This is a genomic window from Phyllobacterium sp. SL163, assembly GCF_049896885.1.
GTDB classification, from domain to species: domain Bacteria; phylum Pseudomonadota; class Alphaproteobacteria; order Rhizobiales; family Rhizobiaceae; genus Phyllobacterium; species Phyllobacterium calauticae.
This window is the reverse complement of record NZ_JAFCVE010000003.1, coordinates 111,563-169,012: the sequence shown is the minus strand read 5'-3', so window position 1 is coordinate 169,012 and position 57,450 is coordinate 111,563. Positions and strand designations below refer to the sequence as shown.

Genomic DNA, 57,450 nt, shown 5'->3' with positions numbered 1-57,450 from the left:
AGACCACGGGCAAGGCAAAGGCGTTGCCGATCAGCCCGAGCGGTGCGGTATTGTTGAAATGATAGGCGGCAAAGATCGCACTGGCCGAACCGGCGACCAGGGATGTCAGCGCGACATCACTGATATGATCGCCGATCTTACCGGGCAGCCGCAACAACAGGTTGTTGCCGGAGGCACGCCGCGCGGTCCGGCCGGCCCTGCGCGGCGACCACCAGCCGTAGAATGCGATCAGTGCGGCGGTGGCCGAGTACGACATCTGGAAGCTTGGTCCCATCACCTCGTGCGGCGCGATGGCAATGGTTACCAAGGCGGCCAGGGCAACATTGCGCAATGACAAGGCAGCCCGGTCCACGGTCATGGCGACAAGCATGACTGCCAGCATGACAAAGCTGCGCTGGGCCGCCACGTCGATCCCCGAGAGCAGCAGATAGAATGCCGATGCCAGCAGCGCTGCGCATGCCGAAAATTTCTTGATGGGATAGCGCGCGGCAAAGTCCGGAAAGAAGGCCATGCATGCACGCAGCGAGCCGATGACGATCCCGGCCACGAGCGCCATGTGCAATCCAGAAATGGAGAGGATATGCGACAGGCCGCTCAGCCGCATGGCGTTGTTGGTGGCCTCGCTGATGCCATCGCGCTGGCCGGTGATCAGCGATGCGGCGATGGCACCGGCTTCTCCAGGTATATGACTGAGGATACGATCAGTGAGTGCCTGGCGCATCGCAGCGACGGCAAACAGCGTTCTGGTTGTCAAATCAGCCGGTTCCGGCAGAGAGGCTGCTTCGGGCCTGCCAAGAAAGAAGCCGCTGCCGCCGATGCCCCTGTAGTAATTGTGGAAGGCAAAGTCGTAATTGCCTGATCGCACGGGACCGGATGGCGGGCGCAGATGCACCAGACCGCGCAGCCCGCTGCCTATGGCAGCTTCAGGTGGCAAGGCTCGGGCCGATACAACCAGCCTTGCCGGGGCATAGCGCAGCAGCGGGCGCTCCGTCGCTATCACGTCAACCGTCACGCGCCAGCCGCCCCGCTCGGCGCGGTTGATCGCGACGATGCGGCCGGTCAGCCGCGTGGTGACGGCGGAGCCGAGCATTGGCGTATCCAGCCGCAGCGTTTCCAGTTTGGCGCAGAGCATGCCCATGACAACCAGCACGGCGGCGGAAAGACCCATCCCCGTCAGATGCCGCTCGCGTGCCAGGAGTTTGAACCCGGCAAGCGCGGTCAATCCGAAGAGGATGGCGCTCAGCCGCGGTTCCGATGGCAGACTGAAATAGACGATGGCGCCGCTGCCGGCAAAAACCGGCACGAACAGGAAAAGACTGCCGCGATCATAATCCCGCCCGCATGCCCGGGAAACGGCCGGGAGCAAATCCTGCCCCAACCCCATGCGCCGGCGCAGCGCTGCGGACAGACTCACGCCTCGCCGGGTGACAGCAACATTTTGGGATATTTGGATCGCAAGACCCGGCTCATCGTCCGCCGGACGATCAAAAAACTGCCGTTCACTCGTTTGTGTACTGGTGCCGGGCCCCTGCATTTGCCTCCAATTCTGCCAATGCCCTTGCACGACAGCGCTCCTATGCTACATCAACGCCAGATCAAATCGATTGGATGTTAGGCTAATGGCCGAGACGTCTGTTGGAGTCCTTATGTCGTCACCTGTTGTTACCCGTTTTGCACCCTCCCCGACCGGATACCTCCATATTGGCGGCGCCCGCACGGCCCTGTTCAACTGGCTTTATGCCAAGCATACGGGCGGCAAGATGCTGCTGCGCATCGAAGACACGGACCGAGAACGCTCCTCGGAAGCGGCTGTCACGGCCATTCTCGATGGCCTGAAGTGGCTGGGCCTCGATTGGGATGGCGATGCGGTGTCGCAATACGAGCGCGCGCCCCGCCACCGGGAAGTCGCCGAAGAGCTGGTCGCCAAGGGCAAGGCCTATTACTGCTATGCTTCGCCGGCAGAGCTTGAGGAAATGCGCGAAAAAGCCCGCGCCGAGGGCCGCCCGCCGCGCTATGACGGCCGCTGGCGCGATCGCGATCCGAAGGAAGCCCCTGCAGGCGTCAAGCCGGTTATCCGCATCAAGGCGCCGCAGGACGGCGAAACCCTGGTGCGCGACCTCGTACAGGGCGATGTGCGCTTTCCCAACAAGGATCTCGATGATTTCATTATCCTGCGCTCCGACGGCAATCCGACCTACATGCACGCGGTTGTCGTCGATGACCATGACATGGGCGTCACCCACATCATCCGTGGCGACGATCACCTGACCAATGCGGCGCGCCAGGCCATCATCTATGATGCGATGGGCTGGGATATCCCTGTGATGGGTCATATTCCGCTGATTCACGGTGCGGATGGAGCAAAGCTGTCGAAGCGTCACGGTGCGCTCGGCGTGGAAGCCTATCGCGCCATGGGCTATCTGCCCGCCGCCCTGCGCAACTATCTCGTCCGCCTCGGCTGGAGCCATGGCGATGACGAGATCATGTCCGATGCGCAGATGATCGAGTGGTTCGAGATTTCCGACATCAATCGCGGCGCATCGCGTTTCGATTTCCAGAAGCTCGAAGCGATCAACGGTCACTACATGCGGTTCTCCGCCGATGACGACCTGGTCAAGGCTATGATCGACATCCTGCCGGAAATCGAAGGCGGCGCGGACATTCTGTCGCGGCTCAATGACCGGACCCGTCAGCAATTGCTGGCGGCAATGCCCGGCCTGAAGGAACGCGCCAAGACGCTGGTCGAACTGGCGGACAGTGCAAAGTACCTGTTTGCGCAGCGCCCGTTGGCATTGGATGAAAAGGCAGCCGGCCTGTTGAACGAAGAGGGCCTGGGTGTGCTTTCCGGCGTTCTTCCGGCGCTGTCGGCTGTCAATGACTGGACCGCCGAAGCATTGGATGCGGCCGTGCGGGTTCATGCGGAAAATACCGGCCTGAAACTGGGTAAAATTGCCCAGCCCTTGCGGGCGGCATTGACGGGAAGAGCAACATCTCCGGGGGTTTTCGACGTGCTGGCGGTGCTTGGCCGCGAGGAGTCGCTGGGGCGTATTGAAGACCGGATAAAAGGTTAATCCGCAGCCTCGACGGTGCATTTTTGCATTGCAACATTGTGCCGTTCGGCTACGGTGACGTGCCTGAGAAAATCAGGATAAAGACCTTGCAAAGAGGTCAAGGCTTTGGGCCAGTGTGCTGAACGCAGAGGTCAGAAAATAACCTGCCTGCAAGGAACATCCTGTTTCAAAGGCATACTGGAATATGAAGTAACTCGTGTGCTTTCACTTCCGAAGTTCGACGAGAGTCTACTGCTCAAGCAGCGAACTTCGGAATGGTACACGGGATGTCAGCGGGAGCTGAAGCAAGAAAGGAACGGCAATGTCTGAGAATAGCGTCAACATCGATCTGAATGGTCACGAGTTTGCGTTACCGATTAAAAAAGGCACCATCGGACCTGATGTCGTGGACATTGGAACACTCTACAAGAACACGGGTGCATTCACCTACGATCCGGGTTTTACATCCACAGCCTCCTGCGAGTCGCAGATCACCTATATCGACGGTGACGAAGGTATTTTGCTGCATCGCGGCTATCCGATCGAACAACTCGCCGAAAAAGGCGACTTCCTCGAAACCTGCTATCTCCTGCTTTACGGCGAACTGCCGACAAAGAGCCAGAAGCATGATTTCGACTATCGTGTAACGCACCACACCATGGTGCACGAACAGATGTCGCGCTTCTTCAGCGGCTTCCGCCGTGACGCCCATCCCATGGCTGTCATGGTCGGCTGCGTTGGCGCCCTGTCGGCCTTTTATCACGACTCGACCGATATTTCCGATCCGCATCAGCGCATGGTTGCATCCATCCGCATGATCGCCAAGATCCCGACCCTGGCTGCCATGGCATACAAGTATCACATCGGCCAGCCCTTCGTTTACCCGAAGAACAATCTCGATTTCGCCACCAACTTCCTGCACATGTGCTTTGCCGTGCCGTGCGAAGACTACGTCCCCAATCCGGTTCTTGCCCGCGCAATGGACCGGATTTTCATTTTGCACGCTGATCACGAGCAGAATGCCTCGACGTCGACGGTGCGGCTTGCCGGTTCGTCCGGTGCCAATCCGTTCGCCTGTATCGCTGCCGGCATTGCCTGCCTCTGGGGCCCGGCCCATGGCGGCGCCAATGAGGCCGCCCTCAACATGCTCGGCGAAATCGGTACGGTTGACCGCATTCCCGAATTCATCAACCGCGCCAAGGACAAGAATGATCCGTTCCGTCTGATGGGCTTTGGCCACCGCGTCTACAAGAACTACGATCCGCGCGCCAAGATCATGCAGCAGACCACCAAGGAAGTTCTCGCCGAACTCGGCATCAAGGACGATCCGCTGCTCGACGTCGCCATGGAGCTGGAGCGCATTGCCCTGACCGATGAATATTTCATCGAGAAGAAGCTCTATCCGAATGTCGACTTCTATTCCGGCATCACCTTGAAGGCGCTCGGCTTCCCCACCACCATGTTCACCGTGCTGTTCGCCGTTGCCCGCACCGTCGGCTGGATTGCCCAGTGGAAGGAAATGATCGAAGACCCGCACCAGAAGATCGGCCGCCCGCGCCAGCTTTATACGGGTGCAACGCAGCGCGACTACGTTCCGGTCGGCAATCGCAAATAAGATCATCCAGAATACGAAAAAAGGCGCCATTCGGCGCCTTTTTCATATCCAAAAGCCTGTTCATCAGGCCCTCTGATGCACGTAGTCGAGAACTTTCTCGGCGGCAATCTCGCCGGATGGCCGTTCGGTCCGCATCAATGCCGCGATCTCGTCGAACCCCTCAAGCTGCAACGCCCTGGCATGGCCGGGTTTCAGCAGTTGTTCGATTTCGCGCGCCAGTGGTCCGGGACGAACGAACTGGTTGAAATATTCCTGCACGACCCGCTTGTCGGCGATAATATTGGGCAAGGCGGCGCTCCAGACCTTGATGCGCGGCGCAATGAACATGCGCGCCAGCCAGTCAGGCCGGTATGACAACACCGTCGGGATGCGCGCCAGTGCGAGTTCCAGCGACACGGTCCCGGACGCGGCCAGAGCCGCATCGGCTTCGGCGAAGGCTTTCAGGCGTTCCGCTTCACCCACCACAATGTTTGGCTGGACTTTCCAGCCGGCCGTGAGCTGGCGCACCAGTGGTTCGACTTTGGGAAGTGTCGGCAACGTCAGCCTGAAGCGGTTGCCGCGTTCCGCCAGCAGTTCAATTGCCTCACCGAAAGGTTTGGAAAGGCTTGATATTTCTGCTCTGCGTGACCCCGGCAAGACAACAAGATTGTGTTCGCTTCTGTCAGCGAAACTGCTTTCCCGCGCCCGGTTCCGCTCTGCCGCCGCCAGCAGCGGCGCATGGGTCACCAGCCTGTGGCCGACATAAGTGGCAGGCGGGCCGTCGAGATCTTGCAATGCCTGCACCTCGAACGGCAGAATGGCCAGCACATGGTCGATATAGCCGCGCATCGCCTTGGCGCGTTCCGGGCGCCAGGCCCAGACCGACGGGCTGATATAGTTGATGATCGGGATCGAGGGATCCGCCGCCCGCACCTTGCGCGCGACGCGGTGGGTGAAATCCGGGCTGTCGATAATCACGAGGCAATCTGGTTTCGCCGCAATGATGGCTTTGGCCAGCTGCGCTATCCGGCGGATGAGCTGCGGCAGTTTGGTGACGATGGCCGTCAGCCCCACCAGAGCGATTTCGTGCTGATCGAACAAGGAGTTGAGGCCAAGGGCTGAGAGATGCTCGCCGCCGACACCGGTCAGCGTCACCTCGCCCGGATACTGCCGCCGCAGGGCCTGCACCAGATCGGCGCCAAGCAGGTCGCCGGACTCTTCGCCGGTGACAATGGCAAGGCGAAGCGGCTTTGCTGCTGTTTTCACTCGGCCTCCTGCGCAAAAGTTTCGATGAAAATACCGGCTTCGTTGGCAGCGGCGATTGTTTCGGCATAGCCAAGGATCAGCGTGCGCCGCGCTTCGATGGCAATGCCCTTCAGACCGGCCTTCACCGCATTCTCCACGGTGCTTACGCCGATGGCCGGCAAATCCGCCCGCACTTCCTGCTGCGGTTTGGCGCATTTCACCAGCACACCGCCCTTGCGGTTGATCCGCTTGGCAATGCGCAGTTCGGCCACCCGCTGCAGCATCGCATCGGTGCCCTCCACGCCCTCTAGCGCCACCACGCGGCTGCCGACGGCAATGGCCGCCTGCCCGATATCGAGCGAGCCGATCATGATGGCCGCCGCGCGGGCGGCCCGCATATCGGCAATGCTTGCCTGATCGGCTTTCTTCCGGGTGATGGTGCCCACTTCAGGCGCCAGAATATCCGGAACGATCTCATGCGCACCGACAACCCTGAAACCGTAGGACTCAATCGTTGAGATCACGGCCTTGAGCAAACCGTCGTCACCGAGGCGAAAAGCCCGCATGAAACGATACAACGCGACGAGATTGCCGTTACCGGGGCGCAGCGCTGCGGAGAATTCCGGCCGGTGGCGCACGCCACCCGCCAGAACGACATTGCTGATCTCTTCCGATTTCAGGATTTTCATCAGGCCGCCCAGCTCGACGATCGAGATTTCGGCGTGCTTGCGCGCATTGATCTCGGGCGATGCCTCGCCCTTGATGGCAATGATCAGGGGGTTCGCACCCTGCTTCTGCAGGCTTTCCGCGATGGAAATGGGCAGGAGCCCGTTGCCCGCGACAATCGCCGTGCGGCCCGTTATGGCCGCCGGTTGCGTCCCATCCGTTGTCTTAGCTGTTGTCGTCACTGTCGCTGGTCTCGATTCCGGAACCGAGGGGCGGCGTGCAGAACGCACGTTTGGTATCAGTGGTGATGAAATCGACCAGATCGAGAACCGCCGGCGATTGAGAAAAGGCAAGACGCACGTCACCGGCGCGATTTCGGACCGGCTTGCTGCGGTCGAACAGCATGCGCACCGCACGGCGCAGATTGTGTATCTCCGGGCGGGCCATGCCCGAGCGCTTCATGCCGACAATGTTCAGGCCGCCCAGATAGGCGTGATTGCCGATCACCATGCCATAGGGAATGACATCCAGTGCCACTGCTGCAAGCCCGCCGACAAACGCATGGTGGCCAACCCGCACAAACTGATGCAAGGCCGCACCGCCGCCGATGATGACATTGTTGCCAACGGACACATGGCCGCCGATCATGACATTGTTGGCAAAGGTCACATTGTCGCCGATGTCGCAGTCATGCGCCACATGCGAATAGGCCAGGAACATGCAGTTGTCGCCAACCGTGGTCAAACCCCGGCTGCCATCGGTGCCGCGATTCATCGTGACGCCTTCGCGGATCGTGCAGTTCCGGCCAATGACAAGCGTGGTGTGCCCGCCCTTGTGTTTGGTATTCTGCGGATCGCCGCCCAGAGTGGCGTTCGGATAGACTTTTGCACCATCGCCGAGGGTGGTCGCCCCCATGATGACGACATGACTCAGCAAAGTGACATCATTGCCAATGACCGCTTCCGGTCCGATATGGCAGAATGGCCCGATGTTTACCCTGTCACCAATCTTTGCGCCCGCCTCGACAATCGACGTGGGATGAATGCTGGAATTGGACATCAAGCTCCGGTCTCGTCTTCTTCTGGGAAGCTGACCATTGCCGCCACTTCAGCTTCGGCAACCTTCACGCCGTCAACTTCCGCAACGCAGCTGTATTTGTGGATGTTGCCGCGCTGCTTCAGCTTGGTCACGCGCAGCTTGAGCTGATCACCCGGCACGACAGGCTTGCGGAACTTGGCATTGTCGATGGTCATGAAGAAGACCTTGCCCGGCTTGCCGCTGCCATTGTGGAACAGCACGATAGCACCGGCGGTCTGCGCCATGGCTTCAACGATCAGAACGCCGGGCATGATCGGCAGTTCAGGAAAATGACCGGCAAAATGCGGCTCGTTGATGCTGACATTCTTGATGCCCGTGGCCGAGACATCGCGATCGATATCGACGATGCGGTCGATCAGCAGAAAGGGATAGCGATGCGGCAGATTTGCCAGAAGCTTCTGGATGTCCGCGACGCCAAGACTGCTCGCCTGTACATTTTCATTCATCTGAACTGCTCTCCTTCTTGGTCCTGGTCATCGCGCGGACACTCGCGATTTCACGGAACCATTGCTTGAACGGCTGCGCGGGCGCACCGGCCCACCGCTCACCGTCCGGAATATCATTCATCACACCGCTTGCTGCGGCGATTTCCACGCGGGAACCAATATTGACGTGATCCTTGATGCCGACGCTGCCACCCAGCATCGTCATGTCGCCAAGCACCACACTACCGGAAATGCCACATTGCGCAGCAATCACGCAATGGCGTCCAATACGAACATTGTGGGCAATCTGCACGAGATTATCGATTTTTGTGCCTTCGCCGATCACCGTATCGGCGAGCGCGCCGCGATCAATGGTCGTGTTGGCGCCAATTTCGACATTGTCCTGGATGATGACGCGGCCAAGTTGGGGCATCTTGTCGAGGCCGGCCTTGCCCGGAACATAACCAAAACCATCCTGCCCGATACGCACGCCCGGATGCAGCAGCACACGATTGCCAAGAAAGGCATACTGGACCGAGCAGCTCGGCGCGATATAGCAGTCGCGGCCAATCTTGCAGCCGTTGCCGATGACCACGCTGGCGGCAATGACGGTGCCGGCGCCGATGGAAACGCGCTTGCCGATGATGACACCGGGCTCGATCGTCACGCCGTCTTCTATTTCGGCGGTCGGATCAATGATGGCGTGCGGTGAAACACCCGTCTCTTCGCCGCTCCAGAGATGCGCATTCACCGCCCGCGGGTAAAGCGCCCGGCCAATGGCGGCGAAATCCTGCTGCGGATGGCGGCTGACGATAACGGCTACGGTCTTGGGCACGCTTGCTTTGACTTCGTCCGTGCACAAAACGCCGGCGGCTTTCAAACCTTCGAGATTTTGCGCGTTCTTCTTGCCATCGATGAACACAAGCGCATCGGGACCGGCATCAGCCAGTGATGCGAGGCGGGCGACCGGCCGGTTGGCCAGAGAACTGTCCACAAGAACGCCATTGGTCAGATCGGCGATCTGACCAACAGTCACGTTCAGCAGTGGCTCATAAAAGATCGGATCGGCCATCGACTAACTTTCTCCCCCGGGGAAATATGCTCCCCCGGGAGGTCAGCAATCTATCAGAATTTGCTCGACATGCCGAAGTTGAAGTTCTGCACCTGATCGCCATCCACTTTCTTGACGGGGAAAGCGTAGTCGAAGCGCAGCGGACCGAACGGCGATGCCCACATGATACTTACACCCGCGGATGCGCGCCATTCCATGCTGGTGTTCGATGCCTGCTTGAGATCATTGCCATACAATGTAGCAGCGTCGGCAAACAGGGCGCCACGAATACCCAGGCTCTCAGGAACGATCGGCAGCGGGAACTGCGTTTCCACGGTGGCATTGAAGTATGTATTACCACCCAGGAAGCTGCCCTTGGCATCTGCCACGCTCAAGTCGCGTGGGCCGATACCGGCATATTTGAAGCCGCGAATCATTTCCTGATTGTTCTTGAACGTGTCAAACACGCGCAGATCGTCGCCAAATCCCTTGATATAGCCAGCGCCGACACCGACAAGGCCGACAATGTCCATTTCCTGGGAAAGCGTCTTGTAGTAGCTGCCCTTGAACGTTGTCTTCAGGTAGTTGGCATCGCCGCCGACACCAGCATATTCCTGGTTGAACTTGGCATAGAGACCATCATGCGGGTTTTTCGTATCGTCGATGGTATTGTAGACAAGCGACCAGCTGACCGACGACTTGATCCACGTACCGCGATTTGCCGCATCAATGAATGCCTGCGAAATCTGCGACGGATCAGGAATGTCCGTCCCCGGGATCTTCGCAGCGTCTTCGATCGTGTATTTTTCCTGCGACAGGTTGTAAGCAACACCCGCCGTCAGTGTTTCGGTGATCGGCAGACCAAAACGGATCGTACCGCCGGTCAAATCGGTCTGATACTTGTCATTGACGCCAGACTGGCGCTTGAACAGATCGAAACCAGCCGAAATACGCTGACCGAGGAAGTAAGGCTCGGTGAAGGACAGCGAGTATGTACGGTTGTTGTTCAGACCGCCACCGGCAGCAATACGGATATACTGACCGCGACCGAGGAAGTTGCGCTCGGTGATCGAGCCTTCCACTGTCGGTCCGGGGCTTTCACCACCGGTCGTATAACCGCCACCGATGGAGAATTCACCGGTCGACTTCTCGACAACGTCCACAACCAGAATAACCTGGTCAGGCTGCGAGCCGGGAGCGGTCGAGATATTGACGGTCTGGAAGAATTCAAGCCGCTCCAGACGCTTCTTGGCGCGCTGGATCAGAACCTGATTGAACGCATCGCCTTCGCTCACATCGAACTCACGGCGGATGACGTAGTCACGTGTCTTCTCGTTGCCGCGGATTTCAATGCGCTCGAGATAGGCGCGCGGACCCTGGTCGATGTTGTAGACGACCGAAATCGTGTGGTTCTCGAAGTTGCGGTCGCCGCGCGGTTCCACCTTGGCAAAGGCATAACCCTGTCCAGCCACCTTTTCGGACAGCTTGATGATGGAGTCTTCGACTTCCTTGGCGTTATACGTATCGCCTTCGGATGTCTGCACGAGACCACCCAGCTTGGATGTATCGACACCCTCGACCGAGCTCTGGATTTCTACGCCACCGAACTTGTACTTCTCACCCTCTTCAACCGTAACGGTGATCGTGTATTCGTTGGTGGCAGCATCGAGATTGGCCGTCGACGAGACGACGCGGAAATCCGCATAACCGCGGTTGTAATAGAAGCGGCGCAGCGACTCTTCGTCCGCCCGCATGCGATCTTCGCTGTACACGTCATTACGCGTCAGCCAGGACAACGGGTTGGAACGCTTGGTCGAGATCACGTCGCGCAGGCGGCGCTCACCAAAGGCGTTATTGCCGACAAATACGATGTTGGCGATCTTGGTGCGGTCGCCTTCGTTGATGTCGAAGACAACATTGACGCGACCCTGACCGAGATCCATGATGCGCGAACTTACCGTAGCATCGCTGCGGCCGATGTTGCGATAAGCGGCGCGGACAGCCTCGGTATCAGCGTCCAGCGTCTGCTGGCTGAAGGCGCTGCGCGACTTCGACTGCACGACACCAGTCAGCTGCGCATCCTTGATCTTCTTGTTGCCGCGGAAAATGACCTGATTGACGACCTGGTGCTCGGACACGGTAACGATCAACGCACCGCCGGACTGGGTGATGCGCACATCGCCGAACAGACCCGTGTTGAACAGGCGCTTGGTGGCAGCATCAATATCATTGTTGGAAAAAGGCTTGCCTGGCGTGATGCCGAGATTGTCCTTGACTGTCTGGGCATCCACACGGGTGTTCCCGCGCACTTCAATGCGGCTGACGGTTGCTGCCTGTGCTGCTGTAATCCCCGCAACCGTCGTAACGATCGCTCCCGAACTTACCAGAGCCGCTGAAATGGCGAGCGCCGACGCTGCACCAACGAATTTTGAACTTGCCGCCATAGGCCTACTAAACCTTTGTTTCTCGTTGTCCCCGGGCGAGATCCCGGACTAAGCAATTACTCGCACACCGTCATAGCCGGTTTTTACATACACGCAAGGCTTACGGTTAAAATCTATTTACTTCACACGAAAGCGTGGCATCCCTGCCACGCCATTCACGGCTTATAGTAAACAGATCATAACGCTTTTCCACCCCACCCCTTTAATTTTCACTAATGTTTAATTTTCATCACCGACAGGCGAAAAGATCATTAAACACAACAAAACCCATGAATCCCAGCACCAGAAGGAAGCCTATCCGGAAGAAAATCTCCTGAACGGCCGGCTTTACTGGCCTGCGGATGACCGCTTCCACGGCATAAAAGATCAAATGTCCGCCATCCAGGGGCGGCAGCGGGAAAAGATTGAGCAAACCGATGCCGATCGACAGCATGGCGGTCAGCTGAATCAGCCAGTCGATCCCCTGACTGGCAGCCTGCCCTGCCATCGTGGCAATTTTGACCGGTCCGCCCAGCTGGCACTTGTCTTCCCTGCCGGCAAAGAAACGGCTGAAAAACTGGCCCGTCCGGGCAATGATGAAACCGCTTTCACGCACCGCCTGGCCGACTGATTCGATGGGGTTGTACGTCACCCGCCGGAAATTGCCGAACTCCTGATTGTTCACTACACCGATCGCGGCGACTTTCACCGGATTGCCCAAGGCGTCCTTCTGTTCGGCAAGCTCCGGAGTGGCGGTCAGGCTGACCTCCTGCCCCTTGCGCTCGACGACAAATTTCAGGGAATCGCCAGCCCGTGCCGAAACATGCCGCTGAACATCGGCAAAGGTTTCCACCTTGTCTCCGTCCACACTGATGAAGCGGTCGCCCGGCTGAAATCCGGCCACGGCAGCAGGGCCGCCCGGACGCACTTCCGCAACCACCGGGTCCGCCACCATGCGGCCGTAGAGCGCAAAGAAAACGGAAAAGATCGCAACCGTCAGCAGAATATTGAACGCCGGGCCGGCAAAGACCGTCGCTGCGCGTTTCCACACGGGCTGGGTGTGGAAAGCCACGGCACGCTCCTCAGCGGTCATGTTTTCAGACAAGCCGATCGGCGAGCTGGCGACGCTCTCGTCGCCGGCGAACTTCACATAACCGCCCAGGGGAATCGCCGACAATTTCCAGCGGGTACCGCTGCGGTCGTTGAACCCGAACAGTTCAGGCCCGAAACCGATCGAAAAGGCCTGGACGCCGATGCCGCACCACCGCCCTACGAGATAGTGCCCCATCTCGTGAACGAAGACGACAACCGTGAGTACAATCAGAAAGGGTAAAATCGTACCGATAAGCAAACCGTGCGTGCCGAAGATATAGCTCAGCGTATCCGTCAAAGTGTCCTCCGGGCCTTGCCCAACCCCATCAGAGGGTCACTTAAGCTCAGCCTGCTAGAAAAGAATGTCGTAAGGTGTTTCCGGCTTCACCAGAATTGCCCCGATGAGGTACAGCAATGCCGCTGCGGCTACAAGTCCATCCACTCGGTCCATCACGCCACCGTGACCGGGGATCATGTACCCCGAATCCTTGACGCCAAATTTCCGTTTGACCCATGATTCGCCGAGATCGCCGATCTGTGCGGTCACCGACAGCACGAAGGCGATGAGCGGAATGGGCACGCCGCCGGCCGGGGTAATGAAGGCTGCGCAGGCCACACCGGCAGCCACGCCCGCGGCAGCGCCGCCAATGGCCCCAGACCAGGTTTTATTCGGCGAGAAACGCGGAGCCAGTTTTGGCCCGCCCAGTGCCCGTCCGTTGAAATAGGCGAAGATATCGGTCGACCAGACGACGGCGAACAGGAACAGAACAGCGGCAAAGCCATCTCCCGTGTCGCCGCGCACGAATGTCAGCGCGATGGCCGGAAATCCGGCATAGAGCAGACCGATCGCCGGCCATAGGCCGGACTGCCGGCCGCCCAGCATGGCTGTCAGCGCGGCTCCTGCCAGCAAGATGGCAATGATCAACAATCCGTTGTGCGACAGCAGCAAAAGCCCAAGCACAACGATCAGGCAGGCCCAGGCAACGCCGCGGGTCAGCAGGCTGGAGCGATCCAGCGTTATGGCATGCCATTCATAGAAAACACCCAAACCGATGGCACTGGCCATGAGCGCAAATGGCACGCCGCCAACCCAGGTCAGGGCGACGGCGATTGCAATCATGACAACGGCACTGAGGGTTCGTATATGCAGATTGCTGAGACGGCCGGTGCCCTTGTCCGGTGCGGATGGCCCCGAAGCCGTCACAGAGCTATTTCCTGCTGATTGACGCCGCCAAAGCGCCGCTCGCGCATGTGGAAGGTTTCGATCGCTTCCGCCAGGTGGGTCGATTTGAAATCCGGCCAGTAGCACGGCAGGAACATGAACTCCGAATAGGCCGCCTGCCAGAGCAGGAAGTTCGACAGCCGCATCTCGCCGCTGGTGCGGATGATCAGATCCGGATCCGGAATGCCCGCCGTATCGAGTCGCTCGCCGATAGCCTCGGCGGTCACCTCGTCCTGCGTCAGAACACCCGCTGCCACGTCGGACAGCAGCGCCTTCACCGCGCGGGTGATTTCATTGCGCGAACCGTAGTTGAAGGCAATGATCAGTGTCAGTGCCGTGTTCTTCTCGGTCAGGCTTTCCGCTTCGGTCAGGAGGGCGCGAATATCCTTCGCCAGGCCTTCCCGCTCGCCGATGATGCGCACGCGCACATTCTCGCGATGCAGATCAGCCAGATCGCGCCGGATGAACAGCTTGAGCAGGCCCATCAGATCAGACACTTCGGATCGCGGGCGCGACCAGTTTTCCGATGAGAACGCGAACAGGGTCAGGTATGGAATGCCCATTTTGCCGGCGGCGCGAATGGTCTCGCGCAGCGCGTCGACACCCGCCTTGTGACCGGCGGTGCGTGGCAGGCCACGTGCTTTTGCCCAACGGCCATTTCCATCCATGATGATGGCAATGTGGCGCGGATTGGACATGGCATTCAACCTCCAGTGGTATTAACGGGCTAAAAACAGACTAAACCTGCATGATTTCCGTCTGCTTGACAGCAACGACCTTGTCCATTTCGGCAATGGTCTCGTCCGTCAGCTTCTGTACTTTTTCGGAAAGAACGCGGTTGTCATCCTGACTGATCGCGCCATCCTTTTCGAGCTTTTTCAACTCGTCCATGCCGTCGCGGCGCACATGGCGGGCGGCAACTTTCGCCTGCTCCACATACTGATGGGCAATCTTGACGAGTTCCTTGCGGCGCTGCTCATTGAGTTCCGGCAAGGGAATGCGCAGATTGTTGCCGTCGGTGATCGGATTGAGGCCGAGACCCGACTCGCGAATGGCACGCTCGACCTTGCCAACCATCGACTTGTCCCAGACCGAGACCGCAAGCATGCGTGATTCGGGCACGGTGATGTTGGCGACCTGGTTCAGCGGCATATGCGAGCCATAGGCCTCGACGGTGATCGGCTCCAGCAAACTCGCCGACGCACGGCCTGTCCGCAGGCCATTGAGGTCATGTTTCAATGCCTGCACGGCACCATCCATACGGCGCTTCAGGTCATTCAAATCGAGTGCATCACTCATATTCAACGCTCCTATATTCTTTCCGTTATTCTGGTCAGCCCCTGCGAGGTTGGCGGGTCAATCGTCGGAAACGATTGTCGCGCGTCCTCTGCCCTGCAGAATTTCGGCAAAACCACCCTTTTCGTGGATTGAATAGACAATTATTGGGATATTGTTCTCGCGCGCAAGGGCCACGGCTGTTGTATCCATCACCGTAAGGCCGCGATCGAGCATCTCCTTGTGGGTAAGTCGCTCAAAGCGGACGGCGCTGGGGTCCTTTTTGGGATCGGCGGTGTAAACGCCGTCAACCTGCGTGCCCTTGAACAGGGCATCGGCACCCACTTCGGCTGCGCGCAATGCTGCGGCCGAATCTGTCGTAAAGAATGGATTGCCCGTGCCGCCGGCAAAAATCACGACCTTCCCCATGTCCATGTAGGCTGTCGCCTGTCTCTGCGAGAACGTCTCGCACAATTCAGGCATGGCAATGGCGGACAGGACGACGGTGTCTATGCCGATTTTGACGAGGGAGGTGCGCAAGGCCAGTGAATTGATCACCGTGGCAAGCATGCCCATGTGGTCGCCGGTGACCCGGTCGCCGCCCTTGGACGCGACAGCGACGCCGCGAAAGATATTGCCGCCGCCAATCACCACCCCGACTTCAACGCCGAGCGCCCGCGCTTCGGCAATATCACTGGCAATACGGTCGGCAACCGCAACGTCGATACCGAAACCCTGATCGCCCATGAGGGCTTCACCGGAGGCTTTCAGTAGAACGCGTTTATAGACAGCCGTACCAACCATAAGACCTCCCGCAGAGTCGTGCATTTCAGATATTCGAAGCCCGGATACACCAAGGGCACCGCGTTGTCACGCGATGCCCTCTGATTTCGTCAGTTGTGAAATTACTTCTTCACAGCTGCTGCAACTTCCGCTGCGAAATCGGTCTCTTCCTTCTCGATGCCCTCGCCCAGAGCAAAACGGGCAAATGCCGTGATCTTGGCCGGTGCGCCGATTGCCTTTTCCGCATCTTTCAGAGCGGCTTCGACAGTCAGGTCGGGATTGATGACGAAAGCCTGCGAGAGAAGTACAACTTCCTCATAGAACTTGCGCAGACGGCCTTCGACCATCTTTTCGATGATGTTGTCTGGCTTGCCGGACTGGCGTGCAGATTCGGTGAAAACCGCCTTTTCACGCTCTACGGCAGCCGGATCGACTTCAGCGGCGGTCAAAGCCAGCGGGTTGGTTGCAGCAACGTGCATGGCCACCTGGCGGCCGAATGCATTGGCAGCGTCGGCATTGCCGGCGGTTTCGATGGCAACGAGAACACCGAGCTTGCCGAGACCGTCGGAAACAGCGTTGTGGATGTAGGTTGCAACAACGCCTTCACCAACGCTGAGCGCTGCAGAACGGCGGAAAGACAGGTTTTCGCCGATGGTGCCAACCGCATCCTTGATGGTGTCGACAACGGACTTTCCGGTTGCCGGATAGGTCGCAGCGGCAACGGCAGCCGTGGAACCATCGCTACCAAGAGCAACCGTCGCAACGTTGCGAACGATGTCCTGGAACGCGTCGTTGCGCGCAACGAAGTCCGTTTCGGAGTTGACTTCAACGATAACCGACTTCTTGCCGTTGGTTGCAACACCAACGAGACCTTCGGCAGCCGTACGGCCGGCCTTCTTGTCGGCCTTGGAAATGCCCTTGGCACGCAGCCAGTCAACCGCAGCTTCCATGTCGCCATTGGTTTCGGTCAGGGCTGCCTTGCAGTCCATCATGCCGGCACCGCTGATTTCGCGGAGTTCTTTTACCTGTGATGCAGAAATGCTCATTATGTCGCCTCTTCTCAAAGCGAAGGCATACTGGGGAAACCAGCATGCCAACTTTGCGGCGCGTCATGCGCCAATACAATTGTTTTTAGTCACCCGTTACGACGGGTATATGAAGCCTCAAGCGGAGGCTTCACCGTCCTGTGCAGGAGCCTGTGCCGGCTCTTCGAGCGCTGGCTCGACAGGTGCTTCTTCCTGGGCGCCGACATCGATGCCGAGCGAGCCCTGCTGACGCAGGATGCCATCGAGAGCAGCCTTGGCAATCAGATCGCAATAGAGCGAAATGGCGCGCGATGCATCGTCGTTGCCGGGGATCGGGAAGTCGATCTGGTCCGGATCGCAGTTGGAGTCGATAACGGCTACAACCGGAATGCCGAGACGCTTGGCTTCCTGAATGGCAATCGCTTCCTTGTTGGTATCGATGATGAAGATCAGGTCCGGGATCGAACCCATGTTCTTGATACCGCCGAGAGCGCGGTTGAGTTTTTCGCGTTCACGATCGAGGTTCAGGCGTTCCTTCTTGGTGAAGCCCTGCGCTTCGCCGGAAAGAAGTTCGTCGAGCTTGCGCAGACGCTGAATGGAGTTCGAGATCGTCTTCCAGTTGGTCATCATGCCGCCGAGCCAGCGGGCATTGACGTAATACTGGGCCGAACGGGTTGCCGCATCGGCAATGATGTCCGAAGCCTGGCGCTTGGTGCCGACGAACAGAACGCGACCGCCACGGGCTACGGTGTCGGAAACCTTCTGCAGCGCGCGGTGAAGCAGCGGAACAGTCTGGGCCAGGTCAAGAATGTGAATGTTGTTGCGGTCACCATAAATGTATGGTGCCATTTTCGGGTTCCAGCGATGTGTCTGGTGGCCGAAGTGAACGCCAGCTTCGAGGAGCTGACGCATGCTGAAATCAGGCAATGCCATCTCTTAGTTTTCCTTTTCCGGTTTAACCTCCACAGGAAAGAGGCGGGAAACCCGCCACCGGAGGCCATATCGGATTTCTCCCGATATCAACCCAAATCCCGTGTGTGGAATGAAGCGGCTGTTAATGGATATTACCGGCAAACGCAAGAGCTACGGCGAGAAAAGGCGATTTTTGCAGGTTTCACCGTCTCGCTATCGATAAATGGCTCCGCGATGGCCAATCTCAAGAACCAAAATAATAAGCCGTTTTCCCTGCAGATCGCAAATGATGCGGTAGTTTCCGACTCGATAGCGCCAAAGGCCGCCGAGCGGCCCCGTCAACGCTTTGCCCAATTGCCGGGGATCGTCGACTGAAGCCAGACGTTCTCGCAAGAACGCAGCAATTCGCTTTGCGTCATGTCGATCAATTTTTGCCAGTTGCTTTGCGGCGGTAGCAGATAGCTCAATCTGCCAAACCAAGATCGCGTTCCACTTCATCCAAGGAGTAAACGCGCTCTTCTCCTTTGCGTATCCGCTCGAGAACGCCAAGGCCTAGATAGTAATCTTCCATGTCATCCAGGCCGTTCTCGATAATTTCGCGCAAATAGAATGCTTTGCTCCGGCCGGTCTTGGATGCGAGGGTATCCAGTCTCTGTTCGATTTCAGGCGTTAAACGGATAGATGTAGCCATGATTGCCGCCAGTTGTATTCACTGCATTCAATGTATTCACTTTATCGCGAAAATTCAAGAATGGGAAATTTTGCCCTCTATTTCGTGCACTTCGGCGCATCGAAAAGCTCCAGATTGACGAGCTTGCCGGTCATGGAGAAATCGCCGTAATCCATCTTGAGATCGCGGGTCACGCCATTGCGATAGAGTTTGAAATTGATGCGGTAGCTGGGCAGCCCTTCCGATTTGTCCGTATCGTCGAAATAGGCGATGGAAACCGGCCAGGTGTTTTCCTTCTCGAGCGCGCCCATCTTCTTCGTCTCGTCATCGGAATCACCGGGAGCGGGCTTGCCGATGACCACCGTCGTCGCCATGACCTTGTCGGCATCCTCGGAGCCGTCGAACAGTTTTGTCTGGTAGAACACATCCCCGGCGATCGCCTTCTCGATCAGTTCCTGCATGTGGCGTGTCGGGAACTGTGAAAGCTCGAGATTTTCTTTGTTCGCTTCCGGCTTGGTAAGGGAGATTTCCGTCTTGTCCTTGTCCAGAAGCGCATCGCCGCGCACTTCCTTGGTCAGGCTCTGGTCGACAAATGTCTTGTTGACGAAACGGAATTTGGCGCCGTCCCCCGACTCGAACGTGGTGGTCTGCTGGTCGGTCACCCTTTGAGGCTGTTCTTCCATGTCGACGCGCGTCACAAAGCGAAAATTTGTCGTGTAACCTTCACAATCCGAACCATTGAATTCGTATACCATGCGGCCTGTCAGCCCCGTGATACCACTGCTTTCCTGCGCGTTATCCAGCTTGAGATCATAAATGGCGCGGTGTGGTACGAGAGTCGCTGTTCCAGCGGCGAGAGCCATCGATGATCCGGAAAGACCAAGGGCACTCAGGCTGAAAACGAGGACGGGGAATAGACGCATTGACAAGATTCTCCAGTTTTCGAATGGCCATATTAAAAAAACTCTTGGCGGAAGCGAGGCAAAAATCGCAACTTCATTCACAATCACTTGCGATTCCGCATGAGAAGGATGAGAAACACAATGACCAGCACCATCGACAGCCGTCTAAACGACCTTGGAATTACCCTGCCCGTCGCCGCCGCTCCGGCCGCAAACTATGTGCCCTTCGCACGCAGCGGTTCACTGCTTCTCACCTCGGGGCAATTGCCGCTGGCCGGGGGCAAACTGGTCCATACCGGTTTGCTCGGAATTGATGTCGATCTGGCGCAGGGCCAGGAAGCGGCAAAGGCCTGCGCCATCAATATCCTTGCCCAGGCAAAGGCCGCGCTCGGCGATCTCGAGAAGATCGAGCGCATCGTGAAAATCACGGTGTTTGTCGCCTCCTCCAAGGATTTCACCGAACAGCACCTCGTCGCCAATGGTGCGTCCGACCTGCTCGTGGCCGTGCTCGGCGACAAGGGCCGCCATGCCCGTTCCGCCGTGGGCACAGCGGCGCTGCCGTTGAATGCGCCGGTTGAAATCGAAGCGATCATCGAGGTCCGCTGATCATGGCATCACTGGAATGGCTCACTAAGAGCCCCATCGCCCATCGCGGATTGCATGATCTCAACAAATCCCGCTGGGAGAATACGCTTTCAGCCTTTGATGCGGCGGCAAGTGCCGGCTTTGCCATCGAATGCGATGTGCACCTCTCCGCCGATGGCAAAGCCATCGTGTTCCATGACGGCACGCTGGATCGTCTGGTTGCAAAGCCCGGCAACATTCATGATGTCACGGTGGCCGACGCCGCCGCGTTGCGGGTCGGCGGCACAAAGGACCACGTGCCGACACTCGCAGAAGCGCTCAAGCTCATTGCCGGTCGCGTGCCGATCGTCATCGAATTGAAGGGTATTCCGGGAAGGGACGATGGTCTCGTCAAGGCAGTCGCGGAGGATCTGGCCGGATATGAGGGCAATGCCGCCATCATGTCGTTCGACCATCACCTCATCCGGCTGTTCGGCAGGGACGCTCCGGGGATTCCGGCCGGGCTCACGGCGGAGGGTCTCGATGACCGCGATCTGGAGGCGCATTTCTCCATGCTCGCCCATGATATCGATTTCGTCTCCTACAATGTCCATCATCTGGAAAACCGCTTTGTCGGCTTCGTGAAGGGCAGGCTCGGCCTGCCCGTCATTTCATGGACGGTGCGCAGCCCCGCGGACAAGGCCACGAGCGATGCGCATGTGGATCAGATCACGTTCGAAGGCTTTGATCCCCGCTCCGTTTGAAACACGGCGGTCATGCCGCGCTGCCTCTTGTATCGCCGGGTGGAATACCTAGTTTAATCAGAGGCAGCGAAGCGACTTTCATCCTGCCGGCAACGTCAGGAAACCAAGTTCAGCAATGTCAAATCTTGATCAGGGCGAGTTTACCTTGCGCGTCGGCGATGGAATCGGCGCGTTTAGCCCGGAGGAATGGTCGCAGCTCTCGGGAACGTCGAGCGGCGCGCCCGGCTACAATCCGTTTCTTTCGCACGCCTTTCTTTCTGCGCTTGAGGATTCCGGCTGTGTCGACCGCAAGTCCGGCTGGCTGCCGCAGTTCCTGCGCCTCGAGGATGCCGCGGGAACCGTCATCGGCGCGGTGCCGTGCTATCTGAAGGGCCATAGCCAGGGCGAATATGTCTTCGACCACGGCTGGGCCGATGCGTTCGAGCGGGCCGGCGGGCGCTATTATCCCAAATTGCAGGCCAGCATTCCCTTCACGCCGGCGACGGGCCCTCGCCTGCTTGTGCACCGGGACTGGGACGGTCCGGCTGTCCGGGCAGCGCTTGCCAATGGCCTGCGGCAGCTCACCGGACAGCTCGGGGTTTCATCCGCGCATTCGACCTTTGTGAATACAGACGATCTGCCGGCATTCAACGAAGCCGGTTTCCTGCATCGCATCGATCAGCAGTTTCACTTCTTCAACGAAGGCTATGCAACCTATGATGATTTTCTCGACAGTCTTGCCGCGCGCAAACGCAAGGCCCTGAAGCGCGAACGGCGCGAAGCGCTGGCTGATGGCATCGTGATCGACCGCCTTACCGGCAACGCCCTGACCAAACCGGTCTGGGACGACTTCTTCACCTTCTATACGGACACCGGCAACCGCAAATGGGGCCGCCCCTATCTCAATCGGGAGTTCTACCGGCTGATCGGCGAGCGCATGCCCGGCGACATCGTCCTGATGATGGCGCGGCGCGGCGGTCGCTACATCGCCGGAGCCATCAATTTCATCGGTTCCGACCGGCTTTTTGGCCGCCACTGGGGCTGCATCGAGGACCACCGGTTCCTGCATTTCGAGGTCTGCTATCATCAGGCCATCGATTTTGCCATTGAACGCAAGCTGCATGTGGTCGAGGCAGGCGCCCAGGGCGAGCACAAGCTGGCACGCGGCTATCTGCCGGTCACCACCCATTCCGCCCACTATATCGCGCATGAGGGTCTGCGCCGCGCCGTCGCCGGTTTTCTTGAGCACGAGCGCAATGACGTTGCGATGATGAGCGACGTGCTGAACGAACACGCCCCCTTCAAGAAATCCGACTGCTGAACACACCATTTGCCCGGGCGCGCTTGACCTTGCGCTAGTGGAACGAATTTGACATTCGCATCCCATTTGACATCATCTGCAACATGCGAATGTCAAATTCAAAGTTCCACTAGAATTATATGCTTGCTAGTGGTCCTTTGATTCTGACATTTGCCAGAATGGCTTGTATCAAAGGGGTTGCAAATGTCAGAATCGGACCACTAGCACATGGCAAACATCCGATTCATCATTCAGGAAAGACAGGTGCCCATGAGCCAGACCTATGACGACAACAATGTGTTCGCAAAAATCCTGCGCGGCGAGATTCCCTCGCACAAGCTCTACGAGGATACCGACACCTATGCCTTCATGGATGTAATGCCGCAGGGCAAGGGCCACTGCCTGGTCATACCCAAGCAGCCCTCGCGCAACATCCTCGATGCCGCGCCGGCCAGCCTCGCGGCCGCCATTGCCACGACGCAGAAGCTTGCGCGCGCCGTCAAAACAGCTTTTGACGCGGATGGCGTGACGGTCAGCCAGTTCAACGAACCGGCCTCGGGCCAGACGGTTTTCCACCTGCATTTCCACATCATTCCACGATTCGAGGGCGTAGCACTGAAGCCTCATACGGGTCAGATGGAAGATCAGGGCGTGCTCGCCGCCAACGCTGACAAAATCAGACAGGCGCTTGCACAGGCCGCTTAGGCTGTCGCCATGGCAGGACGCTGGATCGTTCTGATGGCGGCAGCAAGGCCCGGTTTGTAAAGCAGTCCGGTACTGTACCAGCATATCAGAGCCACGCCGACGCCTGCGATGACATCGACAAGATGATGTCCTCCCTCGATCGGCGTGCCGATCAGGATAATGGTGTTCAATATCAGGATCGGCAGAAACCAGAACCGGACACCGGAAAAAGCCAGCACCAGCAGGACCGAGAGGGTCCCGTGATAGGACGGAAATGCGATCAGTCCTTTCATGGAGTAGAACGAGATCCACTGATCGACACCCGAGCGAAGGTCAAAGAAGGTCTGCTTGTAGGCCAAATCCACCACCGGCCTGTGTATTTTCCATATGGCATCGGCAGGTTTGATTGTCGCCAATGCTCCTGCTGAAGGCAGAACCGCCGAAATCAGGATGCACGCAAGGGCGCCCGCCATGACAGCTGCAACGAAGTGCTGTGCCCTTTTCGCATCCTCCATCACGCCGAGGATGATGACGGCACAGGCGACTTGAGCCAGCGTCGTCAGATAGGTAATCGAGAACAACAGACCCAGCCACGGGTGATCGCCGACATATTGCGCATAGACGAGCCAGTCGAAGCCAAGCAGAGCGTCAAGGCGCATGAGCGGGACGTCAACAGAGGGAAAATCAAGCGATGTCACCAGATAGCTCAACACCGCCGCGGCCGCGCTGAATGCCATAAGAATCGCCGTTTCAACGCACATCACGCTCAGATGACGCACCGGCCGCTTTGCATGATAGATATAAGCCACGACGCTGCAGAGGCTTGTCAGGACGACTGCTTTCAAGGCACTGAAAGTGTCGAACCGGAAGTTAGACACGGCAATCCACACCGCATCGACCAGCAGTATTCCGGCAACGATCAATGCTTTCCAAAGGGTCTGACTCTTCGACCTCATCTGAACTCCCCGCACGAGTACTCCGGCAAACCTAGAGAGCGGGGATGTTTATCCCGTTAAGCGATTGGCTTAATCAAAGCTAAAAATTGAGAAAAAGCCCTATTATCAAGACGATCTCCGCCGCGATCACACTGACGATCACATGGCGGCCAAGGCGCAGATAGGCCAGAAACCCGACAGCGGCGGCACCAATGCGCAGGAACACCGAGGACTCGGCCAGCGCCCCGCTGGGATAAAGAATGAGCTGGGCGATGACACCCGCGACGAGCGCCGTTGCAACGGCGCGCACCGCGATGAGCGCATCGGAATCCTCGCGCACGCGGCCGCCGATGAGAACACCCAGATAGCGCCAGATATCCGTGGGCAGCCAGCCCGCCAGCAGGATGAAGAGATAGGGCCACCACCAGTCGGTCAGGCTGTGCCAGGTCATGCCGCGCGCGCCCTCGCCCACCGTACATAGCCCATCGTCACCGCGCCGCCGGCAAAACCCGTCAGCAGCAGATCATAGGCCGGTGCCAGGTGATGAATGAGCGGGAACAGTGCGAGGCCCGATACCATGGCCACGTGGACCGACCGGTCGCGCGCCGATCCCCACAGCGACGTCAGGAAATACATCGGCGTCAGGAAGAACAGCGCGGCGAAAACAACCGGCGGAAAATCCGTCGACAGAAAATAGACCAGTGCCACCACGAGCGAGTTGGTCACGGTCAGCGTGATGCCGAGCCCGGCGAAATAGCTGACGCGCATATCGCGCGGAATGTGGCGGAATCGCTCCATGCCCATGACCCAGGCGGTGACGGCAATGAAATGCGACAGCAAAAGCAGCGTGATCCTGCGCGTTTTCGGCCCTCGCATTTCCGGGATGAAGGCGGCAACCATCGGCATGAGACGGATCGACGACAGGGCGACCGCAACCGCCGCCCCTATCAGCGAATAACCGCCGGAAATTGCGCCGATCAGGACGATATTGGCCGGAAGCGCCCAGATCGTCGCGACCATGAAGGTTGCCTGCAGCAGAGATACGCCATTCTCGCTGGCAAAACCGGCAAAGCCCACATGCGCCGTCATCAGAATGAAGGCCGGGATGCTGAAGATCATCGCCATGCCGGACAGAAACCATGAGAACCGCGTTCTCCCGGTGTCATCTGCCGGCGTCTGTGATGAAGGAAATTCGGAATCGCCCATAATTCAACCGATAGCCCGATCCTGCCATGCCAGCAAGAAAAAGGCCGCCCGGAGGCGGCCTTTTCGTTACTTCTTGCGCGGTACCTTGGGCACCGATGCCTTGCCGCGCGATGGCGGCGTTGGCTCGTCGGCGATGGAAGGACCGGCCGTCACTTTTTCAAGTATCGGCTTCTTCGGCGCAGGCTTCTTCTTCGCCACCGGCTTTTTCTCGACGGCGATTTCCTGCTTCGGCTTCACCGCCACTTCGTCGGCGATATAGTCAAGCACGAGACCCTTGGAACCATCGGCCTTCTCGGCAACCGAGACGACAACGGTACCGCCCTTCTTCAGCCTGCCAAACAGCACTTCGTCAGCCAGCGGCTTCTTGATGTGCTCCTGAATGACGCGGCCGAGCGGACGGGCGCCCATACGGTCGTCGTAACCCTTTTCGGCCAGCCAGGCGATTGCCTCGGGCTTCAGATCAAACGTCACGCCGCGATCGGCAAGCTGTGCCTCAAGCTGGATGACGAATTTCTGGACCACCTGATGGATGACCGGGATCGGCAGCGGACCGAACGGAATGATGGCATCGAGACGGTTGCGGAACTCCGGCGTGAACAGCCGGTTGATCGCTTCCATGTCATCGCCTTCACGACGCGAGGAGCCGAAGCCGATGGCCGAACGTGCGGCATCGGAAGCACCCGCGTTGGTTGTCATGATCAGGATGACATTGCGGAAATCGATCTGCTTGCCGTTGTGATCCGTCAGCTTGCCGTGATCCATGACCTGCAACAGGATGTTGAACAGATCCGGATGGGCCTTTTCGATTTCATCGAGCAGCAGCACGCAATGCGGATGCTGATCGACGCCATCGGTCAGAAGACCGCCCTGGTCGAAACCGACATAGCCGGGAGGTGCACCGAGCAGACGCGAAACCGTGTGACGCTCCATATATTCCGACATGTCGAAACGCAGGAGTTCCACGCCGAGCGACAGCGCCAGCTGCTTGGCAACTTCGGTCTTGCCGACGCCGGTCGGACCCGAGAACAGGTAGGAGCCAATCGGCTTCTCCGGTTCGCGCAGGCCGGCACGGGCCAGCTTGATCGAGGAGGACAGAGCTTCGATTGCAAGGTCCTGACCGTAAACGACGCGCTTCAGTTCGGCCTCGAGATTGGACAGAACCGCTTCGTCATCCTTGGACACGGTCTTCGGCGGGATGCGGGCCATCGTGGCAATGGTTGCCTCGATTTCCTTCACGCCGATGGATTTCTTGCGCTTTCCTTCCGGCAGCAGCATCTGGCTGGCACCTGTCTCGTCGATCACATCGATTGCCTTGTCGGGCAATTTGCGGTCGTTGATATAGCGTGCCGACAGTTCCACCGCCGATTTGATCGCTTCCACCGTGTACTTGACCTTGTGGAAGTCCTCGAAATACGGGCGAAGACCCTTCATGATCTCGATGGCATCCGGGATGGACGGCTCATTGACGTCGATCTTCTGGAACCGCCGGACAAGCGCCCTGTCCTTCTCGAAGAACTGGCGGAATTCCTTGTACGTCGTCGAGCCGATGCAGCGGATCGCACCGGAAGACAAGGCCGGCTTCAGAAGGTTCGACGCATCCATTGCGCCGCCCGACGTGGCTCCCGCACCGATGATCGTATGAATCTCGTCGATGAACAGGATCGCACCCGGAAACTCTTCGAGCTCCTTGATGACCTGCTTCAGACGCTCTTCGAAATCACCGCGATAGCGTGTTCCGGCCAGCAACGTGCCCATATCGAGCGAAAACACCGTGGCGTCGGCCAGGACCGACGGCACCTTGCCTTCGACAATCCGCTTGGCAAGACCTTCGGCAATGGCCGTCTTGCCCACGCCGGGATCACCGACATAGAGCGGGTTGTTCTTGGAACGACGGCACAGAATCTGGATCGTCCGGTTGATTTCCTGATCGCGGCCGATCAGCGGATCGATCTTGCCGGCTTTCGCGCGGTCGTTCAGGTTGTTGCAGTAGGCCGTCAGGGCGTCCTGCTTCTTCTTCGTTGCACCCTCTTCCGACTCGGAAGCGTGGTTTTCTTCGTTGTTGCTCTCCGTACCCAGCGGGGTGCGCGGCTCGGATGCGCCGGGGCGCTTCGAGATGCCATGGGAGATGTAGTTGACCGCGTCATAACGGGTCATCTGCTGTTCCTGCAGGAAGAACGCCGCATGGCTTTCCCGCTCGGCGAAAATAGCGACGAGAACGTTGGCGCCGGTGACTTCTTCACGGTTGGAGGATTGAACGTGAATAACGGCGCGCTGGATGACGCGCTGAAACGCGGCAGTTGGTTTTGAATCCTCGTCATACCCGGTGACAAGGTTGTCCAGTTCGTGATCGACATAGTCGGTCACCGTGCGGGTCAGCTGTGCGAGGTCAACATTGCAGGCGCGCATGACACTGCTCGCGTCCTGATCATCGATGAGCGCGAGGAGCAGATGCTCCAGCGTCGCATATTCATGATGATGCTCGTTCGCGATTGTCAGCGCCTGATGGAGGGCCCGCTCCAGACTAGGTGAGAAAGATGGCATGAAACCTCACTTTTTCTCCATCACGCATTGTAGCGGATGTTGGTTTTGCCGCGCATAGTCCATGACTTGGGTCATCTTGGACTCCGCGACCTCATAGGTAAAGACGCCGCACTCTCCGACTCCATGATTATGCACATGAAGCATGATGCGTGTGGCATCTTCTTTGTTTTTCTGGAAAAAGCGTTCCAGAACATGAATGACGAATTCCATGGGGGTGTAATCGTCATTCAGGAGCAACACCCGGTAAAGACTCGGCTTCTTCAGCTTAGGCTTGGTACGTGTGATGACAGCCGTTCCCCGGCCGGGGCCATTGCCGCTGCCTTTGTCTTCATCTTGCATTGTTGGTGCAAACCGCTTCATCTCTTCCAATACCCGCATTTGGTGGTCATGTGTTGCCCTGTGCATTCTATGTAGGTCGCAACGCGCTGATTTTAAGCCCTCTCACAAAGCATGCAATATCACTCGGCCCGTTTTCGGGCGCGCAAATAAAAAAAGTCCGGTTGCACGCGCAACCGGACCTTTCGCAAGCCGCAAATAAGGCTGGATTTATTTGGTAACCTTGGCAACTGCCGCCTCGTAGGGCTTGTAGGCTTCCTTGGCGAGGTCGGCATAGAGTTCGCCGAACTTGGTGGCCTGGGCAACAAATGCTTCATAGGCCTTCTTGGAGAATGCGGTGTGCGCTTCGTAGAGCTGCTCGACCGACTTGGTCGTGCCGAGCTTTTCAACCAGTGCCGTGCCGTCTTCGAAGGATTTCTTCGAATATTCAGCCGCTTCATTGGCGATTGTCTGCAAACCCTGCGACAGGACCGAAACGCTCTTCATCGAGTTGTTGACGAATTCCTTGCTGGATTCACTCAGAGTTTCGAATGGGTTGGCCATGATAAATCCTTCCATGGATTAAATTTCTGCGTAGCCGTATTTAGTGTGCACTGCACAAAAAGTCAATTTTTTTGTGCATCGCAATAATTTCCGACAATTTTAAACAACGCAATGCCGCGGAATTCGTGAACATTCCGGTTACCATAAACAGTTTGGTAACGCTGTTGCGGGTAATGTTCGACGATCCGTACCTGACGCAACATTACGTCAGTCAAATTCCATATACGCTTCAGTATGAGCAGGTGTTGATTGTGCTTTATCCAGCCCGCCAAGGTTCCAGACTTTTTACCAGACTTACCCATACATTCCTGGCTTTGGCGCTCGCTTCCGGAATAGGCCTGACACAGACACACAAGGCAGAAGCATCCTCGAAGGCATCGGCCATCGTGGTGGATGCCAACACCGGCAAGACGCTCTACTCGTCCAATGCCGATGCCCAGCGCTTTCCGGCGTCGCTGACCAAGATGATGACGCTGTACATGCTGTTTGAAGCGATGGAAGCCGGAAAGGTCTCGAAGTCGACACCCATTCCCGTTTCCGCCTATGCCGCCGGCCAGCCGCCGACAAAGATCGGCTTCAAGCCCGGCCAGACCATCAGCGCGGAAGCGGCCATTCTCTCCGTCATCACCAAATCGGCCAATGACTCGGCGACAGCCATCGGCGAATATCTCGGCGGTTCGGAACAGCGCTTTGCCCAGATGATGACCAACAAGGCGCGCCAGCTCGGCATGCGCAACACCACGTTCCGCAACGCCTCGGGCCTGCCCAATCCGCAGCAGCGCTCGTCGGCGCGCGACCTTGCCCTGCTCGGTATCGCCCTGCGTGAGCATTTTCCGCAATATTACGATTATTTCTCCACCCGCAGCTTCAGCTATCGCGGCCGCCGCATCGCCGGTCACAACCGCCTGCTCGGCAAGGTGCGCGGCGTCGACGGCATCAAGACCGGCTACACCCGCGATTCCGGCTTCAACCTCGTTTCGTCGGTGAATGTCGACGGCAAGAAGATGGTTGCAGTCGTGATGGGCGGCACCAGCGGCGGCGCCCGCGATGCGCAGATGGCCAAGCTGATCGAACAGTACATGCCCAGCGCCTCGCGCCGCGACGGCGGCAATCTGCTGGCCTCGCGCAAGAACAGCAAGGTTCAGGTCGCAGCCGTCGAACTGCCCGAAGACGACGATGCGCCGATGCCGACACAGCGTGCCGAAGTTGTTGCGAAAACCAGCAATGTCGTGACGGCCTATGCCTCCGCCCCGGCCCAGTCGCCAGCCACGCAGATCCTGACCGTTCCGACCCCGACCGCACGTGCTGCGGCAGTCGAATCCGACGATGAGGCAGAGGTTGATCCGGTCACCACCGCTTCGGCTTCAGACAAAGGCACAGCCAGCGGCTGGATGGTGCAGATCGGGTCGATGGGCAGTGCCGACGAAGCCAAGGCGATCCTTGCCCGCGCGGCATCAGAGGTCGGCGGCTCGCTTGCCACCCTGTCGCCCTACACTGAAAAATTCCAGAAGGGTTCGGCAACCTATTACCGCGCCCGCTTTGCCGGCATTGCCTCAGCCAAGGCTGCAAACAATGCCTGCACCGCGCTGAAGCGTCAAAACTACCACTGCTTTGCAATTGCGCCCCAATCGTAAGGCAGTGATCTGAAAGACCCAGTTTGTACAGAGTTGAGGGTTTTGCGAATGTCGAGTGTCAATGATTTCCATGGTTCTGCCGGTGCTGTCGGCAAGGAATCCCGGTCGCTCTTTGGCGGTATGCACGCGTTGCAGCAGGCGGCGCAGCGCCTTGCCGATCTGCGGCGCGGTAACTCAGCGTTCAAGACGATGGATCTGGTAAACGTGCTGCTGTGCCAGGCGGCGAGAACCCGCCGCGCGGCCATGCCTCCCGTGCGCTTGCACATCCGCACCGCCGGTCACAATGGTGTGACCGCAGTCCGCCTCAAGGTTTCCTGAGAGTTCGGGGCTAGAGCAGCCCCAGCGACGCCAGTTCGTTGCGCAGTTCCGGCGGCAGTTTGGCCCGGCCTTTGCCCTGTCCCTCATCCGCCGGTGCATCCTCGCTTGTCAGATAACGCCAGCCCTGGAACGCCCGCCGTGGCTGCCATTCCGTCGCGATGATGCGCGGATCCAGCACCAGATGGCAGCGTGAAATCCCCTCGTCATCGGTGAAGGTGCGAATGTCCGTCAATATCTGGCGGCATTGGACGTTGCCCTTGATCACCCAGTAAAGCGATCCACCGGCCAGCAATTCCTCGACGCGCTTGGGAACCATGCGCGTCGTATGGAACTGTTCGGGCGACAGGCCGGCACGCCTGCGCTCATCCAGGCGGAAATCGATCCACGCCGCGAGATCTTCGATCGCAGTGCAGCCGACACAAAGTTTGACGAGATTGAGAGCCATGCAGGAGATTTGACGCTTTCAGGCGGCAAGGTCAACCGAAACCGGCGAGTTCTCCACAAAGCGCCGGCGGGAAGCATGGCGATGCTGCCCGCCGGCGAAAGTCTCAGTGACCGGTTGCTGGTATGGCCGCCCCGCCGCCCGATTGCCGTTTGACCGCCGGGGCATGAACATCCGCTGCAACGACCGGCACCTCGACGCCCTTCGCGTCATAGAGTTTGCCGTTGAGGAAATAGTCACCGTCGTGCAACTGCGCGATATCCTGATAGCGCAGCACCCGCTCGGTACCGGCGACGAAGACCGACTGCTGGTCCGAATTGCCCGCGGTCAGATGGTTGAACACGATGTTCAGCGCAATCGCCATGAGTGCGGCCGAACTGATGCCGGAATGGAAAATCGTGGCGAACCATGTGGGGAAATGATCGTAGAAATTCGGCGATGCAATCGGGATCATGCCGAACCCGAGCGACGTCGCGACGATGATGAGGTTCATGTTGTTGGCATAGTCGACCTTGGACAGCGTGCGGATGCCGCTGGCCGCCACCGTTCCGAACAGCACGAGCCCCGCGCCGCCAAGGACGGCACTCGGCACCACCGCAACGATGCGTCCCATGACGGGCAGCAAACCCAGAACGACAAGGAACAGACCGCCCGTGGCCACCACATAGCGGCTCTTGATGCCGGTCACCGCAACCAGCCCGACATTCTGGGCAAAGGCGCTCTGCGTGAATGAGCCGAACACCGGCGCGATCAGGCTCGACAGCATGTCGGCGCGCAGACCATCGCCGAGACGGCGCGAGTCCACCTTGGTCTCGATGATCTCGCCGACGGCCAGGATATCCGCCGATGTTTCGACCAGCGTGACCATGATCACGATGAACATGGAAATGATCGCCGCCACCTGGAAGGTCGGATACCCCCATTGAAAGATCGTCGGCAGAGCGATGAACGGCCCTTCGCTCACCTTGGAGAAGTCGGTCATGCCCAGTGCCAGCGCAATCAGAGTGCCGATGACGATGGCCAGCAGGATCGACAGCCGTGAAATCCGGGCACTGCCGACCTTGCTGAGCAGGAGCACGATGACAAGGGTCACCGCCGCCAGCTCGATATTGGCCATGCTGCCAAAATCCGGCGCCTTGCTGTTGCCGCCCATCGCCCAGCGCGCGGCAACGGGCATCAGGGTCAAGCCGATGGTGGTGATGACAATCCCGGTGACCAATGGCGGGAAAAACCGGGTAATCCTGGAAAAGACCGGCGTGATCAGCAAGCCGATGAACGAGGCGACCATGACGGCGCCCAGCACCGCCTCGATGCCGCCATTGCCCGTGATGGCGACCATGGTCGCCACGCCGGAAAACGACACGCCCTGAACGAGCGGCAAGCGGCAGCCGAAAAAGGGCAGGCCCATCGTCTGCAGGATTGTCGCCAGTCCGCCGGCAAACAGCGACGCGGTAATCAAAAGGCCGATGTCGTTCGATGACAGCCCTGCCGCCTGGCCAAGGATCAGCGGAACGGCAATGATGCCGCCATACATGGTCAGAACATGCTGAAAGCCATAGGCCATATTGGCCGCCAGCCCCAGATTCTCGTCTTCCGGACGGTCCTCTGGCGTATTTTCATTCAATCGTGATGCCAAGGTAGTGTCCTCCCAATACCTTTATGCAGCCCAACCAAACATTGCTGATCGGGCGGGAGGAAAACTATGGCAGCTTTTTGGGATTTGACTGTATCTGATTTATTGAAAGTGTTTTCGGCTGCGTGCGGGTATTGCACGCGCCGATTCAATCAATCTCAGCACTCCACGACATTGACCGCAAGACCGCCAAGGCTGGTTTCCTTGTAGCGTTCGTTCATGTCATTTCCGGTCTGGCGCATGGTTTCGATGCAGGCGTCGAGCGGCACGAAATGCGTGCCGTCCCCCTTGATCGCCAGGGATGCCGCCGTCACCGCCTTGACCGCGCCCAGGGCATTGCGCTCGATGCAGGGGACCTGGACGAGGCCGGCCACGGGGTCGCAGGTCATGCCGAGATGGTGCTCGAGCGCAATTTCCGCCGCATTCTCAATCTGTGCGGCATTACCGCCCATCACAGCAGCGAGCCCGGCAGCTGCCATGGCCGAGGCAGAGCCCACCTCGCCCTGACAGCCGACCTCCGCGCCTGATATCGAGGCATTGTGCTTGATGACGCCGCCAATGGCCGCCGATGTCAGCAGGAAGTCGCGAATGCCTTCGGCATCGGCATCGTCGTGGAAATGCAGGTAATAGCGCAGCACGGCGGGAACCACGCCCGCAGCGCCATTGGTCGGCGCGGTGACGACGCGTCCACCCGCAGCATTCTCCTCGTTCACCGCCATGGCGTAGACGGACAGCCAGTCATTGGCCAGCAGCGGATTCATGCGGTTCTGCCGCCACTCCTCCTGCAGCCGGTCATGCAGATAACGGGCGCGGCGCTTGACCTTGAGGCCGCCCGGCATGATGCCTTCCTGCTCCAACCCGCGATCAATGCAGGAGCGCATGGCCGACCAGATGCGATCAAGACCGGCGTTAAGCTCATCCCGGCTCATGAAGACTTCTTCATTGCGGCGTTTCATTTCCGCGATGGAGAGCCCGCTCTCCGCGCTCATGGCCAGCATCTGGGCCGCGTTCTTGAACGGGAACGGCACGGGATGTTCGGGTTTTGGTGCAGTACGGGTCTTTGCGCTTTCCAGCTCTTCCTCGGTGACGACGAAGCCGCCGCCGATCGAATAGAAGATGCGGCGCAGAAGCAGGCGTTCATCCGCATCATAGGCTTCGAAGGCCATGCCGTTGGCATGCCCCGGCAGCGGTGTCCTGCGGTCCATGATCAGATCGGTTGCCGGATCGAAGCGGTAGGCGGGATGCCCCTCGGGGCGAATACGTTTTTCCTGTTTGACCGTCTCAAGCAGCGCATCCATCTGGTTGGGATCGACCGTCGCGGGCAGAAGGCCGCAGAGGCCAAGGATCACCGCCCGGTCCGTCGCATGACCAATGCCCGTGAACGCCAGCGATCCATGCAGATGCACGCGCAGGCGATCCACCTTCACGCCGGTCGGGCGTGGCCATTGCCCGTTCTTCAACTCTTCGAGGAACAGGCTGCCGGCGGTCATCGGGCCCATCGTATGGGAACTCGAAGGACCAATGCCGATTTTATAAAGATCGAAAACCGACAGGAACATCCGGCTACCTCAAACAGTGAAATTGTATCGCGCTATAATGGCTGCTCCAAGACATAAGCCGAAGCCAGCCACCGACCTAGCGTTGTGTTTCTACGACATGCCGGACCAAAGAAAAAGGGTGCAGACGCACTGCACCCCTCCATCAGAAATTTATTCCGGCTCAACTGGACTGGAGCCTGATTTTTTATCAGTGCACTGCGATGAGATAGGTCACCAGCATGATCACTGCGAAACCGACAACTGCCCAGGCGGTGATGCCCCAGCAGGACTTTTGAACGCTATCGTCCATGAATTTTGTATTTCCCTGTTGCTCTCGGAAGGATACGATTCTGTCGAAACGCTCCCTCCCTGGGAACGCGGGTATATCCGTCCATGCCGTCCTTCGCAACGCCAAAGATGGCAAAATCAGGGCGGCGCGGCGCAAGGCTGCGTTGTTCTGGCCGCATGACTTCAATGATTTCAACATGTTAAAGAAAGCTTCAGCACGCTGCGCCGTTTACGATTGGGGTAAATTCGTGTTGAGTGAATCTGCAAACTGAGTCATGTGTTTGTGCACGTCTTTGTCTCACACCGAGAGAGCCCGCATGGAACCCGCACGCTTTATGTCCTACTGGCTCGATGCGCTGGCCCTCGTCTATTTCTTTGGCGTGTGGGTGCTCTATTCGCGCACCACGGACAAGGGATTTCTCAACCGGCGCTCGCTGACATCGGAAATGAATTTTGCCCGGCGGCAGTGGATGACCACCATGTCGAGCCGCGAACTGCGCATGATCGACACCAGCATCATGATCGGCCTGCAGCAGGGCACCGGCTTTTTTGCGTCAACGTCGATTCTGGCCATCGGCGGCTGTTTCGGCCTGCTGAATTCATCCGGCCGGGTGGTCACGCTGTTCCACGATATCCCGTTCCTCGGCGAGACGACCGAGCGCTTGTTTGAAACCAAGGTTCTCGGCCTGCTGGTGCTCTTCGCCTATGCCTTTTTCAAATTCGCCTGGGCTTACCGGCTGTTCAACTACTGCTCGATCCTGATCGGCGGCGTGCCTATGGCCCGCGACAAGGCGCCGGACGATCCGCAGGTCATTTTCAGCGTCAACCGGGCGGCGGAAATCAACATCCTGGCCGGCCAGCACTTCAACAGCGGACTGCGCGGCATCTTCTTTTCCATCGGCTATCTCGGATGGTTTCTCGACCCGCTGCTGTTCATGATCACGACGAGCCTTGTGGCGGTTGTGCTGTTGCGCCGTCAGTTCTTCTCCAATGCCCGCGACGCGCTGATGCGCAACAACGCCAATGCAGATTCATAAGCTACGCGGCAGATAGCGCCAGACGACGACGGCGGTGAAGACCATCAGCGTGCCCAGGGCGATGAAGATCGCGCCAAGACTGAAGAATGTCAGGATGATCGAATAGAAGAATGCCGGCAGAAGCTCGGAAAAATCGAGATAGGTCCGGTAGACCGAGGTCATCTGCGCGCGCTCGTGCGGGTGAACCGCGCGAATGAAGGTGGTCGAAGCCAGCGTATCCAGCGCAACGCAGAAAAACGCTCCGGCGAGCAGCATGAGCGCCGCGATCATCGGAAATTTCTCACCCGCCAACCCGGCGCCGGCCAGCGCAATGGCCAGAAGGATGAAAACGCCTGATATCGTCCGCATCAGCCCCTTGGCCATGCCGACCTTGCCCCACAGGATCGATCCCAGCAGGAAAAGGTTGCCGAGGGAGACGAGCAGGCCGCCCGCCAGCTTGCCTTGGCCCGTCGCCACCATCAGGATCGGCCCGTAGACGAAGAACGTGCTCCAGTAGCACGACCGCGAAAACGCGATGAGCCAGGCGAGCCGCAGCCGTGGCTGCGCGACAAACCGCCGGACATTGGCAATCGGATTGGCCGCCCGGCTCGGCCCCTTCTGCAGGGCGGGATTGTCGCTGAGGCGAAAGTACCAGAACAGCGTGAGAAGCAGCAGGGAAAAGCCGATCGACAACAGGAACGGTGCGATCATGCCGATAGTGCTGTAGAGAAACACGCCGAGGAACGGCCCGGCCGTCCAGGCAAAGGTCGCCGTCGCCATGCGCACGGACTCGGCGCGCACGAGTTCACCCTTCTTGATATGGTCCATGATGTAGAGGCTGAGGGTGATGGACAGCGCGCCTGCCCCGAACGTGCGCAGGAAAAGCCCCGCCGCCTGCCCCGGCACCGTATCCAGCGCAAAGGCGCAGCAGCCCAGGATCAGCGAGGTGGCGCCGGCCGTATAGACCCAGCGGCGCGGGATGCGGACGATCAGCAGGGGAATCGACAGGGTGACCATCAGTCCGAGCATCGACATGCAGGTGTAGAGGATGCTGACGCTGCGCTCACTCTGCAGCAGGTCGTAGGTCTGGATCGGCACCACGCTGGTGATGATCGCCCGGGCCATCGACTCGATGCCAAACAGGATCGCAAACACCCGGGCTGTCGGACGTTTGGCCGTGCTGATCCAGATGGGATGGCGAACTTGATTGATCACTGGCTTGGCTATCGGGGAAATGCTGATTCGAGCGCCCCCTGACAGTGGAGCGCGAAACCATGGATAGCAGTCAATCAAGCGACATTATATGTCTGTTTCGCAGAAACCTTTGAAACAAGTGCGAAATATCAGCCGTGATGCGTGCCGGAAACACATGGATTTTGTGTTGCAACTCCCCTAGCCTGTCAGGAGTTGCAATCATCGAGATTCCCGCATGAGCCAGACCGAGACGCTTGCCCCGCCCGCCAAATCCCGTCTCGGCAGGCTTGACGTGCTGCGCGGTATCGCGCTCATTGCCATGGCGACCTATCACACGGGCTGGGATTTCGAGTTTTTCGGCTACATGGAGCCTGGCACCACGGGCCATGGGGCGTGGAAGCTTTATGCCCGCATCATTGCCTCGACCTTTCTTGTGCTTGTCGGTTTCAGCCTCGTGCTGGCCCATCGCAACGGTATCCGCTGGCGCTCTTTCGGCATCCGCCTGGCGCAGATCGTTGCGGCATCCCTCGCCATCACCCTCGTCACCCGGTACATCACGCCGGACAGTTTTGTGTTCTTCGGCATCCTGCATGAGATTGCCGCCGCCAGCGTGCTCGGCCTGTTGTTTCTGCGCCTTCCCGCCATTGTCATCGCCATCGCCGCCGCGGCCGTTATCGCCGCGCCGCATTACCTGGCCTCCGCTGCATTCGACGCCCCGGCGCTCTGGCCGCTCGGCCTGTCGGAAATGCCCATCCGTTCCAATGATTACGTGCCGATTTTCCCGTGGTTCGGCCCGGTCCTGGCGGGTATGGCCCTCGCCAAGACATTGCTGCACTTCGACCGGATGCGCATTTTCGGCGGAACCATCCGTCCGGCCTGGCTCGACCGGGGATTGCGGTTCATCGGCCAGCACAGCCTGGCGTTCTATCTGATCCATCAGCCGGTGCTGATCAGCTGCGTTTTCCTGATCGCGCAGGTGGTTCCACCAGCCACGCTTACACCGCACGAGGTTTTCGACCGGGAATGCACCCGTAGCTGCTCGGTGGACAATGACAGGGCGTTCTGCGAACGTTTTTGCACCTGCACGGTGGGCCAGTTGGAGACGCAGAAGATTTTCGACGATGTCTATACGGGCAAGCGCAACCAGGACAATGACCCGCAGATACAGGACATCACCGGCATGTGCACGCAGGAAGCGATGCAACCCTGATCGAAATTTTCATCGGCAGTTGCAGTGTGCGTGGTTCGACAAGCTCACCATGAGGAAGGTTGAGAGTTGCGGGGAGCCTTATTCCGCGACGTTCGCGATTGGCATGCAGCCAATCCACCACCCTCATGGTGAGCTTGTCGAACCACGCACCACACAGCACGAACCATGCAGAAGGACAGTACCAGCTCTCAGGTGTTGACGCCCAGTTCCGCCAGCCGTTCGATGCAGGCTTCTTCAACCTGATCGAGTTCGGCCAGGGTTTCCTCGATGTCACGGCGCTTCTGGCGCAGGTCGCCGCGCTTTTCCTCGACACGCTTCATCAACAGGTGCAATTGACCCATTTCCCCCGGCGGCTCGCGGTACATCTGCACGATCTCGTGGATTTCCGCGATGGAAAAACCGAGCCGCTTGCCGCGCAGGATCTGCTTGAGCAGATGCCGGTCCGATGGCCGGAACAGGCGTGTGCGCCCGCGGCGGACGGGGTGGATCAGCCCCTCATCCTCATAGAAGCGCAATGTCCGGGTGGAAACGCCGAACTCCCGCGTCAGCTCAGTAATGGAATAATATTCGCGCATGACAGACATTGCTCTGATTTTTCTTACTATTTCACATGGATGTTTGGCCACGCAATTACGTAAAAGTCAATTGTACCTTTGTTAGCATAAATGAACGTTAGTCTCAAATGCTGGAAAATCAGCTGTCAGGCCAGTCCGAACCACCAGGTCGCCAGTCCGAGGAACGAGAAAAACCCGACAACATCGGTCACGGTGGTGACAAAGACAGCCGACGAAATGGCGGGATCGGCCCCGAACTTGTCGAGCAGCAGGGGAATCAGAATACCGCCGAGTGCAGCGGCCATCATGTTGATGATCATGGCCGAGGCGATGATCCCGCCCAGTTCGGCATTGTGGAACCAGAAGCCGGCAACCATGCCGATCAGCACGGCGAACACCATGCCGTTGATCAAACCGACCGAGGCCTCGCGCCGGATGATGCGGCCCGCATTGTAGATATCCATGTCGCGTGTCGCCAGCGCACGCACTGTCACGGTCATGGTCTGGGTCGCCGCATTGCCGCCCATGGAGGCAACAATGGGCATCAGCACCGCCAGCGCCACCATCTGCTGGATGGTGCCATCAAACAGCCCGATGATGGAGGCGGAGAGAAACGCCGTGAACAGGTTGACGACCAGCCAGGGTGTGCGCGAGCGCGAGGTGGACAGGACGGAGTCGGACAGTTCTTCGTCGCCGACGCCGCCGAGGCGCATGATGTCCTCCTCGGCCTCTTCCTGGATGACGTCGACGATGTTCTCGATGGTCAGCACGCCGACAAGCCGTTCATTCTCGTCGACAACGGCGGCGGACAGCAGGTCATACTGCTCGAAAATCTGTGCCGCCTCTTCCTGATCCATCGTCGCGGGAATGGCATGGCGCGTCTCATGCATGATCTCGTCGATCTTGCTGTCGCGGCCGGCGCGCAGGATGCGGTCGAGATCGATGGCGCCAAGCAGCCGGAACATCGGATCGATGACGAAAATCTGCGAGAAGGATTCCGGCAGGTCGGCATTGTTGCGCATGTAGTCGATGGTCTGACCGACGGTCCAGAACGGCGGCACAGCGACGAACTCCGTCTGCATGCGCCGTCCGGCGGTTTCTTCCGGATAGCCGAGCGACCGGCGCAGGCGCACGCGCTCGGTGAATGGCAGCTGCGCCAGAATCTCGTCGCGGTCTTCCTGGTCGAGATCTTCCAGGATGTAGACGGCATCGTCGGAATCAAGGTCCTGAACCGCTTCAGCGATCTGCTGATTCGGCATGGCATCGACGATTTCGAGGCGCACGGCCTCGTCGACCTCGGTCAGCGCGGCAAAATCGAATTCATCGCCCAGCAGTTCGACGAGCGCCGCGCGCTGCTCCGATTGCAGCGCTTCGAGAACGTGGCCCAGTTCGGACTGGTGCAGTTTGCCGACATGGGAACGCAGGAACAGAACATCACGATCCGCAATGGCGGCGCCGACACGGGCGAGATAGGACGAGCGGACGGCACCGTCTTCGCCGTAAATGTCGACGTCCCGCTCGTCATCGGCGGGCGGAGGCAATGTTTCCGTTTCGTCCATCGATCCGCACCTGCCTTCCCGACACGACTTGCACCATACAGTGTCAGTTAACGCATAACCCCCGAAATCCAAATCGATTTCTCCGGGGATTACGCGTCAATTCAGAAGGTTATTCCCCCGGCGGGACCGGGTGGTGGGCGCTGCCGGTCAGGCGGCGCTGTCTTCCCAGCCGCTGATGGCCTTGACCTCAAGGAAGTCTTCCAGCCCCCAGTGACCGCCTTCGCGGCCGATGCCGGACTGCTTGTAGCCGCCGAACGGCGCATCCGCCTTGTGCGACGCGCCGTTGATGCGCACCATGCCCGCACGCAGCTGCTTCGACACACGCTTGATCCGCTCGCGATCGCCCGACTGGATATAGGCGGCAAGACCGTATGGCGTATCGTTGGCGATTTCGACGGCTTCTTCTTCCGTATCGAACGGGATCATCGCCAGTACCGGCCCAAAGATTTCCTCACGGGCAATCGTCATCTCGTTGTTCACATCGGCAAACACCGTGGGACGGACGAAATAGCCGCGATTGAAGCCCTCCGGACGGCCGGTGCCACCGGCGATCAGGCGTGCGCCTTCCTTGATGCCCTGTTCGATCAGCCCCTGCACCTTGTTGAACTGCGCCTCGGAGACGAGCGGGCCCATATGATCGCCGTCCTGCGCGGGATCACCGACAACGGTCGCCTTCGCCGTGGCAGCGGCCACCTCAGTCGCCTTGTCGTAGACCGAGCGTTCCACCAGCATGCGCGTCGGCGCATTGCAGGACTGTCCGGTATTGTTGAACACGTGCAGGACGCCGCGCGTGACCGCCGCTTCCACATCGCTGTCGGCGAAAACGATGTTGGGCGACTTGCCGCCGAGTTCCAGCGACACGCGCTTGACCGTATCGGCAGCAGCCTTGGTCACGGCAATGCCGGCACGGGTCGAGCCGGTGAAGGACATCATGTCGATGCCCGGATGCGCCGACATGACAGCGCCGACCGACGGGCCATCGCCATTGACCATGTTGAACACACCGGCTGGAAGGCCCGATGCATCGATGATTTCAGCAAAAACCACCGACGAAATCGGCGCGATTTCCGAGGGCTTCAGCACCACGGTGCAACCGGCGGCGATGGCAGGCACGACTTTCAGCACAACCTGGTTCATCGGCCAGTTCCACGGCGTGATCAGGCCGCAGACGCCGATGGGCTCATAGGCGATCCGGACGTTGGGGTTGTGCTCGTCGAGCGGGCGCTCGAATTCGAAACTCTTCAGCGCCCGCATGAACGCCTTGAGGTGGCCGGTGCCCGAGGCTGCCTGCTCTTCCAGCGCCATCTTGATCGGTGCGCCCATTTCGGAGGAGATGGCCTGCGCCATGTCATTGATGCGCGTCTCGTAGGCGGCGGTCAGGCGCTCGAGCCAGGCAATGCGCTCCTCGCGGCTTGTCAGGCTCCAGGTGGCGAATGCCTTGCGTGCGGCGGCAACGGCGGCATCGACATCGGCGGCCGAGCCCATTGAAATGACGGCGAAAGGCTGCTCATCGGCAGGATTGATGACATCAAGATCCTTTGCCACGGCCGGAGCGGTCCATTTTCCATTGATATAGAAATCGGTCTTGCGAAGCATGGTTGGTCTCCTGCCTGGTGCTGTCGGATTGGGTTGGTTCAGGGCGGACGTGCATCCGTTGGACTGCTGGTGTAGCGGATGAATGGACCGGCAGCCAACAGGAATATCGAACAAAGAGGCGAAAATAGCGGCGCGCTGACGTCTGATCGTCATTTCCCGGGTTGATGGAAGGCACGCCCGATGCGCAGGAAATTGCCGAGCATGGCGTGGCCATATTCCGTCAGCACCGACTCCGGATGGAACTGCACCCCGAATGTCGGGTGCTCCCGGTGGGCAAGCCCCATGATCTCGCCCCTGTCGGAGCGGGCCGTTACGGTGAGCGACGCATTGTCCTTGTCCGCAACGACAATCAGCGAATGATAGCGCCCCGCCTTGAACGGGCTCGGCAAGCCCTTGAAAACGCCCGTTCCGTCATGCTGGATCAGCGACGAGCGGCCATGCATGGGTTCCTGCGCCCGCAGCACCGTGCCGCCGAAGGCCTCACCGATGCACTGGTGGCCAAGGCATATGCCGAGAATGGGAATGCGGCCGCTGAAGGCTTCGATGACGGCGAGCGACTGCCCCGCTTCATGCGGCCCGCAGGGACCCGGCGAGATGACCAGAGCCGCGGGTTGCAGCGCTTCGATGTCGGCGACGGTGATTGCGTCGTTGCGCACGACGCGTGTTTCCTCGCCGAGCTCGGCAAAATAGCGCGCCACGGTGAAAACGAAGGAATCGTAATTGTCGATGATGAGGATCATGAGCCGGCATCTCCGGCCATGTCGAACACATCGAAAATCCGCGCCGCCTTGTCCAGCGTCTCCTGATACTCCGCCGCGGGATCGGAGAGCGCCGTGATGCCGCCGCCCGCCTGGAACACCGCCTTGCCGCCCTGGAACAGCACGGTGCGGATGGCGATGTTGGTGTCCATATTGCCGTTGAAACCGAAAAAGCCGATCGAGCCGCAATAGACACCGCGCGCGACCTGTTCCATCTCGGTGATGATTTCCATCGCCCGCAGTTTCGGCGCACCGGTGATGGACCCGCCGGGGAAAGCCGCGCGGATCAGGTCCGGCAGTGATTTTTCGTCCGCCAGACGCCCGGTGACGACCGACACCAGATGATGCACGCTGGCGTAGGATTCCAGCCCGCACAGCACGGGCGTGAGCACGGAATGGGGATTGCAGACCCGCGACAGATCATTGCGCATCAGATCGACGATCATAAGGTTTTCGGCGCGATCCTTTTCAGAAGCAAGCAGGGTCTCCGCATGCCGCTGGTCGATTTCACGGTCGGTCGAGCGCGGCACCGTGCCCTTGATCGGCCGTGTCTGCACCTCCCGGCCCCGAACGGAAAGAAACCGTTCCGGCGAACTTGACGCTATGATCAGATCATCGTGCTCCAGATAGGCGGCAAATGTCGCGGCATTGCGCTGGCGCAGCGCCTTGTAGAAGGCCCAGACGGGATAGTTTTCGGGAAGATCGGCGATAAAGCGTTGCGCGATATTGGCCTGGAAGATATCGCCATCGAGAATGTATTCGACGACTTTCGCCACCGCCTGCATATAGGCTTCGCGTGTGAAATTGGATTGCCAGACATTGCGCGCAACAGGTGGCCGCGCGGGGGCTTGCGTGTGCACCGGCTTTTCGAGCGCCGCGAGAAAGACATGAGCGCGTTCGGCGGCACGCCTTTCATCCGCCTGTTCGGGCAAACCGGACGAGACGAGCCAGACCCGTTGCGTCAGGTGATCGAAGGCAAGCACGACGTCATGGAAATGCCAGATGGCGTCGGGCACATCGCCCTGCGACTGTTTGCGCGGTTTTGGAAGATTTTCCAGCAACCGTCCGAATTCATAGGAGAAATAGCCGATGGCCCCGCCATGGAATGGCGGAAGGCCAGCCTGATCGTCGAGGCGGAAACGTTTAAGATACTGGGCAAGAGCCTCCAGCGGGCCGAGATCCAGTGGCTGATCGTTCCAGCTGGCCGCACCATCCCGGACCGCCAGCGTGCCGAAGGGATCGGCAGCCACGTAGGAATAGCGGCCAAGCTGGTCGTGCCGCATGGCACTGTCAAGAAAGCTCAGCCCGCCGAACGGCTTCAGGCGTTCGGCAGCGTCGACTGGTTCCAGCCAGGGGATTTCACGGACGTACATCCGTTGTCAGCCTTTCCCGAACGATGGCGTTACCCGCTCTTGCGGGTGGAAAGAAGTATACTTGTCTCGGTCAGGGTGATTCCGTCAATATGCCGGATGTCGCGCAGCGTGTGATCGAACGCTTCCAGCGTCTCCACCTCGATCTCCGCAACAATATCCCAGCGGCCGTTGGTGGTATGCAGCGCGCGGATTTCGGGAAAGCCCTGCAGGCGGCGGATGACCTTTTCCGCACCCTGCCCGGCCACTTCGATCATGGCGATGGCGCGAACGCCGTAGACACCTGCTCCGGCTTTCAGCGTCACGGTAAAACCCTGAATGGTGCCATCGGTGGTCAGCTTGTCGACGCGGGCCCGCACAGTGGCGCGCGAAATGCCGAGCAGCGTTGCCATCGACGAGACGGGCATGCGGCAGTCATCGCGCAGCAGTGACAACAGGCGGCGGTCAAGATCATCCATGTCTGTTCCAATTTGTACAATTGAGATGCGCAAACTGCGCATTAAGTAGCGCATTTCTATCAGGATGCTGTCTATTTGTCACCGTCTCGGGGTGGCAGTATACTGGCTGCGCCGGAGACTCCCCCGGCTTCATTTGATTGACCATTCAAACGCGAAAGTGGCGCTTGTTGATGAACATGCTCAGCAACTTTGAGAACGACCCCAAACAGAAATTGATGATCGTCGGCGCGCCCATCGAGGAAGGTGCCGGTCGTCTCGGCGCCCTGATGGGCCCGGCAGCGCTGCGCACCGCCGGTCTCATCCGCACTTTGGAAGAGATGGGCCATCCGGTCGACGATCATGGCGATCTTCGCTTGCCGCAGACCCTGCCAGCCGTTGCGCCCGTCACCGGCCTTGCTCATCACATCGAAAAGATCGCCGCATGGTCGCGCATGCTCTGCGTTGAAACCTATGAGGCGATGAAGGACGGCAGTTTTCCGGTCATTCTGGGCGGCGACCATTCGCTGTCCATGGGCTCGGTCGGCGGCATCGCCCGCTACTGCCAGGAAAACAACCGCGAACTGTTCGTGCTCTGGCTCGATGCGCATTCCGATTTCAACACCCCGGCAACCTCGCCCTCCGGCAACATGCACGGCATGTCCGCAGCGCTCCTGTGCAACGAGCCCGGCCTTGAAGGCGTGTTCGGCGACGAGCCGCATGGCCTGATCAAGCCGGAAAACCTGCATCTCTTCGGCATCCGCTCCATCGACACGGTCGAGCGCAAGCTCCTGCGCGAACGCGGCATCGACGTCATCGACATGCGCCAGATCGACGAGTTCGGCGTGGCCAAGCTGATGCGCCGTATCATCGAGCGGGTGCAGAAAGCCAATGGCATCCTGCATGTCAGCTTTGACGTGGATTTCATCGATCCGTCGCTTGCGCCGGGTGTCGGCACGACGGTTCCGGGCGGCGCCACCTACCGCGAAGCCCATCTCGTGATGGAAATGCTGCACGATTCCGGCGTTGTCGGCTCGCTCGACATCGTCGAGCTCAATCCGTTCCTCGATGATCGCGGCAAGAGCGCCATGCTGCTCGTCGATCTCGTCGCCAGCCTGTTCGGCCGGCAGATTTATGAACGGCCCGCCGTTTCAGACCAGAGCACCACGGCGCTCAACGTTTAAGAAAATTGGCAAATAGGAGGATATTTTGCTGCAAACAGCCGCCCAACTGATTTCGACCGAGTCCCGTCTTGGCGCTCACAACTACAAGCCGCTTGATGTGGTTCTGTCGCGCGGTGAAGGCGTGCATGTCTGGGATATCGATGGGAACCGCTATCTCGACTGTCTTTCAGCCTATTCCGCCGTCAACCAGGGCCATTGCCATCCCAAGATCCTGGCGGCCATGACCGAGCAGGCGTCCAAGCTGACGCTGACCTCGCGTGCCTTCCGCAACGATCAGCTGGCCCTGTTCTACGAAGAGCTGGCAACCCTCACCGGCTCGCACAAGATCCTGCCGATGAACAGCGGTGCCGAAGCCGTCGAGACCGCCATCAAGGCCGTGCGCAAATGGGGCTACGAGGTCAAGGGCGTGCCGGAGAATGCCGCCGAGATCATCGTCTGTTCCGATAATTTCCACGGCCGCACCATGGGGATCGTCGGGTTCAGCACGGATCCGTCCGCCCGCGAGAATTTCGGCCCGTTTGCGCCGGGCTTCAAGGTCGTTCCTTTCGGCGATATCGATGCCTTTGCAGCGGCATTGACGCCCAATACCGTGGCGTTCCTTGTCGAGCCCATCCAGGGCGAGGCCGGCGTGAAAATCCCGCCGAAAGGCTATTTCTCCAAGGTGCGCGCGCTCTGCACGCAGAACAACATCACGCTGATCCTCGATGAAATCCAGACCGGCCTCGGCCGCACCGGCGCCCTTTTGGCGGAAGAGCATGAGGCGATCGAGGCTGACGTGACGCTGATCGGCAAGGCGCTCTCCGGCGGCTTCTATCCCGTCTCCGCCGTACTATCGAACAGCGATGTGCTCGGCGTTCTGAAACCGGGCCAGCACGGCAGCACGTTCGGCGGCAATCCGCTGGCCTGCGCCATTGCCCGCGCCGCGCTGCGTGTTTTGACCGAAGAAAACATGATCGAGAATTCGCGCATCGAGGGCGAATATTTCCTGCAGCAGCTCAAGGGTATCCGCAGCAATATCGTGCGCGAAGTGCGCGGTCGCGGCCTGATGCTGGCCATCGAGCTGCATCCGGAAGCCGGCGGTGCCAACCGTTTCTGCTACGAGCTGAAGGAACGCGGCATTCTCGCCAAGGACACCCATGGCGATACGATCCGCATCGCGCCGCCGTTGGTGATCAACCGCGATCAGATTGATTGGGCGCTGGAACAGTTCAACGAAGTGCTAACCAGCATGAATTGAGGCCGGCGGGGGTTCAACACCCCCCTCTGTCCTGCCGGACATCTCCCCCACAAGGGGGGAGATCACATCGGCATCAGCGATTTTGCATCATTTTCAACATTGAAGATGAACCGATACAGCTGTGAAGGCTGATCTCCCCCCTTGTGGGGGAGATGGGCGGCAGCCCAGAGGGGGGTGAAATACTTACATCCTCACCCGCTCCGCCTTCGGATCGTACATCGGCGTGAGCGATGCCACGGCTTTCACGCGCTCTCCGGCAATCTCAATCTCATAGTTCGACGCCAGCACCTGTTCGGCGCTTTCGCCCTTGCAGGCGACATAGCCAAGCCCGATCGCCCCGCCGAGATGATGGCCATAATTGCCTGAGGTGATCGTTCCGACGATTTCGCCATCGCGCACGATGGCTTCATTGTGGAACAGCAGCGGCTCGGGATCGGCAAGACGGAACTGCACCAGCCTGCGGTCCAGCCCGTTTTCCTTCTTCTGCAACACCGCATCACGCCCGATGAAATCGCCCTTCGGGGTTTTGACGGCAAAGCCGAGCCCTGCCTCCAGCACATGGTCTTCGTCGGTGATATCATGGCCGAAATGCCGGAAAGCCTTTTCGATCCGACAGGAATCCAGCGTATGCAGGCCGCATAGTTTTAGACCCAGCTCCTGACCGGCCTCCTCCAGCGCCTCGAACACATGCGCTGTCTGATCCGACGAGACATAAAGCTCCCAGCCGAGTTCGCCGACATAGGTGACGCGATGGGCGCGGGCCAGACCCATGCCGATCTCGATTTCCCGCGCGGTGCCGAAGGGATGGCCCGTATTGGAAAAATCGTTGGGGCTGATCCTTTCGATCACGTCGCGGGATTTCGGCCCCATCAGGCACAGCACGGATTCCGCCGCCGTCACATCCGTGATGACGACGAACTCATCCTTGAGATGCTTGCGCATCCAGGCGAGATCGCGCTGCAGGGTGGCGCCGGGAACAACGGCAAAGAATGCCGTCTCCGACAGGCGCGTGATCGTCAGGTCGCTTTCGATACCGCCGCGATTGTTGAGCATCTGGGTGTAGACGATGCGTCCGGGCTCGACATCGAGCTGGTTGGCGCAAAGTCTTTGCAGGAAAGCGAGGGCATCGCGGCCCTCGACGCGGATCTTGCCGAACGAGGTCATGTCGAACAGGCCGACGCCGTTGCGCACCGCCAGATGTTCCGCGCGCTGATTGTCGAACCAGTTCTGCCGCTTCCAGGAATAGCGGTATTCGCGCTCTTGCCCATCATTGGCGAACCAGTTTGCCCGTTCCCATCCGGCCACTTCGCCGAAAACGGCACCGCGTGCCTTCAGATGTTCATGGATGGGCGACCGGCGGATATTGCGGGAGGTCGCCATCTGCCGATAGGGAAAATGGTCGGCATAGAGCAGGCCAAGCGTCTCGGAGACGCGTTCCTTCAGATAGCGCCGGTTCTTCTGGAATGGCTGGGCCCGGCGGATATCCACTTCCCACAGGTCGAACGGCGCTTCGCCATCGTGGATCCACTGGGCCAGCGCCATGCCGGCGCCGCCGGACGATACGATGCCGATGGAATTGTAGCCCGCCGCCACCCAGTAACCGCCCAATTCCGGTGCCTCGCCGAGATAATAGCGATCATCCGGGGTAAAGCTTTCAGGTCCGTTGAAAAAGGTGTGAATGCCCGCCGTACCGAGCATCGGCATGCGGTTGACGCCCATTTCGAGGATCGGTTCGAAATGCTCGAAATCCTCCGGCAACTGATCGAAGCAAAAATCTTCGGAAATGCCGTTCATGCCCCATGGCTTGGCCACGGGCTCGAAGGCACCAAGCATCATCTTGCCGGCGTCTTCCTTGTAATAGGCGCACTCGTCCGGGACGCGCAGCACCGGCAGGCGGCCGAGCCCCTCGATGGCCTCGGTGACGAGATAAAAATGCTCGCAGGCGTGCAGAGGCACCGTCACGCCCGACGTCGATGCCAGATCACGCGCCCACATGCCCGCGCAGTTGATCACCACGTCGGTCTCGATCGTGCCCTGTTCCTCACCCTTGGCCCAGGAAACGCCGGATACCCGGCCGTTCTTCTTGTGAATGTCGGTGACCTTCACGTTCTCGAAGATTTTCGCGCCGCGTTGCCGCGCGCCCTTGGCCAGTGCCATGGCGATATTGGCGGGATCGCACTGCCCGTCCAGCGGCAGATGCACGGCTCCGACCACATCCGATATGTTAAGATGCGGGTACATCTCTTTGACTTCGCGCGGAGAAATCTCCCGCACATCAACATCGAAAGCACGCGCCAGAGAAGCCTGGCGATAGATCTCGTGTTTGCGTTCCTCAGTCAGCGCCACGGTGATGGACCCCACTTGGCGCATGCCCGTGGCCACCTCGGTTTCCGCCTCCAGCTTGACGTAGAGATCGGCGGAATATTTGGCGAGCCGCGTCATGTTCTGCGAGGCGCGCAGCTGGCCGATCAGACCCGCCGCATGCCACGTGGTGCCCGAGGTCAGCTGTTTGCGTTCCAAGAGAACGATGTCGGTCCAACCCAGCTTGGCAAGGTGATAGGCGACGGAACAGCCGGAAACGCCGCCCCCGATGATGACGGCTCTGGCCTTGGCCGGAAGAGAACTCATGCGCGGATTCTTTCGTTAGCGGGATCCCAGAGCGGCTGATCCGGATGCACGGTAGCCTTGAAGCGTTCGCCGAAAATCTCGACCTCGATTTCCGTTCCGGGTTCGGTGAGTTCGGTCTTGAGCATGCCGAGCGCGATGGATTTATCGATCCGGTGCCCCCAGCCGCCCGAGGTGGTTTCGCCAACGATGCTGCCCTGGTGCCAGAGCGTCGACATGTAGGGCGCATCGCAATCGCCGGCGTCGACAGTCAGCGTGACGAAGCGCTTCTGCACGCCGTGCTGCTTTTCGCTTTCCAGCGCGGCTTTGCCGAGAAATTCCGGCTTTTCCCATTTGATGAAACGGTCGAGCCCGCTTTGCAAAGGCGTGTAGTCGGTGGACAGATCGCCCTTCCAGGCGCGATAACCCTTTTCCAGCCGCAGCGAGTCCAGCGCATACATGCCGAACGGTTTTAGCCCGTATGGCTGCCCCGCCTGCCAGACCGCATCGAAAATCGCCTGGGTATCGGCGACCTTGCTGTGGATTTCCCAGCCCAGTTCCCCGGCAAACGACACGCGCACAAGCTGGCAATAGCGACCGGCAATCTGCGTCGTCTGGTGCGACAGCCACGATTTTCCAAGGTCCGCATCGCAGATACCGGCAAAGAGATCGCGCGCCTTCGGGCCCGTGACGATCTGGCAGGAAAACTGCTCGGTGACGTTGCTGATGCTGATTGCGCTGCCCCTGGGCAGATGTTTTTGCAGCCATTCCAGATCGTGCCACTCCGCAACGCCGGCGGTAATGAGGAAAAACACGTCCTCATCGATGGCCATGATGGACATTTCGGTAACGACGCGGCCTTTGGCATCGGCGAAATAGCCAAGGCCGATGCGGCCGGGTTTCGGCACCAGACCGGTGATCAGGCCCGACAGCCAGTCGCGTGCCCCGGCACCGCTCACCTTGAAGCGGGAGAAGCCGGGCAGATCGAGAATGCCGACCGCATCGCGCACCGCATGGCACTCCTCGCGGATGCGCTGCTGCCAGGGCCCTTCCCGCGTAAATGTCTGGGTCGCCGCTTCCGAGGTGTCGTCGCCCGGCTGCGCATACCAGTTTGCCCGCTCCCAGCCATTATAGGCGCCGAACTGCGCACCCAACCCGGTCACGCGCGCATGCAGCGGCGACAGCTTCTTGTTGCGTCCCGCAGACCAGGTGTGGCGCGGAAAATGGATGGCGTATTCGTGGCCATAGACTTCCACGCCCTTGGCGACGCTGTAGTCATGATCGGCAAAGGCGGTGAAGCGGCGCGGATCGCAGGACCACATGTCCCATTCGGTCGCGCCCTCCGTCACCCATTCCGCCAGTACCTTGCCTGCCCCACCGGCCTGCGCGATGCCGAAGGTGAAAACACAGGCTTCGAACGCATTGGGCACGCCGGGCATCGGCCCGATCAGCGGGTTGCCATCCGGTGCATAGGGAATGGGGCCATTGATGATTTTCGACAGACCGGCCGTACCAAGGATCGGCACGCGGGCGATCGCATCGTTCAGATACCATTCGAGCCGCTCCAGATCGTCGGGAAACAGCTGGAAGGAGAAATCATCAGGCATCGGATCGTCTGGGGTGGCCCAATGCGCCCGGCAATTGCGCTCATAGGGGCCGAGATTCATGCCGTTCTTTTCCTGCCGGAGATAGTAGGACGAATCCACATCGCGCAGCAGCGGCAGCTTGTGGCCCTGCTCGCGGCTCCATGCGGCAATTTCGGGGATTTCATCGAACAGCAGATATTGATGGCTCATGACCATCATCGGCACCTCGCGGCCGAACAGCCTGCCGATTTCCTGCGCCCGGTAACCGGCGGCATTGATCACATATTCACAGCGGATCTCGCCCTGCGGGGTCGCGATCACCCATTCGTCACCGTCGCGCCGGGCACCCGTCACCGGGCAGAAACGGATGATCTTTGCGCCCATGTCGCGCGCGCCCTTGGCCAGCGCCTGCGTCAGCTGGGCCGGATCGATATCGCCATCGTTCGGATCGTACAGCGCGCCCGCCAGATCATGCGTCGCAATGAAGGGATAGCGGCCATTGATTTCATCGACGCCGAGCACATCGATATCCATGCCCTGATAGCGGCCCATGCTTTTGACGCGCTGGAACTCGCGCATGCGTTCCTTGCCATGGGCGAGCCGCAGCGAGCCGGTGACATGGTAGTTCATGGGATAGTCCACTTCCTGCGCCAAGCGCCGGTACAGCTCGGCGGAATAGCGCTGCATGTTCATCACCGACCACGAGGCGGAGAAGGTCGGCACATTGCCCGCCGCATGCCAGGTGGAGCCCGATGTCAGCTCGTTCTTCTCCAGAAGCACGCAGTCGGTCCATCCCGCCTTGGCCAGATGATACAGCGACGAGACGCCGACCGCCCCGCCGCCGATGATGACGACCCGCGCCGACGTTGGAAATTCAGACATGCATAGTCTCCCGTGGTCTCATGCTGTGGTTTTGCTGCCCGGTCATGCCCGGGCGATTTCATCGAGGTACCACTGGATGTACCGCAACTCGTTGTGTTCCATCGGTGCGATGGGCCCCGGCACGAAATAGTGCGAGCGCACGCCGCGCGCCGTGTGTTCGATGATCGTCTTGTCCTCGGCCGTGGTCACTTTCCACAGCCATGTCAGCTTTTCCAGGTCGTAATCCCGGCCCTCCTCGGCATCGCCGTGCACCAGCCAGATCAGCTCCATCTCGCAGGTATCGGCTGTCTTCGGAATGAAACGATAAATCATGCCATGATCGGGGTAGCACACGAGGAAACTCGTGCCGCCAAGGTGGATGGAGGTCACGCCGCCGTCGAATTCGGTGAAACGGCCCATCAGCGGGCCGACGGGCGAGCCGTCCTGGCTGCCGCTCGACACGCCGTCATAGAGCGCATAGCGGAACGTGTGAATGGTTTCATTGCCTTGCGCGGAGCTCTGCCAATGGTCGCCTGTGGCGATATCAATACCAAGCGCACAGGTGCGCTGCTCCATCCGCGCATTCAGCTCGGTGATTTTTTCCAGCGGCTGTTCAAGCGCATGGGTCTGCGAATATTCCGGATGGGCCGGGCCGCAGTGGTAGCACTCGACGTAATTTTCCACGGCCAGTTTCCAGTTGGCATCCACCGGATAGGTCTCGCGGTGCGCCACCTTGGCATCGGCCCAGCCATACTGCCCGCAGGTGGTGCGCAGCGACTGCTCGATAATGTCGAAATTCAGCGGTTCGTCGGCAAAGCAGATGAAGATCAGCCCTTCGGCCACCCGCACATGCAGCTTTTTCAAGCCATGCGCACTGCGGTCGAAATCGCGCGGCATCAGCCGTGCCGCGCGCAGGCTGCCGTCATTCATGTAGGTCCAGGCGTGATAGGGGCAGACGAAGAAGCGGGCATTGCCCTTCTGCTGGGTGCAGACCTCGGCGCCGCGATGGCGGCAGACATTGAGAAATGCGTGGATCGCGCCATCATCGGTGCGCGAAACGATCACCGCCTCCGAGTCGATCTTGAACAGCTCGAAATCGCCCGCATTGGGAATGATGCTGGCATGGCCGATGCAGTGCCAATGGCGGCGGAACACCCGTTCCATGTCCCGGGCGTAGACATCCGGGTCCATGTAGAAAGCGCGCGTCAGCCCATGGCCGGGCCGGTGGTCCGCAATCATGCGGTCGATCTTGTCGCCTGCCGGTGCAACGCCAGCCAATGCCTGTTCCGCGCCCATGTTAGCCTCGCTCAAAAAGAGTGGTCCCCCGACGCGCTCCCTTGTTTCCCGGATGCGTCGCAGATTAGAATGATTCCGCATTGGGCGCCGTTCAAGCGATGGTTGCTCATCAAGACATGAATTATTCTCAACAGTCTGCTTTACAGGATGCCGCCCGATGATGTCGAAGCCCCGAATACCCCCGCTCGGCTCGTTGCGCACGTTTGAAGCTTCGGCCCGTCTCTTGAGCTTTCGCCTGGCGGGCGATGAGCTCGGCGTGACCCAATCGGCCATCAGCCACCGCATTTCCGAGCTTGAGGCGATTCTCGGGGTAAAACTGTTCGAACGCCTGCCGCGCGGCGTGGCGCTGACCGATGCCGGGACGCTGTATTATCCCTATATGCGCGATGCCTTCGAAAAGATCGCCCGCGGCACGGCGCTGATCAACCGGCTGGGCACGACGGATGATCTGGCGATTGAAACCTATGCGACCTTCGCCATCCGCTGGCTCATTCCGCGCCTGACCGACTTCCGCAAGGTCAACCCGAACCTTGCCATCCGCATCGGCACCAGCCAGCTCGACTGGGAACTCAACATCGACAGTTCCGATATCGGCATCATCCACACGACCCGGCCGGAGCGGATGAACCTGCATTACCGGCTGCTTGTCAAAGCCGAGATGTTTCCGGTGTGCAGCGCGGCGGTTGCGGCGCGGATCGCGGGCGACACCGAGGCAAAGGCACTCAACAAGGTGCCGCGTCTGGCGCTCTATACCGCGCCGGAGGACTGGGGCACGTGGCTCGATGCCGCAGGGATTGCCGATAGCGGCCAGGCGGTGACGCTGAAGTTCGACACCTACCTCGCCGCCCTGCAATCAGCGCTCGATGGTCAGGGACTGGCCATCGCGCCGGGCTTTCTCGTCGCCGACGATCTGAAGGCGGGGCGTCTGGTGGCACCGTTCGCGCTGAAAGTCCCGCAACCCAGTGCATGGTACATGATCTGCCGCAAGGAGCGGGTCAATGAAGCGCGCATCCGCCAGTTCGAGAAGTGGCTGGTGGAGCAGTTCGGCGGATGAAACCAACGATTGCTGTTGTTTCACCCCCCTCTGGGCTGACGCCCATCTCCCCCACAAGGGGGGAGATCAGCTTTCACAATTGTTTCAGCCAACCTTCAAGGGTGAAAGCTAAGCGGGATGAGTGATGTCGATGTGATCTCCCCCCTTGTGGGGGAGATGTCCGGCAGGACAGAGGGGGGTACAAATCACTTCCTCTTAATCCCGATCGATTTTCCAACCCGCGCCGGAATCCCGAGCTTCGCATGGGCATCCCGGTAAAACGCGAGCTTTGGCAGCACGTCCTCCGGGAACGGCACAACCTTCGGACCGTTCATATCCACGTGCAGTGACAGAACTTCCGAGGTCGCGGCAACCCAGCCATCGACGTGAATGATCTCGTTGTAGGTGTGCAGACGCTTGCCGTCGAAATCGATGAGCTGGCTGGTGACCGTCACCAGATGGTCGAGATGGATCTCTTGCACGTAGCAGATATGAACCTCCGCCGTGTAGATCGTCAGCTTGCGTTCCGCCGCATATTTCGGGCCAAATCCCAGTTCGGCAAGGAATTCGTCGCCGCCGCGGTCGAACACCACGTTGTAATAGGCCATGTTCAGATGGCCGTTATAATCGATCCATTCCTTTTCCATGGCTATCGGAGCGGAGCGGTACAAATCACCTTCTGGCATGCTGATATTCCCCTCATTGGTAAAACTCGGCGGCATTTGAACCATGGCAGCCGCCCGTCCACTGTGTCAAAAACGACTGATAATGGCGGCGGCCTATCGATTGGCTGCCGCGCGCAGGCTGCTCGGCGGCTTGCCTTCAAACGTCCGGAACGTACGGGCGAATGCGGCAGCGGATGAAAAACCCGTACGCGCGGCGATATCGGCCAGCGGGGTTTTGGTGTCGGTGATCAGCCGCCGTGCGATCTTCAGGCGCAGCCGCAGATAGTAGCGGCCGGGTCCCTCGCCCACGGCCTTCGCAAAAATTTTTTCCAGGCTGCGGGCGCTAAGACCGCAGCGTTTGGCAATCGCACCGACGGTGAGCGGCGCATCGAGATGCCCCTCCATGAGCCGAATCGCCGTGGCGAGTTTCGGATGCACGCCGTCGAGCCGCCCCAGCGAGACAAGCGGCTGGGCAACATTGGACGCATGCGCTTCGTCGTAGATAAAGACGCTCGCCACATCGAGCGCCACGGACATGCCGCAGCGCGAGCGGATGAGATGCAGCATCAGATCGAAGGTCGGCGATGCGCCGCCCGTGGTGAAGACGGGCCCGTCGATGACATAGCGGTCCGGCCGGATATCCGCCTCGGGAAATTCGGCGGTGAATTCCTCCATGTCCTCCCAGTGCGTTGTGGCACGCCGTCCCCGCAGCAGCCCCGCCCGGCCAAGCAGCCATGACCCCGCCTCGATGCCGCCGATCATCTGGTAGTGATGCATGGCGCGGCGCAGGCCGGCGGTGAAGGTGGTGCGCGAAATATCCGATGTGCCGAAGCCGCCGATCATCAGCAGCATGTCGGCCTTGTCAGCCGGATCGAACGCGCCGGAGACGGCAATCGGCAGGCCGCAGGTGGTGATCGCCGGGTTGCCATCCAGCGAAACGATCCGCCATTTGAACAGGGTGCTGCCCGAAACGCGGTTGGCGGCACGCATCGGATCGATGGTCGATGCCACGCACATCAGCGATGCGCCGCTGAAGACGAGGACCGTCACATCAAGCGTTTTGGTGTTGGGCAAAAAGAGTGGCGACGTTTCGCTATTCATCAAATCAAGTTCGTATATTGCAAAGCATGCATTTGCAACAGCTGCATGATTTGCCCAACGAAAAAATGGGAGCAAAGCAATGGGACTCACCCCCAATCGCGACGTATTCATCACCTGTGCCGTCACTGGCGCTGGCGACACGACAGGCCGGTCCGACAAGGTTCCGGTCACCCCGCGGCAGATCGCCGACGAATGCATTTCCGCCGCCAATGCCGGTGCCGCCGTGGCGCATATCCATGTGCGCGATCCGAAAACCGGCAAAGGATCGCGCGATGTCGCGCTTTATGCGGAAGTGGTCGAGCTGATCAAGGAATCGGGCGTCGACATGGTGCTGAACCTTACCGCCGGCATGGGCGGCGACCTGACGCTCGGCAGCACCGAACAGCCGATGCCGCCCTCACCTGTTGGAACCGATATGGTCGGCGCCACCGAACGGCTCGTGCACGTGGCCAAGCTGCGCCCGGAAATCTGCACGCTCGATTGCGGCACGATGAATTTCGGCGAAGGCGATTACGTCATGACCAACACGCCTGCCATGCTGAAAGACATGGCGGCACAGATCAAGGCGCTGGGCGTGCGCCCGGAAGTCGAGATTTTCGATACCGGCCACCTGCTCCTCGCCAAATGGCTCTATGACCAGAAGCTTCTGGAAGACCCGGTCATGGTGCAGCTGTGCATGGGCATTCCGTGGGGTGCGCCCGACGATATCAATACGCTTTTGGCGCTGACCAACAACCTGCCCGCCAACTGGACGTTTTCGGCCTTCTCCATCGGCCGCAACCAGCTGCCCTATGCCGCCATGGCCATGCTCGCCGGTGGCAATATCCGCGTCGGCCTTGAAGACAATATCTGGCTCGACAAGGGCGTCCTTGCCACCAACGGCCAGCTGGTCGAACGGGCCGTGAAGGTCGCCGAGGGCATCGGCGCCCGCATTCTGGGACCGGACGAGGTTCGGGCCCGCATGAAACTGACAAAGGGCTGGTGAGATCATGAGCGTCATTCGCAAAGCGGCAGCCGTCGGCGGCGGCGTCATCGGTGCGGGCTGGGTTGCCCGTCTCATTCTCAACGGCATCGACGTCTCGATCTTCGATCCGGACCCGGAGGCGGAACGCAAGGTCAGCGAGGTGATGAAGAATTCACGCCGCGCCTACAAGACCATGGTGCCCGGCGGCCTGCCGCAAGAGGGCAAGCTCACCTTCGCCAAGACGATTGCCGAGGCTGTTGCCGGTGCCAATTTCATTCAGGAAAGCGTGCCGGAACGCCTCGACCTCAAGCACAAGGTGCTGGCGGAGATCGACAAGCACGCGGCGGTCGATGCCATCATCGGCTCGTCCACGTCAGGCATCCTGCCGTCGGACATGCAGACATCGATGCAGCATCCCGAACGCCTTGTCGTCGGCCATCCCTACAATCCGGTCTATCTCCTGCCGCTGGTTGAAATCGTCGGCGGCAAGCTGACCTCGCCGGAAGCCATCGAAACCGCGCGGGAACTCTATGCCTCCATCGGCATGAAGCCCGTGGTCATCCGCAAGGAAATCGAAGCCTTTGTCGGCGACCGCCTGCTGGAAGCCGTCTGGCGCGAAGCGCTGTGGCTGATCAAGGACGACATCACCACCGTCGAGGAACTCGACGATATCATGCGCTATTCCTTCGGCATCCGCTGGGCGCAGATGGGCATGTTCCAGGTCTATCGCGTGGCGGGCGGCGAAGCCGGCATGCGCCACTTCATGGCCCAGTTCGGCCCCTGCCTGTCCTGGCCGTGGACCAAGCTGATGGACGTGCCGGAGCTCACCGATGAACTCGTCGACAAGATCGCCGCACAGTCCGATGAACAGGCGCATGGCCTGTCCATCCGCGAGCTGGAACGCATCCGCGACGACAATCTCGTCGCGATCATGGATGCCCTTTCGCGCCAGAACAAGGGCAAGGGCTGGGGTGCCGGTGCGCTCTACAAGGATTACACCAAGCAGTTGTCGAAACTGGCACAGAAGCCTGTGGTCTCCAAGGCGGCTGAAAAGGCCAAATCCACCAAACCCAAGAAGAAGGTTTAAATC

At 59.5% G+C, this 57,450-nt stretch carries 53 protein-coding genes (1 of these 53 running past the window's edge); 15 read left to right on the top strand and 38 right to left on the bottom strand.

The features are described from left to right. Positions 1–1,414, bottom strand: partial view of a ComEC/Rec2 family competence protein gene (locus tag ACP7B1_RS07565; protein ID WP_346306817.1) — the 5' portion only. The gene continues 908 nt to the left of window position 1, outside the view; only the first 1,414 of its 2,322 coding nucleotides appear in the window; the start codon lies at positions 1,412–1,414; its stop codon lies beyond the left edge, outside the window. A gap of 232 nt (positions 1,415–1,646) precedes the next feature. On the opposite strand from ACP7B1_RS07565, the gene gltX reads away from it, so the two are divergent. Both gltX and gltA read left to right on the top strand, forming a co-directional pair. Further along, complete coding sequence (gltX, locus tag ACP7B1_RS07560) at positions 1,647–3,071, top strand: glutamate--tRNA ligase (protein ID WP_426136857.1); 1,425 nt, start codon at positions 1,647–1,649, stop codon at positions 3,069–3,071. A gap of 301 nt (positions 3,072–3,372) precedes the next feature. Then, on the top strand, positions 3,373–4,665 hold the full coding sequence (gene gltA, locus ACP7B1_RS07555; protein WP_105732880.1) for a citrate synthase: 1,293 nt from the start codon (positions 3,373–3,375) through the stop codon (positions 4,663–4,665). Positions 4,666–4,728: 63 nt separating this feature from the next. Here the strand turns inward: gltA and lpxB are convergent, their stop codons facing one another. The 16 genes from lpxB to ACP7B1_RS07475 form a co-directional block, all read right to left on the bottom strand. Further along, positions 4,729–5,910 (bottom strand): lipid-A-disaccharide synthase, encoded by a 1,182-nt coding sequence (lpxB, locus tag ACP7B1_RS07550; RefSeq protein ID WP_346306818.1) that lies wholly within the window; start codon positions 5,908–5,910, stop codon positions 4,729–4,731. Continuing rightward, the gene (locus ACP7B1_RS07545; RefSeq protein WP_346306819.1) at positions 5,907–6,797 is read right to left on the bottom strand and encodes an LpxI family protein; all 891 of its coding nucleotides are present in this window, start codon (positions 6,795–6,797) and stop codon (positions 5,907–5,909) included. Before ACP7B1_RS07545 ends, lpxB begins: the two co-directional genes overlap by 4 nt. After that, on the bottom strand, positions 6,781–7,614 hold the full coding sequence (gene lpxA, locus ACP7B1_RS07540) for an acyl-ACP--UDP-N-acetylglucosamine O-acyltransferase (protein ID WP_346306820.1): 834 nt from the start codon (positions 7,612–7,614) through the stop codon (positions 6,781–6,783). The genes ACP7B1_RS07545 and lpxA overlap by 17 nt, the downstream gene beginning before the upstream one ends. Next, positions 7,614–8,099: a 3-hydroxyacyl-ACP dehydratase FabZ gene (gene fabZ / locus ACP7B1_RS07535; protein ID WP_346306821.1), complete on the bottom strand. Its 486-nt coding sequence runs from the start codon at positions 8,097–8,099 to the stop codon at positions 7,614–7,616. Before fabZ ends, lpxA begins: the two co-directional genes overlap by 1 nt. Next, positions 8,092–9,150, bottom strand: coding sequence for a UDP-3-O-(3-hydroxymyristoyl)glucosamine N-acyltransferase (gene lpxD, locus ACP7B1_RS07530; protein WP_223615029.1), 1,059 nt, complete (start codon positions 9,148–9,150; stop codon positions 8,092–8,094). The genes fabZ and lpxD overlap by 8 nt, the downstream gene beginning before the upstream one ends. Positions 9,151–9,203: 53 nt before the next feature. Beyond that, the gene (bamA, locus tag ACP7B1_RS07525) at positions 9,204–11,573 is read right to left on the bottom strand and encodes an outer membrane protein assembly factor BamA (protein ID WP_346306822.1); all 2,370 of its coding nucleotides are present in this window, start codon (positions 11,571–11,573) and stop codon (positions 9,204–9,206) included. Between the two features lie 229 nt (positions 11,574–11,802). Then, positions 11,803–12,942, bottom strand: coding sequence for an RIP metalloprotease RseP (gene rseP, locus ACP7B1_RS07520; protein WP_346306823.1), 1,140 nt, complete (start codon positions 12,940–12,942; stop codon positions 11,803–11,805). Positions 12,943–12,996: 54 nt separating this feature from the next. After that, on the bottom strand, positions 12,997–13,848 hold the full coding sequence (locus ACP7B1_RS07515) for a phosphatidate cytidylyltransferase (RefSeq protein ID WP_403173784.1): 852 nt from the start codon (positions 13,846–13,848) through the stop codon (positions 12,997–12,999). Beyond that, complete coding sequence (locus tag ACP7B1_RS07510) at positions 13,845–14,564, bottom strand: isoprenyl transferase (protein ID WP_346306825.1); 720 nt, start codon at positions 14,562–14,564, stop codon at positions 13,845–13,847. The genes ACP7B1_RS07515 and ACP7B1_RS07510 overlap by 4 nt, the downstream gene beginning before the upstream one ends. A 40-nt stretch (positions 14,565–14,604) precedes the next feature. Then, the gene (frr, locus tag ACP7B1_RS07505) at positions 14,605–15,165 is read right to left on the bottom strand and encodes a ribosome recycling factor (RefSeq protein ID WP_105732890.1); all 561 of its coding nucleotides are present in this window, start codon (positions 15,163–15,165) and stop codon (positions 14,605–14,607) included. Between the two features lie 57 nt (positions 15,166–15,222). Further along, entirely contained in the window at positions 15,223–15,945 is a 723-nt protein-coding gene (pyrH, locus tag ACP7B1_RS07500; RefSeq protein WP_105732891.1) for a UMP kinase, read from the bottom strand. A 101-nt stretch (positions 15,946–16,046) separates the two neighbouring features. Next, on the bottom strand, positions 16,047–16,970 hold the full coding sequence (tsf, locus tag ACP7B1_RS07495; RefSeq protein WP_346306826.1) for a translation elongation factor Ts: 924 nt from the start codon (positions 16,968–16,970) through the stop codon (positions 16,047–16,049). 117 nt (positions 16,971–17,087) lie between these two features. Next, the gene (gene rpsB, locus ACP7B1_RS07490) at positions 17,088–17,882 is read right to left on the bottom strand and encodes a 30S ribosomal protein S2 (RefSeq protein WP_105732893.1); all 795 of its coding nucleotides are present in this window, start codon (positions 17,880–17,882) and stop codon (positions 17,088–17,090) included. Between the two features lie 192 nt (positions 17,883–18,074). After that, positions 18,075–18,359, bottom strand: coding sequence for a type II toxin-antitoxin system RelE/ParE family toxin (locus ACP7B1_RS07485; protein WP_346306827.1), 285 nt, complete (start codon positions 18,357–18,359; stop codon positions 18,075–18,077). Further along, the gene (gene relB, locus ACP7B1_RS07480) at positions 18,325–18,552 is read right to left on the bottom strand and encodes a type II toxin-antitoxin system RelB family antitoxin (protein ID WP_105732895.1); all 228 of its coding nucleotides are present in this window, start codon (positions 18,550–18,552) and stop codon (positions 18,325–18,327) included. The genes ACP7B1_RS07485 and relB overlap by 35 nt, the downstream gene beginning before the upstream one ends. A 77-nt stretch (positions 18,553–18,629) precedes the next feature. After that, on the bottom strand, positions 18,630–19,454 hold the full coding sequence (locus ACP7B1_RS07475) for a cell envelope integrity EipB family protein (protein WP_403173760.1): 825 nt from the start codon (positions 19,452–19,454) through the stop codon (positions 18,630–18,632). Between the two features lie 120 nt (positions 19,455–19,574). Here ACP7B1_RS07475 and ACP7B1_RS07470 point away from each other — a divergent pair, with 120 nt between their 5' ends. The 4 genes from ACP7B1_RS07470 (at position 19,575) to ACP7B1_RS07455 (ending at position 22,745) form a co-directional block, all read left to right on the top strand. After that, on the top strand, positions 19,575–20,039 hold the full coding sequence (locus tag ACP7B1_RS07470; RefSeq protein WP_223615038.1) for a RidA family protein: 465 nt from the start codon (positions 19,575–19,577) through the stop codon (positions 20,037–20,039). 2 nt (positions 20,040–20,041) lie between these two features. Then, on the top strand, positions 20,042–20,761 hold the full coding sequence (locus ACP7B1_RS07465; RefSeq protein ID WP_346306829.1) for a glycerophosphodiester phosphodiesterase: 720 nt from the start codon (positions 20,042–20,044) through the stop codon (positions 20,759–20,761). A gap of 115 nt (positions 20,762–20,876) precedes the next feature. Further along, positions 20,877–22,061 carry a GNAT family N-acetyltransferase gene (locus ACP7B1_RS07460; protein ID WP_426136856.1) on the top strand — a complete coding sequence of 395 codons (1,185 nt, stop codon included), beginning with the start codon at positions 20,877–20,879 and terminating at the stop codon, positions 22,059–22,061. A gap of 249 nt (positions 22,062–22,310) precedes the next feature. Beyond that, positions 22,311–22,745: an HIT family protein gene (locus ACP7B1_RS07455; protein ID WP_346308444.1), complete on the top strand. Its 435-nt coding sequence runs from the start codon at positions 22,311–22,313 to the stop codon at positions 22,743–22,745. Here the strand turns inward: ACP7B1_RS07455 and ACP7B1_RS07450 are convergent. The 6 genes from ACP7B1_RS07450 to ACP7B1_RS07425 all read right to left on the bottom strand — a co-directional run bounded on the left by ACP7B1_RS07450 (position 22,742) and on the right by ACP7B1_RS07425 (position 28,285). Beyond that, positions 22,742–23,680 (bottom strand): phosphatase PAP2 family protein, encoded by a 939-nt coding sequence (locus ACP7B1_RS07450; protein WP_346308443.1) that lies wholly within the window; start codon positions 23,678–23,680, stop codon positions 22,742–22,744. The genes ACP7B1_RS07455 and ACP7B1_RS07450 overlap by 4 nt on opposite strands. A gap of 79 nt (positions 23,681–23,759) precedes the next feature. Continuing rightward, positions 23,760–24,110, bottom strand: coding sequence for an AzlD domain-containing protein (locus ACP7B1_RS07445; protein WP_223615043.1), 351 nt, complete (start codon positions 24,108–24,110; stop codon positions 23,760–23,762). Continuing rightward, positions 24,107–24,784 (bottom strand): AzlC family ABC transporter permease, encoded by a 678-nt coding sequence (locus tag ACP7B1_RS07440; protein WP_346308442.1) that lies wholly within the window; start codon positions 24,782–24,784, stop codon positions 24,107–24,109. Before ACP7B1_RS07440 ends, ACP7B1_RS07445 begins: the two co-directional genes overlap by 4 nt. Before the next feature lie 147 nt (positions 24,785–24,931). Further along, positions 24,932–27,406, bottom strand: coding sequence for an ATP-dependent Clp protease ATP-binding subunit ClpA (gene clpA, locus ACP7B1_RS07435; protein ID WP_346308441.1), 2,475 nt, complete (start codon positions 27,404–27,406; stop codon positions 24,932–24,934). Positions 27,407–27,412: 6 nt separating this feature from the next. Continuing rightward, positions 27,413–27,766, bottom strand: a complete 354-nt coding sequence (clpS, locus tag ACP7B1_RS07430) for an ATP-dependent Clp protease adapter ClpS (protein WP_105733146.1) — start codon at positions 27,764–27,766, stop codon at positions 27,413–27,415. Positions 27,767–27,952: 186 nt separating this feature from the next. Beyond that, on the bottom strand, positions 27,953–28,285 hold the full coding sequence (locus tag ACP7B1_RS07425; protein WP_288193659.1) for a phasin family protein: 333 nt from the start codon (positions 28,283–28,285) through the stop codon (positions 27,953–27,955). Between the two features lie 173 nt (positions 28,286–28,458). Between ACP7B1_RS07425 and ACP7B1_RS07420 the strand changes: the two genes are divergently transcribed. Next, a complete protein-coding gene (locus tag ACP7B1_RS07420) occupies positions 28,459–29,919 on the top strand; it encodes an SPOR domain-containing protein (protein WP_426136893.1) in 1,461 nt (486 codons plus the stop codon). Between the two features lie 48 nt (positions 29,920–29,967). Continuing rightward, on the top strand, positions 29,968–30,237 hold the full coding sequence (locus tag ACP7B1_RS07415; protein ID WP_346308334.1) for a hypothetical protein: 270 nt from the start codon (positions 29,968–29,970) through the stop codon (positions 30,235–30,237). Between the two features lie 10 nt (positions 30,238–30,247). On the opposite strand, the gene ACP7B1_RS07410 is transcribed toward ACP7B1_RS07415, so the two are convergent. From ACP7B1_RS07410 to ACP7B1_RS07400, 3 genes are all read right to left on the bottom strand, one after another. After that, positions 30,248–30,682, bottom strand: a complete 435-nt coding sequence (locus ACP7B1_RS07410) for a DUF1489 family protein (protein WP_346308333.1) — start codon at positions 30,680–30,682, stop codon at positions 30,248–30,250. 103 nt (positions 30,683–30,785) lie between these two features. After that, positions 30,786–32,315 carry a nucleobase:cation symporter-2 family protein gene (locus ACP7B1_RS07405; RefSeq protein WP_426136855.1) on the bottom strand — a complete coding sequence of 510 codons (1,530 nt, stop codon included), beginning with the start codon at positions 32,313–32,315 and terminating at the stop codon, positions 30,786–30,788. Positions 32,316–32,470: 155 nt separating this feature from the next. Next, a complete protein-coding gene (locus tag ACP7B1_RS07400; RefSeq protein ID WP_403173730.1) occupies positions 32,471–33,871 on the bottom strand; it encodes an L-serine ammonia-lyase in 1,401 nt (466 codons plus the stop codon). Positions 33,872–34,455: 584 nt separating this feature from the next. On the opposite strand from ACP7B1_RS07400, the gene ACP7B1_RS07395 reads away from it, so the two are divergent. Beyond that, positions 34,456–35,175, top strand: a complete 720-nt coding sequence (locus tag ACP7B1_RS07395; RefSeq protein ID WP_346308331.1) for a DUF599 domain-containing protein — start codon at positions 34,456–34,458, stop codon at positions 35,173–35,175. Here the strand turns inward: ACP7B1_RS07395 and ACP7B1_RS07390 are convergent. Further along, on the bottom strand, positions 35,170–36,369 hold the full coding sequence (locus tag ACP7B1_RS07390) for an MFS transporter (protein WP_403173723.1): 1,200 nt from the start codon (positions 36,367–36,369) through the stop codon (positions 35,170–35,172). The genes ACP7B1_RS07395 and ACP7B1_RS07390 overlap by 6 nt on opposite strands. Positions 36,370–36,583: 214 nt before the next feature. Here ACP7B1_RS07390 and ACP7B1_RS07385 point away from each other — a divergent pair, with 214 nt between their 5' ends. Then, positions 36,584–37,558, top strand: coding sequence for a DUF1624 domain-containing protein (locus ACP7B1_RS07385; RefSeq protein WP_346307117.1), 975 nt, complete (start codon positions 36,584–36,586; stop codon positions 37,556–37,558). 188 nt (positions 37,559–37,746) lie between these two features. Here ACP7B1_RS07385 and ACP7B1_RS07380 read toward each other — a convergent pair whose 3' ends face one another. The 6 genes from ACP7B1_RS07380 to ACP7B1_RS07355 form a co-directional block, all read right to left on the bottom strand. Further along, positions 37,747–38,133 (bottom strand): MerR family transcriptional regulator, encoded by a 387-nt coding sequence (locus tag ACP7B1_RS07380; protein ID WP_105733149.1) that lies wholly within the window; start codon positions 38,131–38,133, stop codon positions 37,747–37,749. Between the two features lie 125 nt (positions 38,134–38,258). Continuing rightward, positions 38,259–39,671: a magnesium transporter gene (gene mgtE, locus ACP7B1_RS07375; RefSeq protein ID WP_223615051.1), complete on the bottom strand. Its 1,413-nt coding sequence runs from the start codon at positions 39,669–39,671 to the stop codon at positions 38,259–38,261. Positions 39,672–39,818: 147 nt separating this feature from the next. Beyond that, positions 39,819–41,267 carry an aldehyde dehydrogenase family protein gene (locus ACP7B1_RS07370; protein WP_346305835.1) on the bottom strand — a complete coding sequence of 483 codons (1,449 nt, stop codon included), beginning with the start codon at positions 41,265–41,267 and terminating at the stop codon, positions 39,819–39,821. Positions 41,268–41,416: 149 nt separating this feature from the next. Then, positions 41,417–42,007 carry an aminodeoxychorismate/anthranilate synthase component II gene (locus ACP7B1_RS07365; protein ID WP_346305836.1) on the bottom strand — a complete coding sequence of 197 codons (591 nt, stop codon included), beginning with the start codon at positions 42,005–42,007 and terminating at the stop codon, positions 41,417–41,419. Continuing rightward, positions 42,004–43,398 (bottom strand): aminodeoxychorismate synthase component I, encoded by a 1,395-nt coding sequence (gene pabB, locus ACP7B1_RS07360; RefSeq protein WP_346305837.1) that lies wholly within the window; start codon positions 43,396–43,398, stop codon positions 42,004–42,006. Before pabB ends, ACP7B1_RS07365 begins: the two co-directional genes overlap by 4 nt. A 29-nt stretch (positions 43,399–43,427) precedes the next feature. Beyond that, positions 43,428–43,853 carry an Lrp/AsnC family transcriptional regulator gene (locus ACP7B1_RS07355; protein ID WP_105732917.1) on the bottom strand — a complete coding sequence of 142 codons (426 nt, stop codon included), beginning with the start codon at positions 43,851–43,853 and terminating at the stop codon, positions 43,428–43,430. A gap of 176 nt (positions 43,854–44,029) precedes the next feature. On the opposite strand from ACP7B1_RS07355, the gene rocF reads away from it, so the two are divergent. Next, positions 44,030–45,013 carry an arginase gene (gene rocF / locus ACP7B1_RS07350; RefSeq protein ID WP_374042729.1) on the top strand — a complete coding sequence of 328 codons (984 nt, stop codon included), beginning with the start codon at positions 44,030–44,032 and terminating at the stop codon, positions 45,011–45,013. A gap of 28 nt (positions 45,014–45,041) precedes the next feature. Beyond that, positions 45,042–46,250: an ornithine--oxo-acid transaminase gene (rocD, locus tag ACP7B1_RS07345; RefSeq protein ID WP_346305838.1), complete on the top strand. Its 1,209-nt coding sequence runs from the start codon at positions 45,042–45,044 to the stop codon at positions 46,248–46,250. A 183-nt stretch (positions 46,251–46,433) separates the two neighbouring features. Here rocD and ACP7B1_RS07340 read toward each other — a convergent pair whose 3' ends face one another. The 3 genes from ACP7B1_RS07340 to ACP7B1_RS07330 are packed head-to-tail and all read right to left on the bottom strand — an operon-like array spanning position 46,434 to position 52,597. Then, on the bottom strand, positions 46,434–48,878 hold the full coding sequence (locus tag ACP7B1_RS07340; RefSeq protein WP_426136854.1) for a GcvT family protein: 2,445 nt from the start codon (positions 48,876–48,878) through the stop codon (positions 46,434–46,436). Beyond that, positions 48,875–51,322, bottom strand: coding sequence for a GcvT family protein (locus tag ACP7B1_RS07335; RefSeq protein WP_426136853.1), 2,448 nt, complete (start codon positions 51,320–51,322; stop codon positions 48,875–48,877). Before ACP7B1_RS07335 ends, ACP7B1_RS07340 begins: the two co-directional genes overlap by 4 nt. 42 nt (positions 51,323–51,364) lie before the next feature. Continuing rightward, positions 51,365–52,597, bottom strand: a complete 1,233-nt coding sequence (locus ACP7B1_RS07330) for an aromatic ring-hydroxylating dioxygenase subunit alpha (RefSeq protein ID WP_346306059.1) — start codon at positions 52,595–52,597, stop codon at positions 51,365–51,367. Between the two features lie 160 nt (positions 52,598–52,757). Between ACP7B1_RS07330 and ACP7B1_RS07325 the strand changes: the two genes are divergently transcribed. Continuing rightward, on the top strand, positions 52,758–53,651 hold the full coding sequence (locus ACP7B1_RS07325) for a LysR substrate-binding domain-containing protein (protein WP_346306058.1): 894 nt from the start codon (positions 52,758–52,760) through the stop codon (positions 53,649–53,651). Positions 53,652–53,836: 185 nt separating this feature from the next. Here the strand turns inward: ACP7B1_RS07325 and ACP7B1_RS07320 are convergent, their stop codons facing one another. Then, a complete protein-coding gene (locus ACP7B1_RS07320) occupies positions 53,837–54,316 on the bottom strand; it encodes a thioesterase family protein (protein ID WP_346306057.1) in 480 nt (159 codons plus the stop codon). A 93-nt stretch (positions 54,317–54,409) separates the two neighbouring features. Then, the gene (locus tag ACP7B1_RS07315) at positions 54,410–55,399 is read right to left on the bottom strand and encodes a GlxA family transcriptional regulator (RefSeq protein WP_403173688.1); all 990 of its coding nucleotides are present in this window, start codon (positions 55,397–55,399) and stop codon (positions 54,410–54,412) included. A 76-nt stretch (positions 55,400–55,475) separates the two neighbouring features. Here ACP7B1_RS07315 and ACP7B1_RS07310 point away from each other — a divergent pair, with 76 nt between their 5' ends. Further along, positions 55,476–56,381: a 3-keto-5-aminohexanoate cleavage protein gene (locus ACP7B1_RS07310; protein WP_426136852.1), complete on the top strand. Its 906-nt coding sequence runs from the start codon at positions 55,476–55,478 to the stop codon at positions 56,379–56,381. Between the two features lie 4 nt (positions 56,382–56,385). Beyond that, complete coding sequence (locus ACP7B1_RS07305) at positions 56,386–57,447, top strand: carnitine 3-dehydrogenase (protein ID WP_346306054.1); 1,062 nt, start codon at positions 56,386–56,388, stop codon at positions 57,445–57,447. Positions 57,448–57,450: the final 3 nt, after the last annotated feature.

What these genes read in the sequence shown, in the direction of transcription:
- tsf (WP_346306826.1), bottom strand. Translation starts at nt 16,970, where the DNA reads ATGAGCATTTCTGCATCACAGGTAAAAGAACTCCGCGAAATCAGCGGT.
- ACP7B1_RS07420 (WP_426136893.1), top strand. Translation starts at nt 28,459, where the DNA reads ATGTTCGACGATCCGTACCTGACGCAACATTACGTCAGTCAAATTCCA.
- ACP7B1_RS07450 (WP_346308443.1), bottom strand. Translation starts at nt 23,680, where the DNA reads ATGAGGTCGAAGAGTCAGACCCTTTGGAAAGCATTGATCGTTGCCGGA.
- fabZ (WP_346306821.1), bottom strand. Translation starts at nt 8,099, where the DNA reads ATGAATGAAAATGTACAGGCGAGCAGTCTTGGCGTCGCGGACATCCAG.
- ACP7B1_RS07470 (WP_223615038.1), top strand. Translation starts at nt 19,575, where the DNA reads ATGACCAGCACCATCGACAGCCGTCTAAACGACCTTGGAATTACCCTG.
- bamA (WP_346306822.1), bottom strand. Translation starts at nt 11,573, where the DNA reads ATGGCGGCAAGTTCAAAATTCGTTGGTGCAGCGTCGGCGCTCGCCATT.
- lpxA (WP_346306820.1), bottom strand. Translation starts at nt 7,614, where the DNA reads ATGTCCAATTCCAGCATTCATCCCACGTCGATTGTCGAGGCGGGCGCA.
- ACP7B1_RS07445 (WP_223615043.1), bottom strand. Translation starts at nt 24,110, where the DNA reads ATGACCTGGCACAGCCTGACCGACTGGTGGTGGCCCTATCTCTTCATC.
- ACP7B1_RS07380 (WP_105733149.1), bottom strand. Translation starts at nt 38,133, where the DNA reads ATGCGCGAATATTATTCCATTACTGAGCTGACGCGGGAGTTCGGCGTT.
- ACP7B1_RS07330 (WP_346306059.1), bottom strand. Translation starts at nt 52,597, where the DNA reads ATGGGCGCGGAACAGGCATTGGCTGGCGTTGCACCGGCAGGCGACAAG.
- ACP7B1_RS07365 (WP_346305836.1), bottom strand. Translation starts at nt 42,007, where the DNA reads ATGATCCTCATCATCGACAATTACGATTCCTTCGTTTTCACCGTGGCG.
- ACP7B1_RS07510 (WP_346306825.1), bottom strand. Translation starts at nt 14,564, where the DNA reads ATGTCCAATCCGCGCCACATTGCCATCATCATGGATGGAAATGGCCGT.
- ACP7B1_RS07310 (WP_426136852.1), top strand. Translation starts at nt 55,476, where the DNA reads ATGGGACTCACCCCCAATCGCGACGTATTCATCACCTGTGCCGTCACT.
- gltX (WP_426136857.1), top strand. Translation starts at nt 1,647, where the DNA reads ATGTCGTCACCTGTTGTTACCCGTTTTGCACCCTCCCCGACCGGATAC.
- pyrH (WP_105732891.1), bottom strand. Translation starts at nt 15,945, where the DNA reads ATGGTTGGTACGGCTGTCTATAAACGCGTTCTACTGAAAGCCTCCGGT.
- frr (WP_105732890.1), bottom strand. Translation starts at nt 15,165, where the DNA reads ATGAGTGATGCACTCGATTTGAATGACCTGAAGCGCCGTATGGATGGT.
- lpxD (WP_223615029.1), bottom strand. Translation starts at nt 9,150, where the DNA reads ATGGCCGATCCGATCTTTTATGAGCCACTGCTGAACGTGACTGTTGGT.
- ACP7B1_RS07385 (WP_346307117.1), top strand. Translation starts at nt 36,584, where the DNA reads ATGAGCCAGACCGAGACGCTTGCCCCGCCCGCCAAATCCCGTCTCGGC.
- ACP7B1_RS07370 (WP_346305835.1), bottom strand. Translation starts at nt 41,267, where the DNA reads ATGCTTCGCAAGACCGATTTCTATATCAATGGAAAATGGACCGCTCCG.
- clpS (WP_105733146.1), bottom strand. Translation starts at nt 27,766, where the DNA reads ATGAAGCGGTTTGCACCAACAATGCAAGATGAAGACAAAGGCAGCGGC.
- pabB (WP_346305837.1), bottom strand. Translation starts at nt 43,398, where the DNA reads ATGTACGTCCGTGAAATCCCCTGGCTGGAACCAGTCGACGCTGCCGAA.
- ACP7B1_RS07335 (WP_426136853.1), bottom strand. Translation starts at nt 51,322, where the DNA reads ATGTCTGAATTTCCAACGTCGGCGCGGGTCGTCATCATCGGCGGCGGG.
- ACP7B1_RS07410 (WP_346308333.1), bottom strand. Translation starts at nt 30,682, where the DNA reads ATGGCTCTCAATCTCGTCAAACTTTGTGTCGGCTGCACTGCGATCGAA.
- ACP7B1_RS07305 (WP_346306054.1), top strand. Translation starts at nt 56,386, where the DNA reads ATGAGCGTCATTCGCAAAGCGGCAGCCGTCGGCGGCGGCGTCATCGGT.
- ACP7B1_RS07465 (WP_346306829.1), top strand. Translation starts at nt 20,042, where the DNA reads ATGGCATCACTGGAATGGCTCACTAAGAGCCCCATCGCCCATCGCGGA.
- ACP7B1_RS07355 (WP_105732917.1), bottom strand. Translation starts at nt 43,853, where the DNA reads ATGGATGATCTTGACCGCCGCCTGTTGTCACTGCTGCGCGATGACTGC.
- mgtE (WP_223615051.1), bottom strand. Translation starts at nt 39,671, where the DNA reads ATGGACGAAACGGAAACATTGCCTCCGCCCGCCGATGACGAGCGGGAC.
- gltA (WP_105732880.1), top strand. Translation starts at nt 3,373, where the DNA reads ATGTCTGAGAATAGCGTCAACATCGATCTGAATGGTCACGAGTTTGCG.
- ACP7B1_RS07320 (WP_346306057.1), bottom strand. Translation starts at nt 54,316, where the DNA reads ATGCCAGAAGGTGATTTGTACCGCTCCGCTCCGATAGCCATGGAAAAG.
- ACP7B1_RS07475 (WP_403173760.1), bottom strand. Translation starts at nt 19,454, where the DNA reads ATGCGTCTATTCCCCGTCCTCGTTTTCAGCCTGAGTGCCCTTGGTCTT.
- clpA (WP_346308441.1), bottom strand. Translation starts at nt 27,406, where the DNA reads ATGCCATCTTTCTCACCTAGTCTGGAGCGGGCCCTCCATCAGGCGCTG.
- ACP7B1_RS07395 (WP_346308331.1), top strand. Translation starts at nt 34,456, where the DNA reads ATGGAACCCGCACGCTTTATGTCCTACTGGCTCGATGCGCTGGCCCTC.
- ACP7B1_RS07440 (WP_346308442.1), bottom strand. Translation starts at nt 24,784, where the DNA reads ATGGCGATGATCTTCAGCATCCCGGCCTTCATTCTGATGACGGCGCAT.
- ACP7B1_RS07340 (WP_426136854.1), bottom strand. Translation starts at nt 48,878, where the DNA reads ATGAGTTCTCTTCCGGCCAAGGCCAGAGCCGTCATCATCGGGGGCGGC.
- ACP7B1_RS07460 (WP_426136856.1), top strand. Translation starts at nt 20,877, where the DNA reads ATGTCAAATCTTGATCAGGGCGAGTTTACCTTGCGCGTCGGCGATGGA.
- ACP7B1_RS07455 (WP_346308444.1), top strand. Translation starts at nt 22,311, where the DNA reads ATGAGCCAGACCTATGACGACAACAATGTGTTCGCAAAAATCCTGCGC.
- ACP7B1_RS07425 (WP_288193659.1), bottom strand. Translation starts at nt 28,285, where the DNA reads ATGGCCAACCCATTCGAAACTCTGAGTGAATCCAGCAAGGAATTCGTC.
- ACP7B1_RS07400 (WP_403173730.1), bottom strand. Translation starts at nt 33,871, where the DNA reads ATGTTCCTGTCGGTTTTCGATCTTTATAAAATCGGCATTGGTCCTTCG.
- rocF (WP_374042729.1), top strand. Translation starts at nt 44,030, where the DNA reads ATGCTCAGCAACTTTGAGAACGACCCCAAACAGAAATTGATGATCGTC.
- ACP7B1_RS07415 (WP_346308334.1), top strand. Translation starts at nt 29,968, where the DNA reads ATGTCGAGTGTCAATGATTTCCATGGTTCTGCCGGTGCTGTCGGCAAG.
- relB (WP_105732895.1), bottom strand. Translation starts at nt 18,552, where the DNA reads ATGGCTACATCTATCCGTTTAACGCCTGAAATCGAACAGAGACTGGAT.
- ACP7B1_RS07485 (WP_346306827.1), bottom strand. Translation starts at nt 18,359, where the DNA reads ATGAAGTGGAACGCGATCTTGGTTTGGCAGATTGAGCTATCTGCTACC.
- rpsB (WP_105732893.1), bottom strand. Translation starts at nt 17,882, where the DNA reads ATGGCATTGCCTGATTTCAGCATGCGTCAGCTCCTCGAAGCTGGCGTT.
- ACP7B1_RS07325 (WP_346306058.1), top strand. Translation starts at nt 52,758, where the DNA reads ATGTCGAAGCCCCGAATACCCCCGCTCGGCTCGTTGCGCACGTTTGAA.